The sequence below is a fragment of the Paramagnetospirillum caucaseum genome (genome assembly GCF_000342045.1).
GTDB classification, from domain to species: Bacteria; Pseudomonadota; Alphaproteobacteria; order Rhodospirillales; family Magnetospirillaceae; genus Phaeospirillum; species Phaeospirillum caucaseum.
Genome location: NZ_AONQ01000015.1, coordinates 1 through 56,614, shown reverse-complemented (window position 1 = coordinate 56,614; position 56,614 = coordinate 1). Strand labels below are relative to the sequence as shown.

Genomic DNA, 56,614 nt, shown 5'->3' with positions numbered 1-56,614 from the left:
AGGCGCAGCGCCCGGGGGCGGGCCGTTGCCGCAAAATTCTCCACATAGACCCAATCGTCGGCGGGCGGACGGGCGGCAGCTGCCTCGCGCAGATGGTCGAGGATCAGGCTGCGCCGCCCGGTGCCCTCGGCCCCCAGGGCGAACAGGTTGAAACCGCGGTGGCGCATGCCGATGGCGAAGCGGATGGCCTCCACCGCCCGCTCCTGGCCCAGGGCCGGAGCGGGGCCGTCGAAATCGCCGGGCAGGTCGGCGGTGGTGGCGAAATCGAACCGGGCCGAATCACACACCCGGTAGAGCGCGGAAGGCGGCAGCGGCGCCGGCCCTTTTTCCGCCTTGCGCCGTTTGCTCACTCTTCATCCTCGATACGCTGCATGTCGTCGTCCGACAGGCCGAAATGGTGGCCGATCTCGTGGATCAGCACATGCCGGATCAGGGTGGACAGATCCTCGCCGGTCTCGCACCAGTAATCCAGGATGGGGCGGCGGTAGAGGAAGATCATGTCCACGTCGCCGGGCGCCCCGCCGAAGGCGTGGATGTCCATGGCCGAACCGTGATAGAGCCCCAGCAGGTCGAACGGGGTCTCCAAATCCATCTCGCGCTCCACCTCCTCGTCGGGGAAATCCTCGACGCGGATCACCACGTCGGCGGCATAACGCCGCAACTCCTCGGGAATGTCGGCGAAGGCGGCCTGGGCGATGGTCTCCAGGTCGGCCAGGCCGGGGGGCGTGCTATGGTGGGGCATCACTCTGCTCATGGAAAGAGAATCTACCCTGTCCTTGCGCCCGGCACCAGGGGTCCCCACTCTCTCGGAAGCACCGTCGAGGAGAGACCGGGATGAACGCCAAGCTGAGCAACGAGCAACGGGCCGCCGCCCTGGCGGAACTGGACGGCTGGACGGACGTGGAAGGACGCGACGCTATCCGCCGCTCGTTGCGCTTCGGCGATTTCACCGAAGCCTTCGGCTTCATGACCAGGGTGGCCCTGGTCGCCGAACGGATGAATCATCATCCCGAGTGGTTCAATGTGTGGAATCGGGTCGACGTCACCTTGTCCACCCATGACGCGGGCGGAGTGACGCAAAAAGACATCGATCTGGCCCACGCCATCGACGGCGCGGCCAGCCATGCCAGGACGGGATAGCCGCAGTCTAGACCGAGATGTCCAGAACCTGCCCCACGGCACCGCTCTTGACGGCGGCATCGGCGGTGGCAACGGCTTGCTGTGCCGTCTGCCCACCCTGGGTCAGCACCTGGGCGATGGCCAAGGCGGCATTCTCTTGCTGTTTGACGGCCGTCAGCGGCGCCTGCAATCCGGCCTGAGCCCGCTGAAGATAGAGCGCCGAATTCCCGGCGCCGACGGATGATGCGTCCATGGTCCTGCCTTTCTGGCTGAACGTTTAGAGGCTCACGTTAACGTATTCTTCAGGAAATGTCACGTTCCGGATTCCACGGGCCGGATTCCACGGGCCGGATTCCACGGGCCGGATTCTACAGGATGAAATCCTCGCCCGACCCGTCCCCGGCCTGCGCCGCCTCCAGCCGCTCCAGGCGGCGGGCGAGGTTCCGGTTCTCGCGCCGCAGGGCCTCGAGGTCGCGGGCCTGGGCGGCGGTCACGTCGGACAGGTCCTGGATGGCCATCTCGGCATGGGCCAGGGCGGTTTCCAGGCCGTCGAGGCGGCTGCCGACGCTCATTGCGGTTCCCCCGCCAGTTCCCGCATGACCTGCCCCAGCAGGCGGGTGAAGCGGGCATCATCCGGCCCCTCGACCCTGGCCACCCAGCCGCGCACCCACGACAGCGTCCCGCCGCTGCTGCAGAAAGCGGCCAGCAATTCCACGCGCCCGCCCTCGCCCCGGGCGGCGGCGGTCACCACCCGGCCGGCGCACAGTTCGGCAGCGTCCAGGGAGGGCGGAGCCCCGAAGGCGACCACCACCCGGATCTTGGGGCTGGGCGCCGCCTGGGGGTCGGTGGTCATGGTGAAGGGACGGCCGGGAAGGGCGGCGGACATGGCCCTGGCCACTCCGGCCCGCAGGTCGGCGGCGGAACCGCCGAACGGGTCGCCATGCACTTCCAGCAGCAGCGGCCCGGACGAGGTGGCGGAGAAGAAGGTGCTCCAGGTGGCGGGGCTGCGATAGCCGCCCGGCACCGTGGAGGGGCCGTCGCCGCATCCGCCCAGCAGGGCGGCAAGGGCGGCAGCGCCCAGCGAGAGGAGCTTTTTCATCATGCCTTCCATCGTCACTCCGGACGGGTCGTTAGGCAAGCCCCGCGCCCCAACTTTTCGCCGCCGAACCGGAATCTACCTAATACTAGAGACTCGATTTTCCCCGACACTTCATCGGTGTTAAGGTATTCACCGGATAAGCTGTGAAGGCATCCATAATCCGGTCAACGAGCCGGATCAGGGAAGGCGAATGCGCGGCATGCGACCCCACGGGGTCCGGCCCGCCATGTCTCGGGGGAACGGGTATGGGGCGGCGCGTCTGCGTCTTGATCATCGAGCCGAACGCCCATATGCGGCGCCTGATCGGCATCCTGATGGGGGCCGTGCCCGCCCACGAGGTGATCGAGGCCCGCACGCCGCAGCAGGCGGCGGCGCTGGTGGCGGAGCGGGCGCCTCATCTGGTGATCATGGACTGGTCCGACGACCCCACCGAAGGCGTGCTGTTCGTCCACCGTCTGCGCCGGGGCGAGATCGGCCGCGCCGACGTGCCGATCCTGGCCATCAGCCCCACCCTGCACCACGCCGTGCTGGAATCGGCGGGGGAGAGCGGCATCGACGAAATCATCGCCAAGCCCATCTCGGCGGTTGAAATCATCGCGCGCGCCACCGACCTGATCGAACTGGATCGCCGGCGCACGGAATCGGCGGAACAAGCCGCGGAATAGCCCCCCATGGCCGGAGACGGCGAGCTTCCCGAACTTTCCCCCGAAATCCTGGCCCGGGCCGAGGCGGCCCTGGCCGGGCTCTCCGGCCGCTATCTGGAATGGGCCGGGGCCGATGCCGCGCGGCTGCGCGCCTGCCTGGACGAGATCCTGACCCCGGGGGCCGACCTCGCCCTGCTGCTGCCCCGCCTGTTCACCATCAGCCACGACATGAAGGGCCAAGCCGCCACCTTCGGCTATCCCCTGGTCAGCGAGTTGGGCAACCGGTTGTGCCGGCTGATCGAGACCGAGCCGGCGCCGGACCCCGGGGGACTGGCCCGCATGGCCCGGCTGGCGGAGGGCATGATGCAGGTCATCGCCCAGCGCCTGGACGGCGACGGCGGCGAGACGGGCCGCGCCCTGCTCGAGGAAGCCTGATCAGAGCCCGGCGAGGTCGCGCAGTTCCTGCACCAGTTGGCGGGCCCGCGCGGTCTGCTTCTGGTTCATGCCCTTGGCGATGGCGTCGCGGGCCGCCTTGGCCCCGGCTTCGCCCTGGGCGATGGCCAGTTCGTACATGACATAGGCCCGCACCGGGTCCTTGGCGTGGAACCCCTGGCCCTTGGCGGCCAGGTCGCCCAGGGCCAGCAGGGCCTCGGCATGCCCCTGGACGGCGGCGGCTTCCAGCCACGCCACACCCTCGACCATGTCCAGGGGAAGCTCCATGCCCGCCACCTTGGCGGCGCCCAGCAGGTACTGCGCCTCGGCGTGGCCACGCCGGGCGGCGGAGCGCAGCCAGCGCTCCCCCTCGTTGATGCCGGGACGCAATTGCACCGCCCGGGCCTCGTCGGCGTTGAGCGGCTTGGTGGAATACCACACCGCGCCGAACGGATGGCTCTTGCGCTCGGCCTCCTTGGCGTTCCACTCCTCCTCGGCGGGTTTGCGCCACATGGCCGGACGCTCGAGCAGCAGGCGGCCCAGCCGGAAGCGGGCTTCCACGTCGCCATGCAGCAGGGCGGCCTGCCGGTACAGGCCCTCGGCCTGGGCGATGTCGGGCGGCACGCCGTGGCCGCGCTCCAGCACGTCGGCCAGCCCCATCATGGCGCGCAAATCGCCGGCCTGGGCGGCTTCGGCCAGCCAGGCGATGCCGTCGCGGCCGCCGATGGCGTGAACCTCGCCCTCGATGAACAGGTCGACCCAGCGGGCCCGCGCCTGGGCGTCGCCCAGGGTCCCGGCCTTGTACCACCAGTTGCCGGCGGCATTGAGGTCGCGCTTGACGCCCCGCCCGGCCTCGAACGCCTTGGCCGCCTCGACGGCGGCGGCGGCATGTCCCTCGGCCCCGGCCAGGGTGAACCACACCAGCGCCACCGCGGCATCGGCCTTGAGCCCGTGGCCGCCGCCGCGATAGGCTAGGCCCATCTGGTACTGGGCTTCCATGTCGCCAGTGGCGGCGGCCGCCGCCAGGGCGGCATGGCGCGACTCGGCGGCGGCGGCCGGCTTGGCCGCCTTCCTGGCGGCGGCATGGCCGCCCCCGGCCAGAGGCAGGGAGAGGGCGAGCAACGCGGCGACGGCAGCGGCGATCCTCATGAAACGGCACTTTCCACAGGCTGAAAGATGGGCGGGCATGATTCCACTTCCCGAGCGGGATGGCAATCGGAGCTTCGGCCCTGATCCTTACGCCCCGCTCCGATCAGGCATTCTAGCACGAAATCAGGATGATCCTTGCACTCGTGCGCCCGCGCGCGTACCTTCGCCCCCCGCGAATTCTCACTCTCTTTCCGAGGACCCGACCCATGCCGTTCATCGCCGACAGGCTTTCCGCCATCAAGCCGTCCCCGACCATCGCGGTGACCCAGAAGGCCGCCGAACTGAAGGCCGCCGGCCGCGACGTCATCGGCCTGGGCGCGGGCGAGCCCGATTTCGACACCCCGGACAACATCAAGGCCGCCGCCAAGGCCGCCATCGACCGGGGCCAGACCAAGTACGTGGCCCCGGCCGGCACCCTGGAACTGCGCCAGGCCATCGCCGCCAAGCTCAAGCGCGAGAACGGCCTGGACTACACCCCGGACCAGGTCACCGTCGGGGTCGGCGGCAAGGGCGTGATCTTCAACGCCTTCATGGCCACCATCAATCCCGGCGACGAGGTGATCGTCCCCGCCCCCTATTGGGTGAGCTATCCCGACATCGCCCTGATGTTCGGCGGCCAGCCGGTGTTCGTGCGCTGCCCCGAGGACAAGGGCTTCAAGCTGCAGGCCGCCGACCTGGACGCCGCCATCACGCCGAAGACCAAGTGGCTGGTGCTGAACTCGCCGTCCAACCCGACCGGCGCCGCCTATTCCTGGGACGAGATGAAGGCGCTGACCGACGTGCTGCTGAAGCACCCGCATGTGTGGATCATGTCCGACGACATGTACGAGCACCTGATCTATGACGATTTCAAGTTCTGCACCCCGGCCCAGGTCGAGCCCAGGCTCTACGAGCGCACGCTGACCATGAACGGCGTGTCCAAGGCCTATGCCATGACCGGCTGGCGCGTCGGCTACGCCGCCGGCCCGCTGCCGATCATCAAGGCCATCAACATGATCCAGTCCCAGTCGGTGACCCACACCGCCTCCATCAGCCAGGCGGCGTCGGTCGAGGCCCTGAACGGCACCCAGGACTTCATCCCGAAGAACGCCGAGCTGTTCAAGCGCCGCCGCGACCTGATCGTCCGCCTGCTCAACGACTGCCCCGGCATCACCTGCCGCACCCCGGAGGGCGCCTTCTACGTCTATCCGTCCTGCGCCGGGCTGATCGGCAAGAAGACCCCCGACGGCAAGGTCATCGCCAGCGACACCGACTTCGTCGGCGCCCTGCTGGAGGCCGAGGGCGTGGCGGTGGTCCAGGGCGCCGCCTTCGGCCTGGAGCCCTATTTCCGCATCTCCTACGCCACCTCGGACGCCGCCCTGACCAAGGCGGGCGAGCGCATCAAGCGCTTCTGCGAAAGCCTGAAATAGGCTCAAGCCACCAGGGCATGGAAAAGGGGCGGTTCCGCGAGGAACCGCCCCTTCGTTCTTTCGCGTCGGCGCGGGTCAGGCCGCCTGGGTGCGGATTTCCCGCAGGAAGCCGTCGATCTCGCGGGTCAACGAGCCGTTCTGGGTCACCATCTCGCGCGCCGAGCCCGCCACCTCCTCGGCGGCGCTGCGCGAGGTGTTTGTGCCCTCCTCCACCTTGCCGATATGCTCGGACACCTCGCGGGTGCCGCGCGCCGCTTCCTGGACGCTGCGGGTGATCTCGTGGATGGCGGCGTTCTGCTCCTCCACCGCGCTGGCGATGGAGGACGTCGCCTCGTCCACCTTGTTGATGGTCTCGCCGATATGGCGGATGGCGGCCACCGCCTTGGTGGTCTCCGCCTGGACCGCGGCGATCTGGGCGGTGATCTCCTGGGTGGCCTTGGCGGTCTGGTTGGCCAGGGTCTTGACCTCGCCGGCCACCACCGCGAAGCCCTTGCCCGCTTCGCCGGCGCGGGCCGCCTCGATGGTGGCGTTCAAGGCCAGCAGGTTGGTCTGACCGGCGATGGCGTCGATCAACTGCACCACCTCGCCGATGCGGCCGGCGGCGGCGGCCAGGGCCGAGACCATGGAATTGGTCTGCTCCGCCTCGTCGGCGGCGGTCCGGGCGATGTCGGCGGTCAGCGCCACCTGGCGGCTGATCTCGTTGCCCGACGCGCTCAGCTCCTCGGCGGCGGCGGCCACGGTCTGCACGTTGGTCGAGGTCTGCTCGGTGGCGGCGACCACCGCGCTGGTCTGTTCCGAGGTCTGCTCCGCCGTGTGGGTCATGGCGCTGGAGGCGCCGTTGAGGCGCTGTCCCACCTGGTTGATGGCGTCCACCGCCGACTTGACCCGGCGTTCCAGCCCCTCGGCCATGTCCTGCAGCGCCCGGTTGCGCTCCCGGGCGGCGGCCTGCTTCAGCTGTTCCTGTTCGTCGAGCAGGCGGCGGTTCTCGATGGCGCTGCCCCGGAACACCTCCATGGCGCGGGCCAGGGCGCCCATCTCGTCCTGGCGCTCGGTCCCCTGGACCGCGTGGGTGATGTCGCCGTCGGCCAGGGCCCGCATGCGGGTCACCAGGCGGCCCAGCGGCCCGGTGATGGAGCGGGCGATCAGGATCGCCACCAGGCCGGCCAGCAGACCCAGCCCCAGGGCCTTCAGCCCCAGTTCGATGGCCTTGGCCCGGAACTGCTCGTCGATGTCGTCGATATAGACGCCCGAGAGCAGGGTCCAGCCCCAGGGCTTGAACATCTGGGCATAGGCCAGCTTCGGCAGCGGCGGCCCGTCCTTGACGCGGGGAAAGACATAGGCCACGTACGAGTGGCCGAACTGCTTGGATTCCTCCACCTGCTGCCGGGCGAAATACACGCCGTTGGCGTCCTTGACCTGGGACATGTCCTTGCCGTTCAGGTCGGGCCGCAGCGGATGCATGATGGTCACGACGTTGGGGTCGGTCACCACGAAATAGTCGTTGTTGCCGTAGCGGAAGGCCCGCAGCACGTCGAGGGCGGCCGCCTTCGCCGCCTCCTCGGTCATTTCGCCCTTGGCCGCCCGCTGCTGGAACATGCCCACCGCGCTGGCGGCGGTCTCCACCAGCTGCCGCAGAGCCTGGCGCCGGTCCTCCATCAGGGTGTCGCGGGCCGAGGACAGGCTCTGGGCGGTCAGCAACCCCAGGCCGACAACCAACAAAGCCACCAGCGCCCAGATCTTGGCCCCGATTCCCAGTTTCAATCCACCCATGGAAGACCTCCGTCACTCACCGCCACAACCCCCTCCACACATCCGAAAGGCCGTGGCCCACTCGCATAAGACACAGCTATTACATTAGGCCTAGATTCATCGTTTTTTAAAGACTTTCGTCCGGGACGACGTCGATTCCATCATTGGTTCATGCGGGAAATACCTATATTTTTCAGAACCTTGATCATTGTCAAATCATCCCCACTCCGCCATACCGCCCCATCCGAAGCGCATAAACGGCAAGCCTGGCACGCTCCCAGGCCCCTTAACATCATCGCCGCGTTATGTCTCAATGGTGGAAGCGCTTCGGACCTCGGCTCGGGCGGCGTCCGGTGGGACGGAGGACACCTCGATGCATCTGAAGCGGGATCTGGAAATGACCGACATGCGATCGAGGGAAGTGGACCTCCTGGTGGTGGAGGACAATCCCGCCGACGCCCGCCTGATCGAATTGCTGCTGAGCGAGGTCGGCGGCTTCAACTGCCGCCGGGCCGCCACCCTGGGCGAGGCCATCGCCGGGGCCGGGGCCGAGCCCCCCGATGCCGTCCTGCTCGACCTTTCCCTTCCCGACGCCCACGGCATTGAGACGGTGGAGCGGTTCCGCGCCGCCGCGCCGGCCCTGCCCATCGTCATCTGCACCGGGCTGGACGACGAATCCATGGGCCTGCTGGCCCTGCAGCACGGCTGCCAGGACTATCTGGTCAAGGGCCAGGGCGACGGCAACCTGATCCGCCGCACCATCCTCTACGCCATCGAGCGCAAGGCGGTGGAGGAAGAGCGCCGCGCCACCGCCGAACGCCTGAAGCGGGTGCTGCTCCAGACCGTCCGCTCGCTGTCGCTGACGCTGGAGATGCGCGACCCCTACACCACCGGCCACCAGCGCCGGGTGGCGCAATTGTCCACCGCCATCGGGCGGCAGATGGGCCTGTCCGACGCCACGGTGGAGGGGCTGCGCACTGGCGGGCTGCTGCACGACATCGGCAAGATCCACATCCCCGCCGAGTTCCTCTCGCGCCCCGGCAAGCTGTCGGCCGAGGTGCACAAGGTAATCCGCATGCATCCCCAGATGGGCTGGGAGATCATGAAGGACATCGAATTCCCCTGGCCGGTGGCCGACATGATCCGCCAGCACCACGAGCGGCTGGACGGCAGCGGCTATCCCCTGGGGCTGAAGGGTGACGAGATCATCCTGGAATCGCGGATCATCGCGGTAGCCGACGTGCTGGAGGCCATCAGTTCCCACCGCCCCTACCGGCCGGCCCTGGGCCTCGACGTGGCCATCCAGGAATTGCGCGACCATTCCGGCAGCCGCTACGACCCGGCGGTGGTCCGGGCCTGCATCGCAGTGGTGGAGGAAAAGGGGGTCGGCATCCTCGACGAGGATGCCCCGCCGCCGCTGTGACGGCGCCTATTCCGCGGCGATGACCGAAGCCCGTCCGTCGCGGCGGGCCATGCGGCGCAGTTGGGCCATCAGCAGTTCACGCGGATTGTGGCACGAGCCGCACCAGACGATGGCGGTGCCGTCTCCGTAGGAATGGACGCGGTGGTCGCTGCTCTGCTGGCAATGCGGGCAGTCCAGCACGGTCTTGGGCAGGCTCATTAGTACCCCCTGGATGACGCCCAAAGAGTTACCTGGAAACGCCCCGGAATGGAAGGCGGAAACACCGCCTCCCAGCCTTGCGTCCAGGTCACGCCTCGCGGATGCCGCTCAGGAAGCGGTCAACCTCGGCGCGCAGCGTCATGGCCTGGCGCTGCAGGGTCTCCACCGCCCCCAGCACGTCCTTGGCCGCCTGGTCGGTCTCGTGGATGGTCTGCGTCACCGCGTTGATGTTGTCGTAGACGAACCGGGTGCCCGAGGCGGCGTGGTCGATGTTGCGGGCGATCTCCTGGGTGGCGGCGCCCTGCTCCTCGATGGCCGAGGCGATGGCGGTGGTGATGCCGTCCATGGAGGAGATGGTGGTGTTGATGCCGCGGATGGCGCGCACCGTCTTGTCGGTTTCCTGCTGGATGGTGTTGACCTGCGATGCGATATCCTCGGTGGCGCCTACCGTCTGGCGGGCCAGATTCTTGACCTCGGAGGCCACCACGTTGAAGCCCTTGCCCGCCTCGCCGGCCCGCGCCGCCTCGACGGTGGCGTTGAGCGCCAGCAGGTTGGTCTGTTCGGCGATACCGGTGATCATCTCGACGATCTCGCCGATCTTGTCGGCGGCGCCGGCCAGACCCTGGACGCGGGTATTGACCGAATCGGCCTCCTTGGTGGCGGAAACCGCCACCTGGTTGGACATGCCGACCTGCTGGGCGATCTCGCTGATGGACGACGACAGCTCCTCGGCGGCGGCGGCCACGGTGCTGACGTTCTGGTTGGCCTCGTTGGCCTGATGGGCGGCGGTATTGGCCTTCTCCAGCGCCTGGTCGGCCGAGTTCACCATGCTGCGCGCCGTCTGGATCATCTGCTGCGCCGAGGCGGCCACCGAATCCAGCACCGCCGTCACCGCCTTGTCGAAGGCGGCGATCAGGCCTTCCAGCCGGTGCATGCGCTCCTCGCGCGCGGCGGCGGCGGCCTGGGCCTCCACCTCCATCTTCTGCTTGGCGATGGTGTTGTCCTTGAACACCTGGACGGCGCGGGCGATGTCGCCCACCTCGTCCCGGCGGCCGAGGGCCGGCACGTCCACCGAGACGTCGCCTCGCGCCAACTGGTCCATGCGCACGGTCATGTCCTCGATGGGATCGGCGATGATCCGCTTCAGGATGGTGCGCACGCCGAACACCGCCAGCACGGTGGCGATGACGCCGCCCACCACCAGCCAGGTCAGCACCTGGTTCAGCCGGGCCTCGGATTCGGCGGTGGACAGCGACGAGGACAGAACGGCGATGACGTCGCCGTCGTTCATCCCCATGCCGCCGTGACAGGCGTGGCAGACCTCGTCCTTGGCGCCTTCGGTGACGCCCAGCACGATGGGCAGGGAATAGCGGTAGAAGCCGTCCTCGAACCGTCCGACCGCCGCCTTGGTCTCGAAAGCCTCGCGGTCCACGCCATCCTTGGGCAGCTTGGCCGGCTTTTCGGGCTCGACCTCCTTCATGTGGGCGGCCACCTTGGGCCCCCAGGCGCTCCACACCTTGCCGGGATAGTGGATGTTGCGCGAATCGAACCAGTTGTTGAAGACGGCGATGCCGATGTTGTCGCCGTCGTCGGGCCGCTTGGCCATGACGTTCTGGATCAGGGCGTGCAGCGAGGTCATCTCGTTGGCCGAGAGCTGCTGCAGCTGGCGCTCCATTTCGGCGCGCTCGAACCGGGCGATGGTGAGGACGACACCGGCGATCAAGATCACGACGCCGGCCCCGACGATCAGCATGAAACGGCTGGACAGCCGCAAATTCTGCCACGCGTGCGACACGGAGACTCCCATCCGTTCTAACGCGGCCGGCCCGACCCGGTCGCAACGCCCATCCGATTTCCCAAGCGGAGCGTATTACGAAAGCCCGGAAATGAAAATACCGGGATTTGACGTTCCTCAGGAAAATGGCCGGCCCCAGGAAAATGGCGGGCGTTGCGACCGAATATTATTCAGGCCCGCACCAGGGCGTCATAATCCGTGATCAGTTGACGGGTAATATCGCCGGGAGTGAAGGTATAGGTGCCGATCTCGCGCACCGGGGTCACCTCGGCGGCGGTGCCGGTAAGGAAGCATTCCGACGCCTTGACCATGTCCTCGGGGAAAATGGCCCGTTCCACCACCGTGATGCCCCGCGCCTTGGCCAGGGCGATCACCGTCTGACGGGTGATGCCGTTCAGGAAGCAATCGGGCGTTGGGGTGTGCAGTTCATTGCCGAACACGAAGAAGATATTGGCGCCGGTGGCCTCGGCGACTTGGCCACGCCAGTCGAGCATAAGGGAATCCTCGTACCCGTCACCCTCGGCCTTGTGCTTGCTCATGGTGCAGATCATGTACAGGCCGGCCGCCTTGGACGCGGTCGGCGCCGTCTCGGGATGGGGGCGCTTCCAGGTGGAGACGTTGAGGCGGATGCCCTTCATGCGGGCCTCGGGGCTCCAGTAGCTGGGCCACGTCCAGGTGGCCACCGCGAAGCGGATGGTGGTGGCCTGGGCGGCGACGCCCATCATCTCGGAACCGCGCCACGCCACCGGGCGGACATAGCCGTCGACGATGTTGTTGGCCTTGACGGTGGCCATGGTGGCCTCGTCGATCTCCTCGGCGGTCCACGGCACCTCGAAACCCAGGATACGGCCCGATTCTATCAGGCGCTGGGAATGTTCGCGCAGCTTGAACACCTTGCCGCCATACACCCGCTCGCCCTCGAACACGCAGGACCCGTAATGCAGGCCGTGGGTCAGCACGTGAATCTTGGCGTCGCGCCAGGGAACCAGCTTGCCGTCGAGCCAGAGAAAGCCGTCGCGGTCATCGAAGGGGAGGACTGACATGGTCGTTCCGTTCCAAAATCAGGGGGTGGGCCAAAAGTAAGGTGGCAAGGGCGTGAGACGTTGGAAAATTACCAAACTCTCTTGCATGGCGTAACATTTATAGGCCATATATGTCAACATGACTGACTTAACCACGCCATGAGCGACATCAAGACCGGCATCAACCCGCTGTTCCTGCGCGAGGAGGAACTGCGCCAGGGGATCGAGCTGCTGTTCTTCGCCTATCGCGACTTCACGGCCGAGCCCGACGCCATCCTGGGGGAATACGGCTTCGGCCGCGCCCACCACCGCGTCATCTATTTCGTCGGCCGCCATCCCGGCATTACGGTCAGCGACCTGCTGGACATCCTGCGCATCACCAAGCAGAGCCTGTCGCGCGTCCTGGGCCAGTTGGTGACCGAGAAGTTCATCACCCAGCGGCCGGGACTCCGCGACCGTCGCCAGCGCCTGCTGGAACTGACCGAGAAGGGCGTCGAGCTCGAGCGGCTGCTGACCGAGCGCCAGCGGGCCCGCATCGCCCGTACCTACCGCGAGGCCGGGGCCGAGGCGGTGGAAGGCTTCCGCAAGGTGATGCTGGGTCTGGTGGACGAGGCCGACCGCGGCCGCTTCCCCACCCGCGCCGCCGGGCCGCGCCGGGGGGGCTGAGCCATGGACGACGCCCACATCCTGGTGGTGGACGACGACCGGCGCCTGCGCGAACTGTTGCGCAAGTATCTTTCCGACAACGGCTACCTGGTGGCCACCGCCGCCGATGCCGCCGAGGCGCGCCAGTGCATGGCCGGCCTGGCCTTCGATCTGATGGTGCTGGACGTGATGATGCCGGGCGAGGACGGCATGGCGCTGACCCGCGCGCTCCGGGCCGAGGGCAAGAGCCTGCCCATCCTGCTGCTGACGGCGCGCGGCGAGGTGGACGACCGCATCAAGGGGCTGGAATCCGGGGCCGACGACTACCTGTCCAAGCCGTTCGAGCCGCGCGAATTGCTGCTGCGGGTGGCCTCCATCCTGCGCCGCAGCCCCCGCGATGAGCCGGAACCGACCCGCGAGCTGCGGCTGGGCGCCTTCGTCTGGGACATGGACCGCGCCGAGCTGCGCCAGGACGGCCAGCCGGCCCACCTGACCCAGGCCGAGCGCGACCTGCTGTCCATCCTGGCCGAGGCGGCCGGCCAGGGGGTGTCGCGCGACGATCTGGCGGTGCGCACCGGCAATTCCGCCAATCCACGCACCGTCGACGTCCAGGTGACGCGGCTGCGCAAGAAGATCGAGGACGACCCCAAGATGCCGCGCTATCTTCAGACGGTGCGCGGCATGGGCTACATGCTGCGTCCCGATTGACCGGGGAGTCCGGGACGTGAGGACCCTGCAACGATGACCCAGATCGGCTCCTGGCTGAAACGTCTGGCCCCCCAGGGCCTGCTGGGGCGGTCGCTGCTGATCATCGTCATGCCGCTGGTGGTGCTGCAACTGGTATCGGCCTACGTCTTCTACGGCAGCCACTGGGAGACCGTCGCCAAGCGCCTGGCCAAGGGACTGGCCGGCGACATCGGCTCGATCATCGAATCCATGCGCGCCTTCCCCGGCGAGGACGAGCGCACCATCATCTTGTCCATCGCCGCCAACCGGATGGAACTGGACACCCGCTTCCTGCCCGGGGCCATCCTGCCCAACCAGCCGCGCGACGCTGCCTCGGGCCTGCTGGACCGCGCCCTGGCCGAGGCCATGGACGAACGGGTGCAGCGCCCCTACCGCATCGACACCGAAAGCCTGGAACGCGAGGTGGTGATCCGCGTCCAGTTGTCCGATGGCATGCTGGAGGTCTTCGCCCCCAAGAAGCGGCTGTTCAGCTCCACCACCTACGTCTTCATCCTGTGGATGATCGGCACCGCCATGCTGCTGTTCGGCATCGCCACCGTGTTCATGCGCAACCAGGTGCGCAGCGTGCGCAAGCTGGCGCTGGCCGCCGACCGCTTCGGCAAGGGCCAGGACGTGGCCGATTTCAAGCCCGAGGGAGCACGGGAGGTCCGCCAGGCCGCCCAGGCCTTCAACCTGATGCGAAGCCGCATCCAGCGCCAGATCCAGCAGCGCACCGAGATGCTGGCCGGCGTGTCCCACGACCTGCGTACGCCGCTGACCCGCATGAAGCTGCAGTTGGCCATCATGGGCGACGTGGAGGGGCGCGCCGAACTGGACGAGGATGTCGCCGAGATGGAGCGCATGGTCGAGGGCTATCTGGCCTTCGCCCGCGGCGAGGGCAGCGAACAGCCCGAAGCGGTCGACCTGCCCGCCCTGGTCGACGAGGTGGTCGCCCGCTTCCGCCGCCAGGGCGCCGTCATCGACCTGCACCACGAGGGCGAGATCGTCATGCCGCTGCGCCCCGATTCCCTGGCCCGCGCGCTCGGCAACCTGATCGGCAACGCCATCCGCTACGCCGGCCACGTCTGGGTCCGGGTGGGCTGCCGCCAGAACGCCGCCGAGGTGCTGATCGACGACGACGGCCCCGGCATCCCCCCCGACCGGCGCGAAGAGGTGTTCAAGGCCTTCACCCGTCTGGAAGTCTCGCGCAATCCCGGAACCGGCGGCGTCGGGCTGGGGCTGACCATCGCCCGCGACATCGTGCGCACCCATGGCGGCGACGTGCTGCTGGAGGACTCGCCGCTGGGCGGATTGCGGGCGCGCGTGCGGCTGCCTTTGTGATACCGTTCCCCGGCACGGCGGAGGAAAGGCGGATCATGCGGACGGTGCTGGTGGGAAACATCAAGGGCGGCTGCGGCAAGACCACGCTGGCCACCCATATCGCCGCCGCCTTCGCCGGCCAAGGGCTGGTCACCGCCATCGGCGACTGCGACCGCCAGCGCTCCAGCCTCAACTGGCTGCGCCGCCGCCCTGCCGCCCTGCCGCCCATCACCGGCCTGGACTGGGCCAAGGACGTCGGCTCGCCGCCCAAGGGCCTGGACCGCCTGGTGATCGACGCCCCCGCCGCCATGCACCACAAGGATGTCGAAGACCTGATCGCCATCTCGGACGTGGTGGTGGTGCCGGTGCTGCCCGGCGCCTTCGACGAGGACGCCACCGCCCATTTCCTCGAGCGCCTCGCCAAGGTCAAGGCGGTGCGCAAGAACAAGCGGGTGGTGGCGGTGGTGGGCAACCGCCTGCGGCCGGGGACCAAGGCCAGCGAGCACCTGGACGGCTTCTTCGGCGGGCTGGGTTTTCCCGTGGTGGCGCGCCTGCGCGACAGCCAGATCTACACCGCCGCCGCCGCCGCCGGCTCGTCGGTGCTGGAGGCCGGCGACCGCCGCGCCCGCGCCTACGCCGCCGAATGGGTTCCGTTGCTGGCCCTGATCGACAGCCCTTGATCGAAGGCTGAAGATTTAATCCCGGCGTCCCACCCTTTCGCCATTTCCCTCGCAGCACCCTGATGCGCTAAACTCGCCGAAATACGTAGAGTGACGGAGCTCGGCACAGTGCACCCCGCGGCCACCCAGCCGACCCCCTTTCCCGATCCCAGCCGCCCGGCCCCGCACGGAATTCGCTTATTGATAGTAACACTGGCCGGGGCCGTCATGGCCATGCTGGTGGGCGGAACCGTTTTCTGGATCATGGTGACGCGCAACGAGGCGTTGTTCGACGCCGACACCAACCTGCGCCACACCTCACACCTGCTGGCCGAAGCGGCGGCCTCGAACTTCATCGCCATCGACAAGGTGCTGCTCGGCACCGCCGAGGTGGCGGCGCTGCAGGGACAGGGGGCCGGCCTGCTGTCCTTCCTGCGGCGGCAGCTGGCCGAAGCCCCCGCCGCCCGCGCCCTGCTGGTCATCGGCCCGGACGGCATGTCCCGGGTGGCCACCAACCTGCCCGATCCCTACAAGCCGGTGGACCTGTCCGACCGCCCCTATTTCCGCCATCACCGCGACGGTTCGCCCAAAGCCCTCCATGTCAGCGGCCTGATCCAGAGCCGCAACGACAACCGCTGGATCATGGTGCTGAGCCGGCGGATCGAGACGCCGGACGGCAGCTTCGCCGGCGTGGCCGCCGCCACCATCAACCTGGAGCAACTGGCGTCGATCCTCACGGCTGCCGCCCGCAACGCCTCGGATTCCGCCCTGCTGGTCACGCCGGACGGCACCATCCTGGCGCGGACGCCCGACCATGACCGCTATGTCGGTAAATCCCTGGCCGGCCTGCCCGCCTTCGAGCGGACCAGGACCGAGGCCAACGGCAACGGGGAGATCGTCTCGCCCCTGGACGGGCGCAAGCGGCTCTATGCCTTTCACAAGGCGACCAGCCACCCGGTGATCGCCGTGGCCACCAATCAACAGGACATCCTGCTGGCCGACTGGCGCCGGCACAGCGTGCTGCTGGCGGTGGTGGCCGTCCTGGTCGGCCTGGTCACCGGCACCCTGGCCCTGCTGCTGGTCCGGCAACTGGACCGGATGCACCGCACCCTGGGCGAACTGGCGCAATCCCGCCTGGCCGCCGATGCGGCCAACCGTGCCAAATCGGCCTTCCTGGCCAATATGAGCCACGAGCTGCGCACCCCGCTCAACGCCATCATCGGCTTCTCGGACGCGCTGATGACCGGGATTCCCGGTCATTCCTGCCAGACGCGCTGCCACGACTATCTCGGCCATGTCCAGTCGTCCGGGCGTCACCTGCTGGCACTGATCAACGACATTCTCGACCTGTCCAAGATCGAGGCCGGCAGCGTCGAGGTCGAGCCCGCCCCCACCCGCATCGCCCCCCTGGTCGAGGAATGCGTCGAGCTGATCAGGGGACCGGCCGGGATCAAGACCATCGCGCTGGCCACCACCGGACTGAACCAGGACCTGGAAGCCGTCGTCGATTCGCGCCGCCTGCGCCAGATTCTGCTCAACCTGCTGTCCAACGCCGTCAAGTTCACCCCCGAGGGCGGCCGGGTCATCGTCGAGGTGGAAAGCGATGCCCATCAGTTGTCCCTCACGGTCAACGATACCGGCATCGGCATGACGCCCGAGGAAATCGCCGTGGCGCTGACCCCGTTCGGGCAGAACCCGTCCCGCCTGACCTCGACGGAAACCGGAACCGGCCTGGGATTGCCCCTGTCCAAGCGCCTGGCGGAAATGCACGGCGGCTCCATCGCCATCGCCAGCATTCCCGGGCGCGGCACCACCGTCACCGTCAGCCTGCCGCTGTCGCCCCCGGCGACGGCCACGGCGTAACCGGTTCTAAGCCACCTTCGGCGCCGCCTCGGCCAGGATCGCCCGAATTTCCGGCACGCACGAGCCGCAATTGGTCCCGGCCTTCAGCATCGGCCCCCACCTCGGCGGCGCTGGACAGGCGATGGTCGCGGATGGCGGCGCGGATGGTCGCGAGGCCGACGTTGAAGCAGGCGCAGACCGTCTTGTCGCGGCCCCGGTCGCCGCCGGGCGGAGCGCCGGCCACCAGGGTGGCGCGCTCGCCGCCCTCGATGGCGGCGCGGCCGAAGGCGGCAGCCACCCAGTCGGGCGAGAAATCGGTGGCCCAGGGAAAGACGAACAGCACCGAATCCAGGCGGCCGTCCACCAGCCGGGCGCCGCGGTAATGGCCGCGATTGGGGTCGAGGAACTCGATCCACTCGCCATCCGTTCCCAGCCATTGCTTGGCGGTGGCGGGCCAGTCCTCGCCGGCCTCGCCCGCCAGCCGCCAGATGGAATGGGCGTGGCCCGCCGCCTTGGCCCAATAGAGCGAGCGCGGCAGTTCCACCGGGTTGCGGCTGAGCAGCACGCCGTGCCAGGCGGCGGCCAGGGGCGCGACCATCACCGGCGCCTGCTTCAGCTCCGGCTGGCCCGAGACCGGATCGGTGGCGGCGTCGATCAGGCTGCCGACCACCGCGCCGGAGGCGGTGCGGTCGTTCCAGTGGATGGGGGCGAAGACCTCGCCCGGGCGCTGACCGCTGTCCAGGGCGACGCGCAGCACTACCGCGGCCCGGCGGCCCGATACCCGGGCCAGGCCGCCATCGGCGAGGCCGAAACGCAGCGCGTCCCTGGGGTGGACGGACAGCAGCGGTTCGGGGGCATGGGCGGCCAGACGAGCCGAGCGGCCGGTGCGCGTCATGGTGTGCCACTGGTCGCGCATGCGCCCGGTGTTGAGGATCAGGGGAAAGGCCTCGTCGGGCAACCGGGCCGGCGGACGCGGCTCGATGTCGAGCATCCGGGACCGGCCGTCGGGGTGGTAGAAACGGCCGTCGGCGAACAGCCGCGCCGTGCCCTGCCCCGGGGCCTTCACCGGCCACTGGATGGGCTCGAGGCTCTCGTAATCGCCGCCGACCAGACCGGCAAGGTCCAGATCGCGGGCGCCATCGTTCTCGAAGGCGGTCAGGCGGCAGAACTCGTCGAAGATTTCCCCGGCGCCGGTCCAAGCGAAGGCCTCGCCGAACCCCATGCGCCCGGCCACCTGGGCGATGATCCACCAATCGCCCCTGGCCTCGCCCGGGGCGGGCAGGAAGGGGCGCTGGCGCGAGATGCGGCGCTCGGAATTGGTGACGGTGCCCACCTTCTCGCCCCAGGCCAGGGCCGGCAGGCGCACATGGGCGAACTGGGCCGAATCGGTGTCGGCCTCGCATTCGGAGATCACCACGAAGGGGCAGGCCGCCATGGCGGCGCGGACCTCGTCGGCCTCGGGCAGGCTGACCGCCGGATTGGTGGCCATCACCCACAGCGCCTTGATCCTGCCGTCCTTGACCGCCTTGAACAGGTCTACCGCCTTGAGGCCGGGCTTGGCGGCCATGCGCGGCGCGTTCCAGAAACGGCCCACCCGTTCCACATTGGCCTCGTCGAAGCCCATATGGGCGGCCAGCATGTTGGCCAGCCCCCCCACCTCGCGCCCGCCCATGGCGTTGGGCTGGCCGGTCAGCGAGAACGGCCCCATGCCGGGCCGCCCGATGCGCCCCGTCAGGAGGTGGCAGTTGATGATGGCATCCACCTTGTCGGTGCCGGACGACGACTGGTTGATGCCCTGGGACCATACGGTGACGGTCTTCTCGGTGTCGGCGAACCACGAGAAGAAGCTGACGATCTGCTCCAGGGGCACGCCCACGTCCAGGTCGGTCTCCTCGCCCTTGAGATGGGCGAGCAGGCCGTTGAACAGGATGGCGTCGGAGCCGGGACGGATGGCCAGATGCAGGTCGGCGCATTCGGCGGTGGCGGTGCGGCGCGGATCGATGACCACGATGCGCATGTCGGGCCGCCTTGTCTTGGCGGCCAGGATGCGCTGAAAGGCCACCGGATGGCACCAGGCGGTGTTGGAGCCGACCAGGACCACCAGGTCGGCCAGGTCCAGGTCCTCGTAGCAGCCGGGGACGGTGTCGGAGCCGAAGGCCCGCACATGGCCGGCCACGGTGGACGACATGCACAGCCGGGAATTGGTGTCGATGTTGGCCGAGCCGATGAACCCCTTCATCAGCTTGTTGGCGGCGTAGTAATCCTCGGTCAGCAACTGGCCGGAGACGTAGAAGGCCACCGAATCCGGGCCGTGCTCGGCGATGACGGCGGAGAACTTTTCCGCCACCAGATCCAGCGCCGTCTCCCAGCCCGCCGCCGCGCCGCCGATCATCGGGTGGAGCAGACGGCCGTCGAGGCCGATGGTCTCGGCCAGGGCGGCGCCCTTGACGCACAGCCGGCCGAAATTGGCGGGATGGCCGGGATCGCCACGCACCGCCCATGCCCCGGACGCGTCATCACGTTCGGCGATGACGCCGCAGCCGACGCCGCAATAGGGACAGGTGGTGCGGATCGCGGTGTCGATCATGATGCTCTCCTCGCTTTTGCCCCCTGCCCGGCCTCAGCCATGGGCCACCTTTTTCGCGCATTCCAGCTTCAGCCAGACCTGCCCGTCGGCCACCCTGGACTCCACCGGGCGGGTGCAGCCCTCGTCGGGGGCGGTGGCCTCGCCGGTCTCCAGGTCGATGGTCCATGAATGCAGCGGGCAGACCACCACCTTGCCGGTGACGATGCCCTCGGACAGCGGCCCGCCCTTGTGGGGACAGCGGTTGAACAGGGCGAAGATATCGTCGCCCGAGGTACGGAACACCGCGATATCGCCCTTGGTCGTGTGGACGGTGCGGGCGCCCAGCCTGGGGATGTCCTCGACCCGTCCGATCTTGATCCAGTCCTGCATGGTTCAGCCCACCTCGGCCAGGGTTTTGAATTCGTGCGCATCGACCCGCCCCGAGGCCCGCTCGGCCCAGGGGTCGATCTGCGCGTATTCCTGCGAGAAGACGAAGCGGGCGAAGGCGGCGCGACGGCCTTCGGCATCCTCGACCACCCGCTTCTTGACATAGTCCATGCCGACCCGTTCGACCCATGGCGCGGTGCGCTCCAGGTAGCGGGCCTCCTCGCGGTAGATCTGCATGAAGGCGCCGGCATATTCGAGCACCTCTCCTTCCGTGGCGACGCGCACCAGATGGTCGGTGCCGCGCAGTTCGATGCCGCCGTTGCCGCCCACCGAGATGTCGTAGCCGGCCTCGACGCAGACCACGCCGATATCCTTGATGGTGGCCTCGGCGCAGTTGCGCGGGCAGCCCGACACCGCCAGCTTGACCTTGTGCGGCGTCCACGAGCCCCACATCAGCTTCTCCAGCTTGACGCCGAGGCCGGTGGAGTCCTGGGTGCCGAAGCGGCACCATTCCGAGCCGACGCAGGTCTTGACGGTGCGCAGGCCCTTGGAATAGGCGTGGCCCGAGATCAGCCCGGCCTTGCCCAGGTCGGCCCACACGCCGGGCAGGTCCTCTTTCTTGACGCCCAGCAGGTCGATGCGCTGGCCGCCGGTGACCTTGACGGTGGGGATCTCGTACTTGTCGGCCACGTCGGCGATGGCGCGCAGCTCATCGGGGGTGGTCAGGCCGCCCCACATGCGCGGCACCACCGAATAGGTGCCGTCCTTCTGGATGTTGGCGTGGACGCGCTCGTTGATGAAGCGGCTCTGGTAATCGTCGACGTATTCCGCCGGCCAGGCGCACAGCAGGTAGTAGTTCAGGGCCGGGCGGCATTTGGCGCAGCCATCGGCATGGCGCCAGCCCAGGGCCGAACGCACCGCGTCCTGGGTCTTGAGACCCTGATGGAGGATTTCCTTGCGCACCTCGTCGTGGGAGAGGTCGGTGCAGCCGCACATGCCGGCGGCCTTGGCCTCCACCACCTCGCCGGTGACATGGGTCAGGATGGCCTGGACCACCGAGGCGCACTGGCCGCAGGAGGCCGAGGCCTTGGTGTGGGCCTTGACCTCGTCCAGCGAGGTGAGGCCCTTCCCGGTGATGGCCCTGACGATGGCGCCCTTGCTGACGCCGTTGCAGCCGCAGACCTGGGCATCGTCGCTCATGGCGGCGACGTCGACGCCGCCCGCATGGCCCTTGCAGGTGGCGTCGGCATAGGCCTGACCGAAGATCATGCGGTCGCGGATGGCGGCCACGTCGGCCTTTTCCCGAATCAGCTGGAAGTACCAGGAGCCGTCGGCCACGTCGCCGTACATCACGGCGCCCACCACCTTGTCGGCGCGCAGCACCAGCTTCTTGTAGATGCCCCTGGCGCTGTCGCGGTAGACCAGTTCCTCGTCGGCCTCGTCCTGGGCCGCCAGCTGTCCCGCCGAGAACACGTCGATGCCGGTGATCTTGAGGCGGGTGGACAGCGGCGGGGTCTCGTAATGGGCGTCGTCGCGGCCGGCGAGGCGCGAGGCGCAGACCTTGGCCTGCTCCCAGATGGGCGCCACTAGGCCGAAGATCTGGCCGCGATGCTCGACGCATTCGCCCACCGAATAGATGGCCGGGTCCGAGGTGGCCATGTCGTCGCCCACCGCGATGCCGCGGTTGATGTCGAGGCCCGAGGCCTTGGCTAGGTCGACGTTGGGACGGATGCCGATGGCGACGACCACCAGATCGGCGGGAATCTCGCGGCCGTCGGTCAGCTTGACGCCCTGGGCGCGGCCGTCCTCGACGCCCATGATCTCCTCGGTCTGGCCCGAGGTGAAGAAGTGCAGGCCGCGCTCGGTCAGGTCCTTCTGCAGCAGGCCGCCGGCCTCCACGTCCAACTGGCGCTCCATCAGGGTGGGCATCAGGTGGACCAGGGCGACGGGCATGCCGCGCCGCTTCAGGCCCCAGGCGGCCTCCAGGCCCAGCAGGCCGCCGCCGATCACCACGGCGCGCTGCTTGGCCTCGGCGGCGTCCAGCATCTTCTCCACGTCGGCGATGTCGCGGAAGGCGACCACGCCGGGCAGCTCCAGGCCTGGCAGCGGCGGCATCAGCGGCTTGGAGCCGGTGGCCAGCAGCAGCTTGTCATAGGGGACCACCACGCCGTTGGCCGAGGTGACGGTCTTGGCCGCGCGGTCGATGCCGACCACCGGGTCGCCGGTGTGAAGGGTGATGCCGTTGTCGGCGTACCAGGCGCGCGGGTTGATGACGATGTCGTCCACCTGCTTCTCGCCGGCCAGCACCGAGGACAGCATGATGCGGTTGTAATTGGGGTGGGGCTCGGCGCCGAACACCGTGATGTCGTAGCGGGCCGGGGCGATGGCCAGCAGCTCCTCGACGGTGCGCATGCCGGCCATGCCGTTGCCGATGACCACCAGCTTCTGACGGGGAACAGCGTTCATGTGAGGTCTCCTGATTCGGTTCTGGCCGTCGGGGGCAAGGCGGTAACGCGGGAGGTGAAGGGGTCGAAGGTCAGGCCGCCCAGCAGCAGGTCCGGCCCCATCTCCATGGGCCCCGTGGCCTTCAGCAGGGTCCAGGGGGCGGCATGGGTGCCCTCGGTCTTGTAGTCGGTCAGCGGGACGCCGAGGCCCAGCGCCAGGGCGGCCACCCGGTAGAGGTCGGGGCGGAACACGGCCTCGGCGGCGGCCCGCGTATCCAGGGCGGCCGGCGCCATGTCCCAGCGCTTCATCATCTCCAGGTACCACATGGCCTGGGAGCGCCAGGGGAAGTTGGCGGCATGGGCGTGGAAGACCAGCAAATCCCCGGGCAGTCCGTTCTCGCCCAGCAGCGGCGCCAGCAGCGCCTCGACCGGGGCGTTGACGTATTGCGGCTGGGCCAGCAGCCCGGCCAGTTCCGAACGGTTGCCGTCGCACCAGATGGCGGCGGAGATCAACGCCCGCAGTACCGCCAGATGGGTCTCGGGATAGGTTTCGGCCCACGCCTGCGTCACGGCGAAGACCTTTTCCAGCCGGCCGGCGAAGATGTCGGCGCTGGCGGCGGCGGTGCGGCCCAGGCTCATGCGCACCGCCAGGCTGCCCCAGGGCTCGCCCACCGCATAGCCGACGATGTTGCCCGCCGACAGGAACGAGATCATCTGGGACGGCGGCACCACGGTGAGGAGGACGTCCGTCCGGGTATCGATGCCGGCGGCCTCCATCCACAGGCGCAACTCGGCGGCGTGGGGGGAATAGGGATAGACGGTGGCGAAGGTCATGGGCGGGCGGCCGCAGGCCTTGTCGGCCTCGATGACCCGCTTCAGGGCGCGGGCCGAGACCGGCCGGACGGCCATGGATTCGGGATCGGCCTGTTCCATGCGCTCCCACAGCGCGTTGCCGATGGTGATGGTGTTGCCGCCCAGGCTGAGCGCCATGCCGGCGGCCATGGGCAGCTTCAGCGGCGACAGCCCCAGGCTCATGGCCAGGGGCATGGGGGCCAGCATCTGGGCGCCGTCCAGGGCGCCCACCGCCACCTTGTCGCGGATGGAGGCCCACGAGGCCTCGCGCGACAGCTCGACGTCCAGGCCCATCTCGGCGAAGAAGCCGCGCTCCTTGGCCACCACCAGGGGGGCCGCGTCGATCAGCGGCACGATACCGAGCTTCAGGCGGGTCTTTTCCACTCTCATCTCTTGGGTCCCTCGGCCAAACAAAAAAGGCGTTCCGCGGAATGCCCGGCGCCGGGCCCCGTCCGGGGCCGCGCCGAATTCCGTGGAACGCCTTTGTTCCGTCACCCGGCCGGCCGCTTCGTCGCGGCCCGCGGGCTTTGTTCCGGGCGGCGGTCACCTCGCCATTGAGGCCGTTTGCCGCCCGGTACCAAACTCGCCCTTTCACTTGCATGTCCCGTGCCAGGGCCGGAATGGCGGTCTGTCAGGGATTTCGGCGAATGTCCGGGTCGATGTGCCTAAATTTAGAACAGAGACAATAGTGCTGGTTATTTTCTATGCAGATCAGGAGGCCTTAGAATGGGCGCCGGTTTCGTACTCGTCCAGGAAATCCAGCACCTCGGCGCGATACTCGTAGTAGCGGGGGTGCTCGAGCAGGGCGCGGCGCGAGCGCGGACGCGGGATGTCCACATGCAGCACCTTGCCGATGCGGGCATTGGGGCCGTTGGTCATCATCACCACCCGGTCGGCCATCAGGATGGCCTCGTCCACGTCATGGGTGACGCAGATGGCGGTGACCTGGGTGCGCGCCCAGACCTCCATCAGCACCTCCTGCAGTTCCCAGCGGGTGAGCGAGTCCAGCATGCCGAAGGGCTCGTCGAGCAGCAGCAGCTTGGGGCTCAGCGCGAAGGCCCGCGCGATGCCGACCCGCTGCCTCATGCCGTTGGACAGGTCCGCGGCCTTCTTGTCCATGGAATCGCCGAGGCCGACCCGTTCCAGGTAATAGGACACGATGTCCAGGCGCTCGGCCGGGCTGGCGTGGGGATAGACCCGGTCGACGCCCAGCGCCACATTCTGCAGCGCCGTCAGCCAGGGAAACAGCGAGGGGGCCTGGAACACCACGGCGCGGTCGGGGCCGGCGTCGGTGACCTCGCGGCCGTCCAGGATGACACCGCCTTCCGACACCTCGGTCAGGCCCGCCGTCATGGTCAGCACCGTGGACTTGCCGCAGCCGGAATGGCCGATCAGCGAGATGAACTCGCCCCGGTGCATCTTGAGGTCGAAGCCGTCCACCACGGTCAGCGGCCCCTTGGGGGTCGGGAAGATCTTCTTGACCTGCGAGAATTCGACGTAGCGGTCGGGATTGTTGACCCGCCCGGCCTCGCGATAGGCCTTGGGCGGGCCGCCGACGCTGATGGGCGCCACGTCGGGCAGGGCGCGGCCGTCGCCGGCCTCGGCGCCGCGCTCGACGCCGACCGCCATCAGGTATTCGGTGATCTCGGCCCGCAGGCGCTTGAAATCCTCGTCGTGATTGACGGCGGCGCGGTCGCGCGGACGGGGCAGGTTGACCTTGAAGGCCGGCCCCAGGGTAGCGCCCCCCATCAGCGTTTTGGGTCCGGGATTGAGCGGAATGATCCGGTCGGCCAGCAGCAGCGCCTCGTCCACGTCGTTGGTGATCAGGACGACGGTCTTCTTCTCCTGCTCCCAGATGGACTCGATCTCGTCCTGGAGCTTGGCCCGCGTCAGGGCGTCGAGCGCCGACAGCGGCTCGTCGAGCAGCAGGATGTCGGGGCTCATGGCCAGGGCGCGGGCCACGGCGACCCGCTGGCGCATGCCGCCCGACAGTTCGGCCGGGCGGCGGTCCACCGCGTGGGACAGGCCGACCATGCCGATATACTTGGCGACCTTGGCGGCGCGCTCGGCCTTGGGGGCGCCGGCCATGACGGCATCCACCGCCAGGGCGACGTTGCCCTCCACCGTCAGCCAGGGCATCAGGGAATAGCTCTGGAACACCACGCCGCGATCGGCGCCGGGGCCAACCACCGGCTTACCGCGCAGCAGCACCTGGCCGGCATCGGGGGCGGCGAGGCCGGCCATCAGGGAGACCAGGGTGGTCTTGCCCGAGCCGGAGAAGCCGAGGATGGCGATGAACTCGCCCTCCTCGATGGCCAGGTCGATGTCGCGCAGGACCGTGGTCTGGCCGTAGGCCTTGGCGACGCCCTTGAGTTCGAGGAATGCCATGATGAACCCTCCTCAGCGGGTGGCGGAGTGGGAGAACATGGCCTGCAGCGCCATCATCACCCGGTCGAGCAGGAAGCCGATCAGGCCGATGGTCAGCACCGCCACCATGATCTTGGCCAGCGATTGCGACGAGCCGTTCTGGAACTCGTCCCACACGAACTTGCCGAGGCCGGGGTTCTGGGCCAGCATCTCCGCGGCGATCAGCACCATCCAGCCCACGCCCAGCGACAGCCGCATGCCGGTGAAGATGTAGGGCAGCGCCGAGGGCAGGACCAGCTTGCGGATGGTGGTGGTCATGGGCAGGTTGAGCACCCGGCCCACATTGACCAGATCCTTGTCGATGGAGGCGACGCCGATGGCGGTGTTGATCAGGGTGGTCCACAGCGAGCACAGCGTCACGGTGATCGCCGAGTTGAGGAAGGCCTTCTCGAACATGGGATCATTGCTGACATAGGTGGCCGACACCACCATGGTGACGATGGGCAGCCAGGCCAGCGGCGAGACCGGCTTGAAGATCTGGATCAGCGGGTTCAGCGCGGCGTTGACCGTCTTGGACAGGCCGCACATGACGCCCAGCGGCACCGCCACCAGGGTGGCCAGCACGAAGCCCATGAACACCGTCTTCAGGCTGGTGGCGATCTGGTCGAGATAGGTGGGCTTGCCGGTGAACCTGCGGGTCTTGACCTCGCCGCCCTCGGCCTTGGCCTCGGCGTTGCGTTTGGCCTGGCGCTCGTTGAAGGCGGCCTCCTTGGCACGCTCGGCCCGGTGGTCGGCGATCAGGTTGTCCACCTGCGCCCAGACCTCGACCGGACCGGGAACCGCACCCAGCGAGGTCTGCACCTTGGGGGCCAGCGCCCCCCAGGCCAGCAGGAACAGGACGATGGCCGCCAGGGGAATGCCCAGTTGGCGCCACAGCTCGGCCACCTGCCGGCGGGGTTCGGTGCCGGTGGCCAGCCGGCCCAGCGGGACGACCCAGCCGAACCCGGCGACGGTCAGGATGGCACCGGCCCGGTTGAAGGCGTAGCCGAGCGAGATGGCGGACTTCTTGGGAGCGGCGGCCTGGGCGCCGGCGACCTGGGTGATGCTGGTCATGGTCTTATCCTCGTTCACGTTCGTTGTCCCTCGATCGCCCGATCCCTCCCCCGGCCGCACCGGGGGAGGGATTGGTCCTTCAGTTCCCGACGACCTTGTTGTTTTCCACCTTCTGGCCGCCCTTGAGGCCGACCGCGAACTTCTTCAGGTAGTCGTTGGGCTTCCTGTCGTCATAGGCGACGCCGTCGATGAAGTCGGAGGTGGGAGCGCGGAAGCCGTCGGTGTCCCAGGGAAAGTCCTCCTTGGCCACCTTGCCCTCCTCCAGCAGGGCCTTGGCCGCCTTCAGGTAGGTGTCCGGCTTGTAGACCGACCGGGCGGTCTCCAGGTACCACGAGTCCGGCTTGCCCTCGGCGATCTGCCCCCAGCGGCGCATCTGGCTCAGGTACCAGATGGCGTCCGAGTAGTAGGGATAGGTGGCGAAATAGCGGTAGAACACGTTGAAATCGGGAACGGCGCGCTTGTCGCCCTTCTCGTATTCGAAGGTGCCGGTCATGGAATTGGCGATGACCTTGGCGTCGGCGCCCACGTATTCCGGCTTGGCCAGGATCTTCACCGCCTCGTCGCGGTTGGCGTTGTTGTTCTCGTCCAGCCACTTGCCGGCGCGGATCAGCGCCTTGACCACCGCCACGTGGGTGTTGGGATATTTCTCGGCCCAGGCGTTGTTGACGCCGAACACCTTCTCGGGATTGTTTTTCCAGATTTCGTAATCGGTGATCACCGGCACGCCGATGCCCTTGAACACGGCGGCCTGGTTCCAGGGTTCGCCCACCGAATAGCCGGAGATGGTGCCGGCCTCCAGGGTGGCGGGCATCTGGGGCGGCGGGGTGACCGACAGCAAGGCGTCGGCGCCGATCTGGCCGCCGACGTTCTCGGGCGAGTAGAAGCCGGGATTGATGCCGCCCGAGGCCAGCCAGTAGCGCAGTTCGTAGTTATGGGTGGAGACCGGGAAGACCATGCCCATGTTGAAGGACTTGCCCTGGGCCTTGTAGGCGTCGATCACCTTCTTCAGGGCGTCGGCCTTGATGGGATGGACGATCTTGCCGTCGGGACCCTTGGGCAGGTGCGGCCTCATCATCTCCCATACCTCGTTGGAGACGGTGATGCCGTTGCCGTTGAGGTCCATGGAGAAGGCGGTGACCACGTGGGCCTTGGTACCGTAGCCGATGGTGGCGCCCAGCGGCTGACCGGCCAGCATGTGGGCGCCGTCCAACTCGCCCGAGATCACCCGGTCCAGCAGCACCTTCCAGTTGGCCTGGGGCTCCAGGGTGACGAACAGCCCCTCGTCCTCGAAGAAGCCCTTCTCCTTGGCGATGGCCAGCGGCGCCATGTCGGTCAGCTTGATGAAGCCGAGCTTGATCTCGTCCTTCTCCAGCTTCAGCTTGGCGGCACCGGCCGGAAGCGGCATGGCCACGGCGAGCAGGGCCGCCGCCGCAAGTCCCATGGCCCCACGGCGGCCGAAGGCGGCCAGAATATCCTTGGACCCGTCACTCATCGTCTTCGTCATGTCAGTCCTCGCCAAGTCTTGAAGCCAAACGCAAAAAAGGCGTTCCGCGGCGTCGCGCCACCCGCAGCGGGGGCGCAATTCCGTGGAACGCCTTTGTTCCCTTTCGGCCGGGCCCGGCATCGTCGCCGGGTCGGCCGTCCGTCAATTCCTGCGGCGGGACCTCGCCATTGAGGGGCTCCGCCGTGCATGACGGATCAAAGCAACCATCGTGCCAGATAGGAATTTGACCGATTCCGGGAGTTTGCGGCGGTGCAGCATATGGACGCTGCATATATTTTAATCACGCGCACTCTAATGATTAAAATATAGGCTTAATGTGCCCCTGCGGTAAACCTGCCCGCCCTCCGCCGCCGATGCATATATTTTGATCGATATATGGCATTTGGGCTAAAATTTATGCAGATCAGCCGAGCAGTTCGGCTGCCTCGATGATCCTGTTGGCGACGTCGATCAGGCGCTGCTTCTGGTCCATGGCCATGCGCCGCATCAGGCGGTAGGCCTCGTCCTCCTCGACCTTGCGCCGCTTCATCAGGATGCCCTTGGCCTTCTCGATCTGCTTGCGTTCGGCCAGCGTGGTGCGGGCCTTGTCCAGCTCGCCCCGCAGGGACTGGAACTGTGCGAAGCGGGCAATGGCCACGTCGATCACCGGACGCACCCGGTCGGGCTTCAGCCCGTCCACCACATAGGCGGAAACCCCGGCGTCCACCGCCGCCTTGATGGTCTCGGGCTTGCCGTCCTGGGCGAACATCACCACCGGGCGACCCTGCTCGATGCCGACCCGGCGCATGTCCTCCAGGGTGTCGCGGTCAGGGGAATCGATATCGACGATGATCACGTCGGCGGCCAGCTCCGCCACCCGGGCGGGCAAGCCGGCGCCGCTGCCGAACACCGCCACCACGGTGAAGCCGTCCGCTTCCAGCGCGTCGCGGACCATCTCGGCCCGGTCCCGCTCATCGTCCACCACGATGACCCGCAATTGCCTGGTCCTTCCTCGTTACCACCCCGACAAACAAGCATGTATCATGCCAGTTGCAGCGAACACCCCTCCCCCGGGACCTTAAGCCATCGGCCGGCCATTGCAATGGCCGGCGACGGTGCTACCCTCGCGGCAGAGGCGGAGGAGGAGCGGAGCGGTAATGACCCGATCGATCACGGCGGTGGCGCTGCTCATGGCCCTGGCGGCCCTTCCCGCCGCGGCGGCGAGCCAAGGCGGCAGCAAGGAAGGCGCCGGCGAATCCGCCGCCGCCGCGTGGGCCGCCCTGCCGGGCCCGCGGGAACTGGTGATGCAGCCGCAGCAGGCCAGCGAGAGCCTGGGCATGGTGACCATCAGCGCCACCATGTGGGCGGGGTCGGGTTCCGCCAAGTGCCGGGTCAACTTCACCATCGAGAACTATTCCTCGGCCACGGTGGCGCTGGGCTTCATCGGCCGCACCTTCGGGGCCAAGGACGAGTTGGTGGACAACTGGGTGGTCACCATCGCCGCCCTGCCGCCCAACGGCCGCACCGGCCGGCTGTTCTCCTGCACTCTGGGAGCGACCCAGCTGATCCTGGTCCCCACCGCCAGCTACGACTGGCCGCCGGCCAAATGCGTCAAGGGCGCCGAGGAGACCGAGGCCTGCCCCCTGACCGTCAAGCTGACGTCGACACTGCCCGTCGCCGAGAAGAAGGAGATCAAGAAGGAAGATCCCAAGGACGACAAGAAGGGCAAGAAGTAGCCCTACGCATAGGGCTGGGCGTTGACCGTCTCGACACGCCAGCCCGAACCCGTGGAATCCAGCCGGGTCAGCGACAGCGGCTTGACCGCGAAGCGCAGCGCCTGCTCCGGGGTGAGGCCCAGCGCCACCGCCAGGGCGGCGCGCACCGTTCCCGCGTGAACCACCGCCAGGATGTCGCGGCCGGCCTGGGCGGCGGTGATCTGCTCGAGGGCGGCGCGCACCCGCTCGACCATGGCGGCGAAGCTCTCGCCGCCCGGCGGCGTGGATGCGGCCGGGTCGGCCCAGAAGGCGGCGAGATCCGGGTCCTTGGCCGCTTCCAGATCCATCCACGACCGGCCCTGCCAGCGGCCGAAATCCTGCTCCGCCAGATCGGGCTCGACCATGGGGGGCGGCAGCAGCAGACCGGCGGCCTCCAGGGCGCCGGCGGTCTGGCGGCAACGGATCAGGCCGCTTTCCACCAGCACCGGGTTGACCGGCAGGATACGGGCCAGGGCCAGGAACACCTCCTCCTCCGAGGTGTCGCAGGCCACGTCCAGGCGGCCGGTGATGCGGCCGTGGGGGCAGGGAACCGGGGCGTGGCGCAGCAGCCACCAGCGCGTCGAATTCTGGCTCATGTCAAAGCTCCGGCAGCGGCCAGCAGGATGGCGATCTCGGCGGCCTGCTGCACGGCCCCCAGCACGTCGCCGGTATAGCCGCCCAGCGCCCGGCGGGCGAGCCACACCACGGCGCCGCCCGCCGCCAGGGCGGCCAGCAGGACGGCCAGGGTGCCGCTCAATCCCAGCCCGATCAGGCAGGCCAGCAGGCCGAGCCCGGCGGCGGCGGCGGCGACGGTGGCGTCGGGGCAGCCCGCCCCGGCGCCCAGCCCGTCGGTCCGCGCCGGCCCCATCACCTGCATGGCGGCGGGGATCAGGGCGCGCGACAGGGCCAGGGCCGCCACCAGGGCGGCGCACTGGCCCCAGCCCAGGGGAATGGCCGCCAGGGCCGAGGCCCTGAGGCCGATGGAAAAGATCAGGGCCAGCACGCCGAAGGCGCCGGTACGCGAATCGCGCATCACCTCCAGGCGGCGTTCGCGCCCGCCGCGCGCCCCCAGACCGTCGGCCAGGTCGGCCAGCCCGTCCTCGTGCAGGGCGCCGGTGGCCAGCACCAGGGCGAGGACGGCCAGCAGGGCGGCGGGCAAGGGCGGCAGCACGCTTGCCGCCGCCCAGGCGATCGCGGCGGTTCCCAGGCCGAGGGCGATCCCCACCAGGGGAAAGGCGCGCATGGACCGCGCCAGATCGCCCATGCCGGCATCGGGCAGCGGCAGGCGGGTGAGGAACACCGCCGCCAGATGGGCGTCGCCCAGCCAGGATCGCGGCGGCGGATTCTCGTCGATGACAGGTGACTCGCTCATGACGATGGGTTATAGGACGACCAAGGCCAAGCCGCAATATGTTGGGGAGAGAATCCTTGAATTCGTCTATTTCTAGCGTTGCCCAGATCCGCTCCCTGCTGGCCGCCCTGCCCGGCCCCGATGCCGCCGCTTCGGCCGCCTGGGCGGCGCGCGAGCCCCAGCTGACCAAGCCGGCCGGCTCGCTGGGCCGCCTGGAAGAGGTGTCGGCCTGGCTGGCCGCCTGGCAGGGCCGCCATCCGCCGCGCATGGAGACGCCGGCGGCCCGCATCTTCGCCGGCAACCACGGCGTGGCGGCGTTGGGCGTCTCGGCCTTTCCGCCCGAGGTGACGGTGCAGATGGTGGCCAATTTCCGCCACGGCGGCGCCGCCATCAACCAGTTGTGCAAGACCTTCGGCATCGAACTGGACGTGCTGGCGCTGGACCTCGACCGCCCCACCGCCGACTTCACCAAAGGAGCGGCCCTGGACGAGGCGGAATTCGTCGCCGCCTTCCGGGCCGGCATGGATGCGGTGCCGGACGGTGCCGACGTGCTGGTGATCGGCGAAATGGGCATCGGCAACACTACCCCGGCGGCGGCGGTGTCGGCGGCGCTGTTCGGCGGCGAGGCCGCCGACTGGACCGGGCGTGGCACCGGCGTCGAGGGCGGCGCCCTGGCCCGCAAGATCGAGGTGGTCGGCCAGGGCGTGGCGCGGCACAAGGGCAATACCCCGCTGGACATCCTGCGCTGCCTGGGCGGGCGCGAGCTGGCCGCCATGGCCGGCGCGGTGCTGGCGGCGCGGCAAAAGCGCGTGCCGGTGCTGCTCGACGGCTACGTCACCACGGCGGCGGTGGCCGCCCTGGAGGCCGAGGCCAAGGGGGCGCTGGACCATTGCATGGTCGGCCACGTCTCGGTGGAGCCGGGCCACAGGCGCCTGCTGGCCGCCCTGGGCAAGACCGCCCTGTTCGACCTGGGCATGCGCCTGGGCGAGGGATCGGGCGCCGCCCTGGCGGTGGGCGTGCTGAAGGCCGCCTGCGCCTGCCACGCCGGCATGGCCACCTTCGCCGAGGCGGGAGTCAGTGACAAGGACGAGGCATAGAGTCATAATCGTCCCTTGCTTTTCCAAGAGGCCGCCATGCAAAGCCAGAAGCCCTTCTTCGACGATCTCGCCCGTGTCGCGTCCGGCGCGCTGGGGGCGCTGTCCGGCCTGCGCGCCGAGATGGAAGCGATGATGCGCCAGCAATTCGAGCGCTTCACCTCCAGTCTCGACCTGGTCCCGCGCGAGGAGTTCGAGGTGGTGCGCGCCATGGCCATCAAGGCCCGCGAGGACAACGAGGCCCAGGCCGCCCGCATCAATGAGCTGGAGGCCCGGCTGGCCGCCCTCTCCGCCGCCCCGGCTCCGGCTCCCACCAGGCCCAAGGCGGCGCCCAAGCCCAAGGCGCCCCCCAAGGCGGTCAAGTAATGCCCCGCCCCGGCGGGCGGGACCCATCGGGGTGCGGGTTATCCACATAAATTCATAAATACTCCGTAAATAAAGCCTTGCGCCCCCGGCTGGCGTTTGGGTAGGCTACCCCTTGTGCAAATTCCGCAGGCGCGAACACAATCTTTTGATTCGGGTCGGCGGAATCGACGGTAGCCATGCCAAGGGAGGGCGCAGGCATGACCTTGACCGCCACGTATCAGGAAGAGCCCCAGATCAATCCTGTCGACCTTGTCGAGCAAGTCGTCGCCGCCAATGACTGGGTGTTCGACCGCCGCAACGACGAGGAACTGGCCGCCGAGGCCCCCGGCCAGTGGTGCAATTACAGCCTTTATTTCGCCTGGCGCGAAGACATGGGGGCCATGCACTTCACCTGTGCCTTCGACATGAAGATTCCGCCGTCCCGCCGGGCGGTGGTTCACGAGCTGCTCGCCACCCTGAACGAGAAGCTGTGGATCGGCCATTTCGGCCTGTGGGAGGACGAGGGCGTGCCCATGTTCCGCCACACCTCGCTGCTGCGCGGCGGGGCCGGATTCGCCCCCGAGCAGGTGGAAGACCTGGTGGACATCGCCGTCACCGAGTGCGAGCGCTTCTACCCCGCCTTCCAGTTCGTCATCTGGGGCGGCAAGACCGCCGCCGAGGCTATTGCCGCCTCGCTGCTGGAGACCGTGGGCGAGGCTTGACTTCGCCCGCGTCCCCGTGCCATGCCGGACGCCTCGGATGACCCAGGCGCGGAGGCTTTTCCCATGACCAAGATTCTGCTGGTCGGTTGCGGCAAGATGGGGTCGGCCATGCTGGCCGGCTGGCTCGAGCGCGGCGTTGCCCCGGCCGACGTGGTGGTGGTCGAGCCCTCGTCGCCCGCCCTCGGGGCGGTGCGGGTGGTGGCCTCCGACGCCGCCATTCCCATGGACTTCGTCCCCGACGTGGTGATCTTCGCCGTCAAGCCGCAGGTGATGGCCGAGGTGGTGCCGCCCTATGCCCGCTTCGGCCGCGCCGTCTTCCTGTCCATCGCCGCCGGCCGGACCATCGCCTTCTTCCGCGGCCAGTTGGGCGCCTCGGCGACCATCGTCCGGGCCATGCCCAACACCCCGGCGGCGGTGCGGCGCGGCATCACCGTGTGCTGCGCCGAAGCCGGCGTGCCGGCGACGGCGCGCGACCTCTGCCAGTCGCTGCTGGAAGCGGTGGGCGAAGTCGGCTGGGTCGAGGACGAAAGCCTGATGGACGTGGTCACCGCCGTGTCGGGATCGGGTCCCGCCTATATCTTCCTGCTGGCCGAGGCCATGGAGGCCGCCGGCCTGGCCCAGGGGCTCCCCCCCGCCCTGGCCGAACGGCTGGCGCGGGCCACGGTGGCCGGAGCCGGCGAATTGCTGCGCCTGTCGCCCGAGCCGGCGGCGCAGTTGCGCAAGAACGTCACCTCGCCCGGCGGCACCACGGCGGCGGCGCTGTCTGTACTGATGGCCGACAGCCACGGCATCCCCAGCCTGATGACCGAGGCGGTGGCCGCCGCGACTCGCCGGGGACGGGAACTGGCCGGCTAGCCATACCATTTGCGCAATGTAGGTATTTCCACCATCTGAAATCAGTCGGGTACGACTCCGTTTGACTCGAAGCCGCCCCCGCGATTATGTTCGCTGCACCGCAACATAAAAACCCGGGTGGAGATTTAATCATGGCCGGCAAGCAGACTGAGCAGTTCTTTGATTTCGACGTCGCCAAGTATCTGGGCGACTTCAAGGTTCCCGGCGTGGATGTCGAGACCATCGTCGCCAACCAGCGCAAGAACATCGAGGCGCTGACCCAGGCCAACAAGCTGGCCTTCGAGGGTCTGCAGAACGTGGTGAAGCGTCAGGTCGAAATCCTGCGCCAGACCATGGACGAGGTCGCCCTGGTCTCCAAGGACTTCGCCGAGCCCGGCTCCCCCCAGGACAAGGCCGCCAAGCAGGCCGAGTTCGCCAAGGATGCCTTCGAGCGCGCCCTGTCCAACGCCCGTGAGCTGGCCGAGATGATCGCCAAGGCCAATTCCGAGGCCTTCGACCTGCTGAACAAGCGCTTCACCCAGAGCCTGGACGAAGCCCGCGACCTGTTCGCCAAGGCCGGCAAGAAGTAATCCTCCGCCCGTTCGGACGGATACGCCGACGGCCGCTCCCGCAAGGGGGCGGCCGTTTCGTTTGGCGTCACTTCTCGAAAACGGCCCAGCCCTTGTCGCCCTTGACGAAGCGGCCCGAGGCCTTCTCGGTCTTCTCGCCCAGCGGGCCGTTCAGCGTCATCTCGAAGTCGCAGGCGAAGCCGGGATTGCCCTTGGCCTCGGCGCAGGCCAGCTTCCTGAAGCCCTTGACCTTGGTGGACAGGTCCTTGCCGATCAGCTTGCCGACCCCTCCCAGCTGCTCGTTCATGCCGCCGAAGGTCTGTTCGACGGCGGCCTTCATGTCGGCCTCGGACGGCTCGCCGCTGCAGGCGGCCAGGGCCAGGCAGACGGTGGAAACGGCGGCAAGCGACCGGGCAAGGGCGAAACGGGACATGTGATCTCCTCCATCCATCATCCTTCGGGTATAGCCGCCGGCCGGCCGCGCGGCAAGGTGGCGACTGGTAGAGGGTGGGCATTTCGTGGTATTGGCCCGTCGCCCCTTTTCCCAGCAGCCGGAGTCCAGCGTGGCGCCCGACGCCAAGACCATTCGCCCCCCAACCGTCGGGACCAGGGATTTCGCCCTGCTGGCCGGACTGACGGCGGCGGCCGCGCTGCTGCATCTGTGGCTGGCGGGAGCAACGCTGCTGTCGGGCGACGAGGCCTATTACTGGCTGTGGTCGCGGCGCCTGCAATTGTCCTATTACGACCATCCGGCCATGATGGCCTGGTGGATGGCCGCCAGCACCGCCCTGTTCGGCGAATCCGAGGCGGCCATCCGCCTGCCCGCCGTCCTGGCCGTCGCCGCCGTCACATTCCTGGGCTTCGACATCGCCCGGCTGGCCTTCCGCGACATCCGCGCCGGCTGGTGGACGGTGGTGGTGCTCAACGCCACCATCCTGTTCGCCGCCGCCGGGGTGATCGTCACCCCGGATTCGCCGCTGCTGGTGTTCTGGTCGGCCTCCCTGTGGGCCATGGTCCGCCTGCTGGACGAAGGCCGCCTGCGCTGGCTCTACGTCCTGGGCCTGTCGCTGGGGCTGGGCTTCACCTCCAAATACACCATGGTGCTGATCGCCCCGGGCATCCTGGCGGTGTTCGCCCTGTTCCCCGAAGGGCGGCGCTGGTGGAAAAGCCCGCATTTCTGGGCGGCCATCGTGCTGGCGCTGGCCTGCACCTCGCCGGTGCTGATCTGGAACGCCCTGTACGACTGGGTTTCCATCCGCAAGCAGTTGTCCCACTCCTTCGACGCGCCGGTGGGCAATCCCTGGAAAAGCCTCGTCACCTTCCTCGGCACCCAATTGGGTACCGTCACCCCGCTGATCTTCGCCTTCATGCTGTGGGGCATGGGCTGGGCGCTGTGGACCGGCTGGCGGCGGGGCAATCCCGCCTGGTTCCTGCTGGGCGCCACCTCGGCGCCGCTGCTGGCTTTTTTCCTCAATCACAGCCTGGGCGGGCTGGTGCAGCCCCATTGGCCGGGGCCGGCCTATCTGGGGGCGGCCATCGCCACCGCGGGCGCCTGGGTGAGTCTGGGGCCGGCCTGGAGCCGGAGCCTGCGGGGGGCCTGGATCGCGGCGATCTGCCTGGGCGGCCTGATGGTGGCCGCCACCTACGCGCAGATGGCGTCCGCCCTGCTGCCCATTCCCATCAAGTCCGACCCCATGAGCCGCCTGGGGGAATGGGACAGGCTGGCCCGCGCCGTCGAGGCCGAACGGGCCAAGCGCCCCGACGCCTTCGTCTTCGCCGCCAAGCACGAGGTGGCCGGGCTGCTGACCTATTACCTGCCCGGCCATCCCATCGTCTTCCTGACCGGTTCGGCTGGCTTTCCCCGGATTCCTTCGTATGATGCGCGGGACGCGGCCGCCCTGCCGGGACGGGACGGGCTGTTCGTGATCAAGGACGGGCGCTACGCGCTGCAGGATATCCGCCCGTCGTTTCGCGGCCTGTCCCTGCTGACCACGGTGGAGAGGACCTGGGGCGGCAAGGTGGTCGACCGGTACGAAATCTGGCTGGCCGAGTCCTATGGCTCGGGCACCTTCGAGAACAAGTGAGGCGGGCGTGAACGTCGACAGGATGCGGCAGATCGATTTCTGGGCGGGAGTGCCGCTCGCCTTCCTGATGACCCTTTACTGGCGCATCCGCTGCTTCTTCAGCCCGCCGGCGCCGTCCTCGGCCAGGAACATCCTGTTCATCGAATTGTCCGAGATGGGCAGCGCGGTGATCGCCGACGCGGCGCTGAAGCGCGCGGCGGCGCTGTTCCCCGACGCCAGGGTCTATTTCCTGATCTTCGCCAAGAACCGCCCCAGCCTGGACATCATGGGCACCATCGCGCCGGAAAACATGCTGACCATCCGCGCCGACAGCCTGGTCACCCTGGTGGCCGACACCCTGCGCATGATCCGCACCATGCGTTCGCTCGACCTGATGGCGGCCATCGACATGGAGATGTTCTCGCGCTTCTCGGCGCTGCTGACCTTCCTGTCGGGGGCGCCCAAGCGGGTGGGCTTCCACCGCTTCCACACCGAGGGCCTCTATCGCGGCGAACTGCTGACCCACCGGGTGGGCTACAATCCGCACCAGCACATCGCCAAGAGCTTCATGGCCCTGGTCCACGCCCTGGCCGAGCCCGAGGGCACCACGCCGCACGGCAAGGCCCACTTCACCGACGCGGAGGTCCGCCTTGCCCCCGTCGTCCCGGCCCTGGAAACCCTGGAGGCCTTCAAGACCCGGCTGTTCGGGGCCTATCCGGTGCTGCGGGACGTCAAGCGCTGGGTGATCCTCAATCCCAACAGCAGCGAGCTGATGCCGTTGCGCCGCTGGCCCTACGACCGCTACACCGAGGTGGCGCGCCGCCTGCTCGACGACGACAGCCTGGCGGTGATCATCACCGGCGTGGCCTCGGAAAAGGCCGAGGCCCAGCGGCTGGTGGACGCCACCGGCTCGAAGCGCGCCTGCAACCTGGCCGGCTTCACCCGCATGGAGGACCTGATCCCCCTCTACGCCCTGTCGGCGGTGATGGTCACCAACGATTCCGGCCCGGCCCATTTCGCCGCGCCGGTCGGCCTGCCGACCATCGTGCTGTTCGGCCCGGAGACCCCCGCCTTGTACGGCGCCCTCAACGACAACGCCGAATTCATCACCGCCCGGCTGGCCTGCTCGCCCTGCGTCTCGGCCATGAACCACCGCAGCACCGCCTGCACCGATGCCGCCTGCATGCGGGCCATCCCGGTGGAGCAGGTGCTCGACGCCATCCGGCGCCGGCTGGGATGATGCTGATCGGCCATCGCGGACTGGCCGGCCTCGCCCCCGAGAACACCCTGGAATCGTTCCGTGCCGCCGCCGCCCATGGCCTTGCCATGGTGGAATTCGACGTCCGCCTGTCCAGGGACGGCGTGCCCGTGGTCTTCCACGACGACGCCCTGGAGCGCACCACCGATGGGACCGGCCCGGTGGCGGAGCGGGACTGGGCGGAGATCGCCGGGCTGGACGCCGGTTCGTGGTTCGCCCCCACCTTCGCCGGGGAGAGGGTTCCCAGCCTGGAGCAGGTGCTGCGCCTGTGCCGCGAGCTGGGGCTCATGGTCAACATGGAGATCAAGCCCGATGCCGGCCGCGAGGCGGACACCGCCGGGGCCGCCCTGGCCCTGGCGCTCCGCCTGTGGCCGGATGCCGCGCCGCCGCCGGTGATATCGAGTTTCGAAACCGCCTGCCTGGAGGTTTCCCGCCGCGCCGCGCCCGCCTGGCCGCGCGCCCTGCTGGCCGAGAGGCGGCCGGCCGACTGGCGGGAGCGGGCGCGGCGGCTGGACGCCGCCGCCCTGCACCTGGACCACCGTTTCCTGGAAGCCGGGCCGGTGGCGGAGATCATGGCCGAGGGGATGGCGGTGCGGGCCTACACCGTCAACGATCCGCTTCGCGCCCGCCTGCTGCGCAACTGGGGCGTCGCCGCCCTATTCAGCGATTATCCTCATTCGTCATGAGTCCGTAACGTCACTGTGGCGCATGACGGCAAAGGGCTATATATGTGCCGTCATCGGCAGGCTCGGGAGAAGCATGCCGGGCTATCCGAGGAGTTACCCCAGACGTGAAACCGCTCGATCCTATCCTGATTTCCGGTCGCGAGGTCCTGCCCCTGGTCGAGGGCGGCAAGGGGATCAACGTCTCCAACGGCGAAAGCTCGGGCGCCTGGGCGGCCGCCGGCGGCGTCGCCACCTTCTCCGGGGTCAACGCCGATCTCTACGACGAGAACGGCAACCACATCGACATGGTCTATCACGGCAAGACCAGGACCGAGAAACACCACGAACTGATCGCCTACGGCATCAAGGGCGGCATCGCCCAGGCCCGCATCGCCCACGACATCGCCGGCGGCAATGGCCGCATCCACATGAACGTGCTGTGGGAGATGGGCGGCGCCGAGCCGATTCTCGAAGGCGTGCTGGAAGGGGCCAAGGGCCTGATCCACGGCGTGACCTGCGGCGCCGGCATGCCCTACCGCGTCGCCGAGATCGCGGCGCGCTACAACGTCTACTACTACCCCATCGTGTCGTCGGCCCGCGCCTTCCGCGCGCTGTGGAAGCGCGCCTACCACAAATACGGCCAACTGCTGGGCGGCGTGGTCTACGAGGACCCCTGGCTGGCCGGCGGCCATAACGGCCTGTCCAATTCCGAGGACCCCAGGAAGCCCGAGCCGCCCTATGGCCGCGTCGCCGAACTGCGCAAGACCATGGCCGAATGCGGCCTGGGCAACGTGCCGATCTTCATGGCCGGCGGCGTCTGGTGGCTGAAGGAGTGGGAGGACTGGATCGGCAATCCCGAGCTGGGCCCCATCGCCTTCCAGTATGGCACCCGTCCGCTGCTGACCCGGGAAAGCCCCATTTCCGACGCCTGGAAGCAGCGCCTGCTGACGCTCAAGCCCGGCGACGTGCTGCTCCACCATTTCAGCCCGACCGGCTTCTACTCCTCGGCGGTGAAGAACGGCTTCATCAACGAGCTGTGCCAGCGCCTGGACCACCAGATCCCCTATTCCAGCGAATGCGTCGGCGACCACGAGGCCGAGTTGCCCATCGGCGCCAGGAAGCGCATCGTCTGGGTCACCCCCCACGACCGCGACCGGGCGCTGGGCTGGATGAACGAGGGCTTCACCGAGGCGCTGCGCACCCCCGATTCGACCCTGATCTTCGTCACCCCCGACAAGGCCGAGGAAATCCGCGTCGATCAGGTCAAGTGCATGGGCTGCCTGTCCCAGTGCATGTTCTCCAACTGGGCCCAGAACGAGGCGGGCACCACCGGCAAGAAGGCCGATCCCCGCAGCTTCTGCATCCAGAAGACCCTGCAGAACATCGGCCATGGCGGCGACGTGGAGAACGAACTGATGTTCGCCGGCCACAACGCCTACCGCTTCGGCGCCGACCCGTTCTACAAGAACGGCTTCATCCCGACGGTCAAGCAGCTGGTGGAGCGCATCGCCATCGGCGAGTAAGCCGAGCCCCCGCGAGGGATCCCGTCCCGGCACGGCGCCTCAGAATCGGCGGCGACGGAGCAGGCGGAGATGCCTCGCGACACTCGGAATGGCGGGCGTTTCCATACTTCCGCCGTAATTACGGTCCACAAACGAAAACGCCGCCCGGTCCGGGCGGCGTTTTGCGTTGGGATAATGCCGATGGCGCTAGTCGTTGACCGCGGTCTTCAGCACGGCGCGGGCCTCGTGCTCGTCGATCTGGTGCACGTCCGAGAGGTGGGTTTCCCAGTTCTCGACGTATTCCTTGACCGCGACAGCCAGGCATTCCCCCACCGTCTGCCCGGTCTCGGCGGCCAGCGCCTCGAGGCGCTGCTTCAGTTCGGGCGGGACGGCAATCGACAGGGTTTCCATGGTTCGGTCCTCGTTAAACATTCCGCTGGGACTCTACATCCAATGAACGGATGTTGCCAGTTCCGAGCGGCCCCCGCCCCGTGGTAGAAGGCGCCATGGCAGTTCCACCTTCCCGCCCCAAGGGCGCCGGCAACCCGTTCAAGCTTTCCATCGACCCCGCCGACCGGCTGTTGCCCAGCGGCGGCGGCGGATCGGGAGGCCGCGAGCCGCCGCCGCCCACTCCGAGGAAGGCGCGCGAGCCCCGGGAACCGCGCAAGCCCAGGGCGGCGAAAAAGGGTGGCGGCGGCGGACGCACCTGGACCCGGCGCCTGCTGCTGTGGGCGCTGACCTTGGCCATCTGGGCCGGCATCGGCATCGGCGGCGTGGTGGCCTATTACGCCCTGGACCTGCCCGACATCGACCGCATGACCGCCCAGACCCGGCGGCCCAGCGTGGTGTTCCACTCGGTGGAGGGCGAGACCTTCGCCGCCTATGGCGATCTTTACGGCGAGGCGCTGGACCTGGGCGAGATGTCGCCCTTCATCTCCCAGGCGGTGCTGGCCACCGAGGATCGCCGCTTCTACAGCCATTTCGGCGTCGATCCCATCGGCCTGGCCCGCGCCCTGTTCGTCAACCTGAAGGCCGGCCACACGGTGCAGGGCGGTTCGACCATCACCCAGCAGCTGGCCAAGAACCTGTTCCTCACCCCCGACCGCACCATGAAGCGCAAGGTGCAGGAAGTGCTGATGGCGCTGTGGCTGGAAAAGCGCTTTTCCAAGGAACAGATCCTGGGGCTCTACCTCAACCGGGTCTATCTCGGCTCGGGCACCTTCGGGGTGGACGCCGCCGCCAAACGCTATTTCGACGCCTCGGCCCGCAAGGTGAACCTGTATCAGGCGGCGCTGCTGGCCGGGCTGCTGAAGGCGCCGTCCCGCTACTCGCCGCTCAACGACCCCGAGGCGTCGCGCAAGCGGACCGCCGACGTGCTGGGCCTGATGGTCAAGGCCGGCTATATCGACCAGCGCACCGCCGACACCGCCGAGGTGACCGGCGCGTCGCAGCTGGTCCGCCGCCCGGTCCCCGCCGGGCGCTATTTCGCCGACTGGGTGATGGGCAACCTGGACCAATTCGGCGAGGTGGCGGGCAAGGACATCGTTGTGCACACCACCCTGGACATCGCGCTGCAGCGCAAGGTGGAGGCCGACCTCAAGGCCATGATGGCCGGCCCCGGCGCCAAGGCCAAGGCCGGCCAGGGCGCCGTGGTGGTGATGAGCCCCGACGGCGCCGTCCGGGCGCTGACCGGCGGCAAGGATTACGACGACAGCCAGTTCAACCGCGCCACCCAGGGACTGCGCCAGCCGGGTTCGTCGTTCAAGCCCTTCGTCTATCTCACCGCCATGGAGAAGGGCCGCACCCCCGACGACGTCTACGACGACGCCCCCATCAAGCTCGGCAACTGGAGCCCCGGCAACTACACCGGCAAGTATCTCGGCCCCATCCCGCTGCGCCAGGCCCTGGCCGAATCGGTCAACACGATCGCCGTGCGGCTGGTGGAGGAAATGGGACCCGCCCGGGTAATCGCCACCGCAAGGCGGCTGGGCGTCACCTCGGAGCTGCGGGGCGACGCAACCCTGGCTCTCGGCACCAGCGAGGTCTCCCTGCTGGAGCTGACCACCGCCTATGCCGCCCTGGCCAATGGCGGGTTCGGGGTCACCGCCTTCGGCGTCTCCCACATCACCGATCCCGCCGGCAAGATGCTCTATCAGCGCCAGGGCGGCGGTTTCGGCCAGGTGGTGTCGCCGTCGGCGCTGGCCCGCATGCACGACATGATGGGCGCCGTCATCACCCAAGGATCGGGCAAGGCCGCCCGCCTCGACCGTCCGGCGGCGGGCAAGACCGGCACCACCCAGGATTACCGCGACGCCTGGTTCATGGGCTTCACCGGCGATTTCGTCGCCGGAGTGTGGATGGGCAACGACGATTACCGCGTCGAGATGAAGAAGGTCACCGGCGGCGGCCTGCCGGCCCAATTGTGGAAACAGGTGATGACGGCCGCCCATCGCGGCCTGCCCGCCCACCCGCTGCGCACCCCCGAGCTTCCCGCCGAGCCCGCCCCGGCCGAAAGCGTCGGCGACTTCGTGGCCGGCGCCGCCCAGGCGGCCGGCGACGCGGCGCGCGGCATCGGCGGCGCCATCGACGACCTGCTCAAGGGGATTTTCGGGCGCTAGCTATCCGAAGAGCGCCAGCCCCAGCACCGCCACGCCGAAGCCGATGCGGATCACCGCGAAGGGGGCGAAAGTGTGGCGCGCCACCCAGGCCATCATGACGGCCAGCCCCAGGAACGAGGCCAGCCCGGCGGTGATCATGGCCATGGCCAGATCGCCGGAGAACACCAGCTCCGCCCGGTGGGCCAGGCCCCAGAAGGTCTTGATGCCGTGCCCCAGGACCAGCGGCATGGCCAGCAGCATGGAAAAGCGGATCGCCGCCTGGCGCTCCCAGCCCAGCAGGCGGGCGGCGGTGATGGTGATGCCGGTACGCGACACCCCGGGCACCAGGGCGAGAATCTGCAGGGCGCCCAGGCCGGCGGCACTGAGCCAGCCCATGTGCTCGACCCGGCGGACGGTGACCCCCAGCTTGTCGCAGATCCACAGCAGCACGCCGCCAGCGATGAGGATGACCGCCGCGCCGGTCTGCCCCACCAGGGTAGACGAACGCTCCAGCAGCAGCCAGCCGGCGATGGCGGCGGGGATGGTGCCGGCCAGCACGTGCAGGAGGAGGAGCGAGCCGTTGTCGGGCTTGCCCTTGGCCAGCCGCCACAGCCCGATGCTCATGGCCAGGACATCGCGCCAGAAATAGACCAGCAGAGCCAGCAGAATCCCGGCATGGGCGGCCACCGACAGCGCCGCCCGCCCCTCGGGCGTGCCGGCCAGCGTCGGCAACGCCGCCAGATAACCGGCAGCGCCAAGAGGCAACACCTCTCCCAGCCCCTGAATCAGGGCTATGACCAGAACTTCCAGGAACGTCACTCGGGTGTCCCCCGTATACCGCCGCCCTGTTATAGCACCGCCCCCGGAGAGTCGGAAGGGAATCGGAAAGGACCGGATCGGAACCATAGTGGCGGTGGCGCAACTCGGATACTCCATCATAAATCACGCAGACGGATGCCTATTTTACATATGAGACAGTATTACTGCCTCATATGCGCGATTCCCATTGATCGGTCATGTTCTCTGACGTATTTTTCCTCCCCGGCCCCAGGGTTCGAGGATTCGCCATGTCCCGCAAGATGCTGCAGTTCACCCATCTCCATCAGCGCCAGCCGGACAAGCGCGGCGCCGCCGAACGCCGCAAGGATTTCGGCGAGATCAGCACCGCCTTCGGCGTCCCCCAGGCCGGCGAGCAGGCGTCGCGCTGCGAGCAGTGCGGCATCCCCTTCTGCTCCATCCACTGCCCGCTGGGCAACAATGTCCCCGACTGGTTGATGCTGGTGGCGCAGGACCGGCTGGAGGAGGCCTACGCCGTCTCGTCTTCCACCAACACCTTCCCCGAGATCTGCGGCCGCATCTGTCCCCAGGACCGCCTGTGCGAGGGCAATTGCGTGCTGGAGCAGTCGCTGCACGGCAACGTCACCATCGGCGCGGTGGAAAAGCACATCACCGAGACCGCCTTCACCGAGGGCTGGGTCAGGCCGGTGCTGCCCGGCGCCGAATCGGGCCGCTCGGTGGGCATCGTCGGCGGCGGCCCCGCCGGCCTGGCGGCGGCCGAGGCCCTGCGCCGCAAGGGCCACGCCGTCACCGTCTACGACCGCCACGACCGCATGGGCGGCCTGCTGATCTACGGCATCCCCGGCTTCAAGCTGGAAAAGGACGTGGTGGAGCGCCGCATCCGCCTGCTGGCCGAATCCGGCGTCAGGTTCGAGACCGGGGTGGAGATCGGCGGGACCGTCACCTTCGCCGAGCTGCGGCGCCGCCACGACGCGGTGCTGATCGCCACCGGCGTCTACAAGGCCAAGCCCCTGGGCATCGCCGGTTCGGAGCTGCCCGGCGTGCATGCCGCGCTGGACTATCTGATCGCCCAGAACCGCCGCGACCTGGGCGAGACGGTGGCCGAGCTGAACGCCGCCGGCAAGAACGTCGTGGTGATCGGCGGCGGCGATACCGCCATGGATTGCGTGCGCACCGCCATCCGCCAGGGCGCCAGGTCGGTGAAGTGCCTTTATCGCCGCGACCGGGCCAACATGCCCGGCTCCAAGCGCGAGGTGGCCCACGCCGAGGAGGAAGGCGTCGAGTTCGTCTGGATGGCCGCCCCCGAGGCCATCGCCGGCAAGGACAAGGCCGAGGGCGTCAAGGCCGTCCGCATGCATCTGGGCATGGCCGATGCCTCGGGCCGCCAGAGCCCGGTGGCCATCGAGGGCTCGGGCTTCACCTTGGCCTCCGACATGGTCATCGCCGCGCTCGGCTTCGACCCCGAGGACGTGCCCGCCCTGTTCGCCGAACCCGGCCTCAAGGTCTCCAAGTGGAGCACCGTCGAGACCGACGTCGCCCTGATGACCAGCCTGGATGGCGTGTTCGCCGCCGGCGACATCGTGCGCGGCGCCTCGCTGGTGGTCTGGGCCATCAAGGACGGCCGCGACGCCGCCGAGTCCATTCACCGTTACGTCAGTGCCAAGTCCGCCCAGGCGGCGGAGTAGGAGTACGAGCCATGTCCGATTTCGTCTCCCAGTACCTCGCCAACCAGGAGATCCTGGAATCCGCCGGCATCGACACCCGTCCGCACGACGCCTGCGGCGTCGGCATGGTGGCGGCGCTGGACGGCAAGCCCCGGCGCGACGTGGTGGAGGCCGGCATCCAGGCCCTTTCGGTGCTGTTCCATCGCGGCGCGGTGGACGCCGACGGCAAGACCGGCGACGGCGCCGGCATCCATGTGGAAATCCCCCAGGACTTCTTCAAAGAGCATGTGGCCAATTCCGGGCACGCGGTGGCCGAGGGCCATCTGGCGGTGGGCATGGTGTTCCTGCCCAAGACCGACCTGGGCGCCCAGGAAAACTGCCGTTGCATCGTCGAGACCGAAATCCTCAACTTCGGCTATTCCATCTACGGCTGGCGGCAGGTGCCGGTGGACGTGTCGATCATCGGCGAGAAGGCCAACGCCACCCGCCCCGAGATCGAGCAGATCATGATCGCCAACACGCTGGGCACGTCGGAGGAGCGGTTCGAGGCCGATCTGTTCGTCATCCGCCGCCGCATCGAGAAGCGGGTGCTGGGCAGCCACATCAACGACTTCTACATCTGCTCGCTGTCCTGCCGCTCCATCATCTACAAGGGCATGTTCCTGGCCGAGCAGCTGACCAGCTTCTATCCCGACCTGCTGGACAAGCGCTTCGTGTCGCGCTTCGCCATCTATCACCAGCGCTATTCCACCAACACCTTCCCCACCTGGCGTCTGGCCCAGCCGTTCCGCATGCTGGCCCATAACGGCGAGATCAACACGCTGACCGGCAACATCAACTGGATGAAGGCCCACGAGCCGCGCATGGAGCACGAGGTGTTCGGCCAAGCCATGGACGACCTGAAACCCGTCGTCCAGCCGGGCGGTTCCGATTCCGCCGCGCTCGACAACGTCTTCGAGGTGATGTGTCGCGCCGGGCGCCCGGCGCCGCTGGTCAAGCAGATGCTGATCCCGGAATCCTTGGGCTCCAACGCCCTGATGCCCGAGGCGCACCGCACCTTCTTCGGCTATTGCAACTCGGTGATCGAGCCGTGGGACGGCCCGGCGGCCATCTGCGCCACCGACGGTTCGTGGGCGGTGGCCGGCGTCGACCGCAACGGCCTGCGTCCCATGCGCTTCACCATCACCAAGGGCGGCCTGCTGATCCTCGGCTCCGAGACCGGCATGGTGAAGGTCAAGGATTGCGACGTGGTGGAGAAGGGCCGGGTCGGGCCGGGGCAAAGCATCGCCGTCGACCTGGACGCCGGCAAGTTCTACCGCGACGCCGAGATCAAGGATCTGCTGGCGTCGCGCCGCAATTACTCCGCCTGGGTCAAGCGCATCACCGAGCTGGATTCCCTGGTCAAGACCGGGGCGCCCGAGCCGGCGGAGCTGTCCTCGGACGAGTTGAAGCGCCGCCAGGCCGCCTACGGCATGACCATGGAGGACATGGAGCTGATCCTCCACCCCATGGTCGAGGACGCCAAGGAAGCCATCGGCTCCATGGGCGACGACACGCCGCTGGCGGTGCTGTCGGCGGGCTATCGCGGCCTGCACCACTTCTTCAAGCAGAACTTCAGCCAGGTGACCAATCCGCCCATCGATTCCTTGCGCGAATCGCGGGTGATGTCGCTCCGCACCCGTCTTGGCAACCTGGGCAACATCCTCGACGAGGACGAGAGCCAGTGCGACCTGCTGCAGTTGGAAAGCCCGGTGCTGTCCAACGCCGAATTCGCCGCCATGCGCAAGTATATGGGCGAGGCGGCGGCCTCCATCGACTGTACCTTCGATCCCAACGGCGGCGTCGAGGCGCTGCGCGACGCGCTGGCCCGCGTGCGCCGCGAATCGGAAGAGGCGGTCAGGGGCGGCTGCACCCACCTGATCCTCACCGACGAGGGCATCGGCGAATCCAAGGCCGCCATCCCCATGATCCTGGCGGCGGGCGGCGTGCACTCCCATCTGGTGCGCCTCAGCTTGCGCACCTGGACCTCGCTCAACGTGCGCTCGGGCGAGTGCCTGGACGTCCATTACTTCGCCGTGCTGATCGGCGTCGGCGCCACCACGGTCAACGCCTATCTCGCCCAGGAAGCCATCGCCGACCGCCAGCGCCGGGGCCTGTTCGGCTCCATGCCGCTGGAGGAATGCGTGCGGCGCTACAAGTACGCCCTGGACCAGGGCCTCTTGAAGATCATGGCCAAGATGGGCATCTCCATCGTCAGTTCCTATCGCGGCGGCTACAATTTCGAGGCGGTGGGCCTGTCGCGCACCCTGGTGGCCGAGTTCTTCCCCGGCATGACCAGCCGCATCTCCGGCATCGGCCTGGGCGGCATCCAGAAGAAGACCGTCGAGCAGCACGCCACCGGCTTTGCCGGCCCGGCCCCCGCCTTGCCCATCGGCGGCTTCTACCGGGTGCGGCGCGGCTCCGAGGCCCATTCCTTCGACGGCAGCCTGATCCACCTGCTGCAGATGGCGGTGGCCGGCGATTCCTACGCCACCTACAAGAAGTATTCGGACGGCATGCGCAAGCTGCCGCCCATCACCATCCGCGACCTTCTCGACCTGAAGCCGGCCGGTGCGGCCGTCAGCCTGGACGAGGTGGAAAGCATCACCGAGATCAGGAAGCGCTTCCTGACGCCGGGCATGAGCCTGGGCGCCCTGTCGCCCGAGGCCCACGGCACGCTCAACATCGCCATGAACCGCATCGGCGCGAAGTCGGTGTCGGGCGAGGGCGGCGAGGACCGCGAGCGCTATCGCCCGCGTCCCAACGGCGACAACGCCAATTCGGCGGTGAAGCAGATCGCCTCGGGCCGCTTCGGCGTCACCGCCGAATACCTCAACATGTGCCGCGAGATCGAGATCAAGGTGGCCCAGGGTGCCAAGCCCGGCGAGGGCGGCCAGTTGCCCGGCTTCAAGGTGACGGTGGAGATCGCCAAGCTGCGCCACGCCACCCCGGGCGTCATGCTGATCAGCCCGCCGCCCCACCACGACATCTACTCCATCGAGGACCTGGCCCAGCTGATCTACGACCTGAAGCAGATCAACCCCCAGGCCCGCGTCACGGTGAAGCTGGTCTCGCGCTCCGGCATCGGCACGGTGGCCGCCGGCGTGGCCAAGGCCAAGGCCGACACCATCTTGGTCTCCGGCCATGTGGGCGGCACCGGTGCCTCGCCCCAGACCTCCATCAAGTTCGCCGGCCTGCCCTGGGAACTGGGCCTGTCCGAGGCCCATCAGGTGCTGACGCTGAACCGCCTGCGCCACCGGGTCCGCCTGCGCGCCGACGGCGGATTGAAGACCGGTCGCGACATCGTCATCGCCGCCATGCTGGGGGCCGAGGAATTCGGCATCGGCACCTCGTCCCTGGTGGCCATGGGCTGCATCATGGTGCGCCAGTGCCATTCCAACACCTGTCCGGTGGGGGTGTGCACCCAGGACCTCTCCTTGCGCGAGAAGTTCACCGGTTCGCCGGAAAAGGTGGTCAACCTGTTCAGCTTCATCGCCGAGGAGGTCCGCGAAATCCTCGCCGCGCTGGGCGTGCGCTCCCTGGCCGAAATCATCGGCCGCGCCGATCTGCTGCATCAGGTCAGCCGGGGGGCCAGCCACCTGGACGACCTCGACCTCAATCCGCTGCTGGCCCAGGCCGACACCGGCGGCTTCCCGCGTTATTGCGTCGAGGAGAAGGGCAACGAGGTTCCCGAGACCCTGGACGCCCAGATGATCATCGACGCCAAGCCGGCGCTGGAGGACGGCGAGAAGATGCAGCTGGACTACAACGTGCGCAACGTCCAGCGCGCCATCGGCACCAAGCTGTCCCACAAGATCTTCAAGCGCCACGGCATGACCGGGCTGGCCCCCGGTCACGTCACCGTGCGGCTGCGCGGTTCGGCGGGGCAGTCGCTGGGCGCCTTCGCGGTGCAGGGACTGACCCTGGAAGTGTTCGGCGATTCCAACGATTACGTGGGCAAGGGCCTGTCGGGCGGCACCATCATCGTTCGCCCGCCGGTGGCCTCGGCGCTGAAGAGCAACCACAACACCATCATCGGCAACACGGTGCTGTACGGCGCCACCGCCGGCAAGCTGTTCGCCGCCGGCCAGGCGGGCGAGCGCTTCGCCGTCCGCAACTCGGGCGCCGAGACGGTGATCGAGGGCTGCGGCTCCAACGGCTGCGAGTACATGACCGGCGGCACCGCCGTGATCCTCGGGCCGGTGGGGGCCAATTTCGCCGCCGGCATGACCGGGGGCATGGCCTTCGTCTACGATTCCGACGGCACTTTCGCCAAGCGCGTCAACCCGGAAAGCGTCATCTGGCAGCGGCCGGAAACGTCCCATTGGGAGGGCGCGCTGAAGGCCCTGGTGCAGGAACACGCCGCCGTCACCGGCTCGGCCTGGGCGGAATCCCTGCTGGCCGACTGGGAGCGCGAACTGCCCCGCTTCTGGCAGGTGGTGCCGAAGGAAATGCTGTCCCGCCTCGCCCATCCGGTGGGCCGCGCCGCCGCCGCCGAATAGCCGGAAGTATAAGGGTTCTAAGCCGGAGGAGGGTTTCCCCTCCTCCGGCCGCTCCGTCTTTCTACCCGTTTACCCCCATCAACATTGCGGGTATGCCCAGGCACTCTTGAGAAAGGGTGAATTCGGGGATGGATGGGGATGATCGCCATTTGGGACACGCGCTTCTCGGTGGGCAATGCCCTGGCCGATGCAGAGCACCGGCAGGTGATCAGCGTCCTCAACGAGATCGACGTCGCCCGCACGGTCGGCGCGCCGCCCGAGGTGGTGGAGAAGGCGCTGGAAACCCTGGCCCGGACCATCGACGCCCACTTCGCCCGCGACGACACCCCGCGCAGCGAGCATCTGGCCCTGTCCGCCTCGGCCCGCCGCCTGTTGGATTCGTGGCGGAACGGCGCCCCCGGCGCCCTGGAACGCCGGGTGCTGGTCAATCTGGCACGGCGCTGGATCGATCATATGGGCCGCCATGAAGGCGCCCAGCCGTCCCAGCGCCTGGCCGGCTAAAACACCGTTCTCGATACGATCAAGGCCGGTGGGGACGCGGGTGCCCCTGCGCTTGCTCAGCTTTCTTCCATCACCTGCTTCACCGCCCCGGCCAGTTGCTTGAGCGAGAAGGGCTTGGGCAGGAAGTGGATGCCGGCGTCGGGATCGATGCCGTCGCGGGCGACGTCCTCGGAATAGCCGGAAATGAGGATGACCTTGATCGCCGGGCGCTCCATGCGCACGAAGCGGGCCAGGGTCACGCCGTCCATGCCGGGCATCACCACGTCGGAGATCAGCACCTGGATGGGCTCGCCGCCGTTCAGCACCTCCATGGCCTGCTCGCCCGAGCGGGCCTCGATCACCGTGTAACCCTTGTTGCGCAGCGCCCGGGCGCCGAACAGACGGACGGCGTCCTCGTCCTCGACCAGCAAGATGGTGCCCGAGCCGGTGAGGTCGGCGCCGGAGGCTTCCGATTGCTGGGCGGGGCGTTTGGTCTCGGCGGCGGGCTCGGCATCGATGCGCGGCAGATAGATGGAGAAGGTGGCGCCCTGGCCGGGCTCGGATTCCACGAAGATGAAGCCGTCGGTCTGGCGCACGATGCCGTAGACGGTGGACAGGCCGAGGCCGGTGCCGGCCCCCACCTCCTTGGTGGAGAAGAACGGCTCGAAGATGCGCGCCAGGTTCTCCTTGCCGATGCCGGTGCCGGTGTCCACCACCTCGATCTGGACGTAATCGCCGGCCGGCATCAGCTCCGGGCCGCGCTGCACCGGCTGGTCCACGTGCACGGCGTTGGTGCGGATGGTCAGCGCCCCGCCGCCCGGCATGGCGTCGCGGGCGTTGACGGCGAGGTTGATGATCACTTGGTCGAACTGGCCGGGATCGACCCGCACCAGCCCCAGGGCGCGGCCATGGATCATGCGCAGCTCGATGGTCTCGCCCAGCAGGCGGCGCAGCAGGTTGGACAGTTCGGCCAGGGCGTCGGTGACGTTGAGCAGGCGGGGCTGCAAGGCCTGCCGGCGCGAGAAGGCCAGCAGCTGGCGCACCAGCGAGGCGGCACGGTTGGCGTTCTGCTTGACCTGCATGATGTCGGCGAAGCTGGGGTCGCCGGCCCCGTGACGCTGCAGCAGCAGGTCGCAGAAGCCGATCATGGCGGTGAGCAGGTTGTTGAAGTCGTGGGCGACGCCGCCGGCCAGCTGGCCCATGGCCTGCATCTTCTGGCTCTGGGCGAACTGCATCTCCAGGTTGCGCTGTTCGGTGGCGTCGATGAAATGGATCACCAGGCCCGAGATGTCGCCGTCCTCGTGGCTGGGGCTGACGAACAGCTGGGCGATCAGGTTGCGCCGCCCCTTCAGCCGCACTTCCAGATGGGTTCCGGGGGTGGAACCGGCGATCACCTTGCCCAGTTGCTCCGAGGCTTGCGCCCGGTTCTCCTCGGCAATGACGTCGATCACCGCGCGGCCGATCATGTCGTCGCGGTCGATGCCCAGCATGGCCTGCAGCGCCAGATTGCAGGCGCCGATGGCCCCGTCCAGGTCCACCAGGGCGATGCCGACGGGAGCGTCGTCGAACAGCCAGCGGAAGCGGCGTTCGGCGGCGCGCAACGCCTTTTCCCATTGCTGTTCCGGCACCAGGTCGCGCACCACCACCGAGCGGGTGAACATCTCACCGCCCTCGTCGAACACCGAATGGGCGACCAGGGCCTGGAACACCTCGCCCGAGCGGCCGCGCAGGCGCAGCTCGGCGCGCTCCTCCTCGGGATTGGGCACGGTGCCGAACACCTCGGCCAGATTGTGGCCGACGATTTCGTCGCCGCTCTTGCCCAGCCATTCGGCCAGACGCTGGTTGACGTAGCGCACCGTGCCGTCGGCGTCGGCGGAATAGCAGCCCACCGGCAGCAGGTCGACGAAGTCGGAGAGCAGTTCGTTCTCGCGCCGCAGCGTCTCCTCGATGGCGCGGCGCGCGCTGACGTCCTCGGCGATCCAGGCCACCGCCTGGGGGCTGCCAGCCGGCCGGACCTCGAGCGCGAACCACTCGCGCCCGCCGCCCGCCGAGATCAGGGTGATCTCGGTGCGCCGGGGGGCGCCCACCGCGGCCGCCGCGTCCAGGCGCTCCAGCTCGGCCAGGGCGCGGTCGTCATCGGCGGCCAGCGCCTTGAGCGGGGCCAGGGGGTCGGCGGCGGCGCCCAGCAGGCGGCGCGCCGCCTGGTTGCGGTAGAACTCGCCGCCGTCGGAGGCCACCACCAGGACGGCGCGGCTTTCCGAGTCCAGCGCCCCGGCCAGGATGGAGGCACCTCCCGCCGGGCGGCGGGCACGGCGCAGCAGCATGGCCCCCGACGCCGCCGCCACCAGGGCGGCGGCGGAGATGGCCGGCCAGCCGGCCCCGGCCACGCCCAGCAGGGCGGTTCCGGCCACCGAGGCGGCCAGGCAGAGGGCCAGCGGAGAGGGGATGGCGTCAGTTCGCAAGTTCGCCCTTCAGCTTCATGACGTAACCGATGATTTCCGCCACCGTCTTGTAATGCTCGGGCGGAATTTCCTCGTCCAGCTCGACGGTAGCGTACAGCGCGCGGGCCAGCGGCGGATTCTCGACGATGGGCACCTCGTTCTCAGTGGCGAGATCGCGGATGCGCTTGGCGATCAGATCGACGCCCTTGGCCACCAGGATGGGAGCGCTCATGGAATCCACGTCGTATTGCAGTGCCACCGCGTAGTGGGTCGGGTTGGTCACCACGACGCTGGCCTTGGGCACCGCCTGCATCATGCGCTGGCGGGCGCGCTGCATGCGGAGCGCCCTGAGGCGGCCCTTGATCATGGGATCGCCCTCGGTCTGCTTGTGCTCGTCCTTGATCTCCTGCTTGGTCATCTTCATCTGCTGGGTGAACGCCCAACGCTGGTAGAACCAGTCGGCGGCGGCCAGGACGAAGACCAGCAGCACCACCACCAGGATCATGGCGATCACCTGATCGCGCAGGTAATCCATCATGGCCATCAGGTCCAGCGCCGCCAGTCCGGCATACTCGCTCAGGCGGGATTTCAGCATCAGGTAGATGACGATGCCGATGGCCCCGACCTTGAACAGCGACTTGAAGAACTCCACCAGATTGCGGCCCGAGAAGATGCGCGTGATGCCCTTCATGGGACTCAGCTTGCTGAAATCCATGGTCAGCTTGTCGGGCAGGAACATCAGGCCGCTCTGGGCCATGGCCGAGACCAGCGCCAGGAGCATCAGCAGCAGCATGGGCAGGACCAGGAGCTTGATCATGCTGATGGTGATCTCGGCCAGCACCTGCCCCACATCGGATTGCCCCATGGGGAAGGCGTGGGGATGCTCGATGAAGGGGACCAGCAGACGCTTCACGTCCCGGGCCATGTAAGGGGCGAACAGGGCGACGATGACCAGGGCGCCCACCAGGCCGGCCCAGATCTTCACCTCCTGGGAGGTGGGAATGTTGCCCTGCTCGCGGGCCTGGCTCAGTTTTCGGTCTGTTGGTTCTTCTGTTTTGTCTTCGGCGTCTTCGGCCATGGTCTCACCTGGGCTGGACGTAAGGCATCAGGCCGGATTCGAAGAAGCGCAGGAACAGGGAAACAATCAGCGGCAAGGTCACCGCGAACAGCCACATCCCCACCATCACCTGCACCGGCATGCCGACGAAGAACACCTGCAGCTGGGGCACCAGCCGCGACAGCAGGCCGAGGCCAGTGTAGAACACCAGGCCGAACACCACCAGCGGCGCCGCGAACTGGGTGCCGACCTTGAAGGTGTCGGTGACCAGATGCCCCAGCGTCTCGGCATAATCGCCGAACTGCAGCGGCTGGCCCGGCGGAAACAGGGTGTAGGATTCGAACACCGCCTGGAACATCAGGTGGTGCAGGTCGGTGGCGAACACCGCCACCAGCCCGATATTGGACAGGAAACCGGTCAGCAGCTGGCTCTGCTGCTGGGCGATGGGGTCGAAGGAGAAGGCGTTGGTCAGGCCGGTCTGGTAGCCGATCATCGAGCCGGCCATGTTCAGGGTCGACATGATGATCATGATCACCGTACCGAGGAAGATGCCGATCACCGCCTCGCCGAAGATGGCCAGCACGATGCCGCCCACCGTGCCGGGCACCCGCGGGAACGTCCCGCCCACCACCGGCAGCATCACGAAGGCGATGGACAGCGCCAGCAGCAGGCGGATGCGGGTCGAGACCAGCGAGCCGCCCAGGCCGGGAAACAGCATCAGCGCCGCGCCGATGCGGGTGAAGACCAGGAAGAAACGGAAGATGTCGAGCTGCAGCAGTTCGGTCAGCACGTCAACCGCCGCCGGCGATGACGCGGTCCATGACCAGCCTCCAGAACTCGCTCAGGGAATGCAGCATGAAGGGCAGGAAGATGATCATCGAGGCGAAGACCAGCAGCATCTTCGGCACGAAGGTGAGCGTCTGCTCCTGAATCTGGGTCAAGGTCTGGAAGATGGAGATGACCAGACCCACCACCAGACCGGTCAGCAGGGTGGGCGCCGCCACCTTGAGCATGACGATGATGGTTTCGCGCGCGACATCGATCAGTTCGGGCTCGGTCATCTGCGGCGAACCCGCTCAGATGGGCATGCGCAGGATTTCATTGTAGGCGTTGATCACCTTGTCGCGGACGTTGACCACGGTTTCCAGGGTCATTTCCGCATTGGCGACGGCGGCCACCACCTCGCGGATGTCGGCCTTGCCGGCGATGGCCGACATGGAGGCCTTTTCCGCCGCCTTGGCGTCGCCCGCCGCCACCTTGGCGGCATCCTTCAGCACGCTGGCGAAATCGGTGCCGGTCCCCTCGGACTCGGAGGACTTGCCCACCGATTCGAACGGATTGGCGGCACTCTTGTAGGCGGAGATGGCGTCGGTGAGGCGGGAAGTCATGGCGGCTAATCCTTAACGCGGCATCCGGCCTAGCGCAACATCTCGATGGTGCGCGACAGCAGCGAGCGGGAGGTGTTGATGACGTTCATGTTGGCCTCGTAGCTGCGCTGGGCCTCGCGCATGTCCATCATCTCGATCAGCGGATTGACGTTGGGGGCCAGCACATAGCCGTCGCGGTCGGCGGCCGGGTGCTTGGGATCGTAGCGGCGCTGGAACTCGGCCGAATCGCCCCGCACCTTGTCCACCTTGACCTGGGCGATTCCGGTGGCGCGATCCAACTCGTTCTTGAAGGTCATCACCTTGCGGCGATAGGGCAAGCCTTCGGGGGTCTGGGCCAGCGAATCGGCGTTGGCGAGATTCTCCGAGATCAGACGCAAACGCTGCGACTGCACCTTCATGCCCGATATGGCGGTCTGCGTGCTTTTGCTCAGTTCGTCCATGGCTGTCTCTTCGGCTTATCGGCTAAGGCTCATCGGCCGCCCGAGGCGAGCTTGATCATCTTCTGGTACTTCTGGAACAGCGAGGCGGCGGCGTTGTACTTGGAATTGGCCTCGCCGAGCTTGGCCATCTGCTCTTCCAGGATGACGGCGTTGCCGTCGGGCGTGGATTCGAAGGTGCGGCGCTGGGTGACCGACTTGAACGGGCTGGGCGCCATCTCGGGCACGATGTGCTTGGCGTTGGTGGCCGCCACCCCCACGTCGGGCTCGGCGCTGCCGGCCAGCACCGCCTTGAAGTCGAGCGGCTTGATGTCCTTGGGCAGGTAGCGGGGCGTGTTGGCGTTGGCGATGTTGCCGGCCAGCACCTCCTGGCGCTGGGCGATCCAGTCCATCTGAGCCTTGGCCATCTTGAAGATGCCGAGATCGTCGTACATTCCGCGCAACCTTCGCTATCCAGGTCCATGGGCCAGATCCATGGGCGGGCGGACCCGATTCGCCATGATCACTATCCGCCCGACCCGTTTAAGATTCGGTAAAGCCCGAGTCGCGGCGCGGGTTTGGGGCGGGTCCGGCCGCCTCCGGCTTAAACGAATTTTAAGCGCGCGCCCCCC

At 68.1% G+C, this 56,614-nt stretch carries 54 protein-coding genes (1 of these 54 cut by a window edge); 24 read left to right on the top strand and 30 right to left on the bottom strand.

Annotation, left to right across the window (positions count from 1 at the left end):
- Together H261_RS07490 and H261_RS07485 are read right to left on the bottom strand one after the other, a co-directional pair.
- Positions 1-350, bottom strand: partial view of a Lon protease family protein gene (locus H261_RS07490; RefSeq protein WP_008616030.1) — the beginning only. The gene continues 2,116 nt to the left of window position 1, outside the view; only the first 350 of its 2,466 coding nucleotides appear in the window; it begins with the start codon at positions 348-350; its stop codon lies beyond the left edge, outside the window.
- Complete coding sequence (locus H261_RS07485) at positions 347-742, bottom strand: metallopeptidase family protein (RefSeq protein WP_008616028.1); 396 nt, start codon at positions 740-742, stop codon at positions 347-349. The genes H261_RS07490 and H261_RS07485 overlap by 4 nt, the downstream gene beginning before the upstream one ends.
- A gap of 92 nt (positions 743-834) precedes the next feature.
- On the opposite strand from H261_RS07485, the gene H261_RS07480 reads away from it, so the two are divergent.
- Positions 835-1,140, top strand: a complete 306-nt coding sequence (locus H261_RS07480) for a 4a-hydroxytetrahydrobiopterin dehydratase (protein WP_008616017.1) — start codon at positions 835-837, stop codon at positions 1,138-1,140.
- Between the two features lie 7 nt (positions 1,141-1,147).
- Here the strand turns inward: H261_RS07480 and H261_RS07475 are convergent, their stop codons facing one another.
- The 3 genes from H261_RS07475 to H261_RS07465 form a co-directional block, all read right to left on the bottom strand.
- A complete protein-coding gene (locus tag H261_RS07475) occupies positions 1,148-1,372 on the bottom strand; it encodes a hypothetical protein (protein WP_008616016.1) in 225 nt (74 codons plus the stop codon).
- Positions 1,373-1,487: 115 nt separating this feature from the next.
- Entirely contained in the window at positions 1,488-1,691 is a 204-nt protein-coding gene (locus H261_RS07470; protein ID WP_008616015.1) for a SlyX family protein, read from the bottom strand.
- On the bottom strand, positions 1,688-2,221 hold the full coding sequence (locus H261_RS07465; RefSeq protein ID WP_008616014.1) for a hypothetical protein: 534 nt from the start codon (positions 2,219-2,221) through the stop codon (positions 1,688-1,690). Before H261_RS07465 ends, H261_RS07470 begins: the two co-directional genes overlap by 4 nt.
- 242 nt (positions 2,222-2,463) lie before the next feature.
- Here H261_RS07465 and H261_RS07460 point away from each other — a divergent pair, with 242 nt between their 5' ends.
- Both H261_RS07460 and H261_RS07455 read left to right on the top strand, forming a co-directional pair.
- Positions 2,464-2,883 (top strand): response regulator, encoded by a 420-nt coding sequence (locus H261_RS07460; protein WP_008616013.1) that lies wholly within the window; start codon positions 2,464-2,466, stop codon positions 2,881-2,883.
- Between the two features lie 6 nt (positions 2,884-2,889).
- Positions 2,890-3,297, top strand: a complete 408-nt coding sequence (locus tag H261_RS07455) for a hypothetical protein (protein WP_008616012.1) — start codon at positions 2,890-2,892, stop codon at positions 3,295-3,297.
- Here H261_RS07455 and H261_RS07450 read toward each other — a convergent pair whose 3' ends face one another.
- The gene (locus H261_RS07450) at positions 3,298-4,443 is read right to left on the bottom strand and encodes a tetratricopeptide repeat protein (RefSeq protein WP_008616011.1); all 1,146 of its coding nucleotides are present in this window, start codon (positions 4,441-4,443) and stop codon (positions 3,298-3,300) included.
- Between the two features lie 206 nt (positions 4,444-4,649).
- Between H261_RS07450 and H261_RS07445 the strand changes: the two genes are divergently transcribed.
- Complete coding sequence (locus H261_RS07445; protein WP_008616010.1) at positions 4,650-5,852, top strand: pyridoxal phosphate-dependent aminotransferase; 1,203 nt, start codon at positions 4,650-4,652, stop codon at positions 5,850-5,852.
- A gap of 75 nt (positions 5,853-5,927) precedes the next feature.
- Here the strand turns inward: H261_RS07445 and H261_RS07440 are convergent, their stop codons facing one another.
- Positions 5,928-7,622 (bottom strand): methyl-accepting chemotaxis protein, encoded by a 1,695-nt coding sequence (locus tag H261_RS07440; RefSeq protein WP_081608872.1) that lies wholly within the window; start codon positions 7,620-7,622, stop codon positions 5,928-5,930.
- A gap of 352 nt (positions 7,623-7,974) precedes the next feature.
- On the opposite strand from H261_RS07440, the gene H261_RS07435 reads away from it, so the two are divergent.
- Positions 7,975-9,024 (top strand): HD domain-containing phosphohydrolase, encoded by a 1,050-nt coding sequence (locus H261_RS07435; RefSeq protein ID WP_008615984.1) that lies wholly within the window; start codon positions 7,975-7,977, stop codon positions 9,022-9,024.
- Between the two features lie 6 nt (positions 9,025-9,030).
- Here the strand turns inward: H261_RS07435 and H261_RS07430 are convergent, their stop codons facing one another.
- The 3 genes from H261_RS07430 to H261_RS07420 form a co-directional block, all read right to left on the bottom strand.
- Positions 9,031-9,222: a hypothetical protein gene (locus H261_RS07430; protein WP_008615982.1), complete on the bottom strand. Its 192-nt coding sequence runs from the start codon at positions 9,220-9,222 to the stop codon at positions 9,031-9,033.
- Positions 9,223-9,310: 88 nt separating this feature from the next.
- On the bottom strand, positions 9,311-11,017 hold the full coding sequence (locus tag H261_RS07425; protein ID WP_235062891.1) for a methyl-accepting chemotaxis protein: 1,707 nt from the start codon (positions 11,015-11,017) through the stop codon (positions 9,311-9,313).
- A 170-nt stretch (positions 11,018-11,187) separates the two neighbouring features.
- Entirely contained in the window at positions 11,188-12,060 is an 873-nt protein-coding gene (locus H261_RS07420) for a branched-chain amino acid aminotransferase (RefSeq protein WP_008615971.1), read from the bottom strand.
- Between the two features lie 138 nt (positions 12,061-12,198).
- Between H261_RS07420 and H261_RS07415 the strand changes: the two genes are divergently transcribed.
- The 5 genes from H261_RS07415 to H261_RS07395 all read left to right on the top strand — a co-directional run bounded on the left by H261_RS07415 (position 12,199) and on the right by H261_RS07395 (position 17,252).
- On the top strand, positions 12,199-12,705 hold the full coding sequence (locus H261_RS07415) for a MarR family winged helix-turn-helix transcriptional regulator (RefSeq protein WP_008615969.1): 507 nt from the start codon (positions 12,199-12,201) through the stop codon (positions 12,703-12,705).
- 3 nt (positions 12,706-12,708) lie between these two features.
- Positions 12,709-13,392, top strand: a complete 684-nt coding sequence (locus H261_RS07410; RefSeq protein ID WP_008615967.1) for a response regulator — start codon at positions 12,709-12,711, stop codon at positions 13,390-13,392.
- 33 nt (positions 13,393-13,425) lie between these two features.
- Positions 13,426-14,751, top strand: a complete 1,326-nt coding sequence (locus tag H261_RS07405; RefSeq protein ID WP_008615964.1) for an ATP-binding protein — start codon at positions 13,426-13,428, stop codon at positions 14,749-14,751.
- A 35-nt stretch (positions 14,752-14,786) separates the two neighbouring features.
- Positions 14,787-15,410, top strand: coding sequence for a ParA family protein (locus tag H261_RS07400; RefSeq protein ID WP_008615963.1), 624 nt, complete (start codon positions 14,787-14,789; stop codon positions 15,408-15,410).
- 207 nt (positions 15,411-15,617) lie between these two features.
- Positions 15,618-17,252, top strand: a complete 1,635-nt coding sequence (locus H261_RS07395; protein WP_008615961.1) for a sensor histidine kinase — start codon at positions 15,618-15,620, stop codon at positions 17,250-17,252.
- Here H261_RS07395 and H261_RS07390 read toward each other — a convergent pair.
- The 8 genes from H261_RS07390 to H261_RS07355 all read right to left on the bottom strand — a co-directional run bounded on the left by H261_RS07390 (position 17,212) and on the right by H261_RS07355 (position 29,440).
- Positions 17,212-19,818 carry a nitrate reductase gene (locus tag H261_RS07390; RefSeq protein ID WP_008615959.1) on the bottom strand — a complete coding sequence of 869 codons (2,607 nt, stop codon included), beginning with the start codon at positions 19,816-19,818 and terminating at the stop codon, positions 17,212-17,214. The genes H261_RS07395 and H261_RS07390 overlap by 41 nt on opposite strands.
- Before the next feature lie 33 nt (positions 19,819-19,851).
- Positions 19,852-20,187, bottom strand: coding sequence for a nitrite reductase small subunit NirD (gene nirD, locus H261_RS07385; RefSeq protein WP_008615957.1), 336 nt, complete (start codon positions 20,185-20,187; stop codon positions 19,852-19,854).
- A 3-nt stretch (positions 20,188-20,190) separates the two neighbouring features.
- A complete protein-coding gene (gene nirB, locus H261_RS07380) occupies positions 20,191-22,650 on the bottom strand; it encodes a nitrite reductase large subunit NirB (protein WP_008615956.1) in 2,460 nt (819 codons plus the stop codon).
- Positions 22,647-23,870, bottom strand: coding sequence for a CmpA/NrtA family ABC transporter substrate-binding protein (locus tag H261_RS07375; RefSeq protein WP_040475932.1), 1,224 nt, complete (start codon positions 23,868-23,870; stop codon positions 22,647-22,649). The genes nirB and H261_RS07375 overlap by 4 nt, the downstream gene beginning before the upstream one ends.
- Before the next feature lie 321 nt (positions 23,871-24,191).
- Entirely contained in the window at positions 24,192-25,868 is a 1,677-nt protein-coding gene (locus H261_RS07370; RefSeq protein WP_008615954.1) for an ABC transporter ATP-binding protein, read from the bottom strand.
- Positions 25,869-25,880: 12 nt separating this feature from the next.
- Positions 25,881-26,978 carry an ABC transporter permease gene (locus tag H261_RS07365; RefSeq protein ID WP_235062890.1) on the bottom strand — a complete coding sequence of 366 codons (1,098 nt, stop codon included), beginning with the start codon at positions 26,976-26,978 and terminating at the stop codon, positions 25,881-25,883.
- A gap of 61 nt (positions 26,979-27,039) precedes the next feature.
- Positions 27,040-28,464 (bottom strand): CmpA/NrtA family ABC transporter substrate-binding protein, encoded by a 1,425-nt coding sequence (locus tag H261_RS07360; protein ID WP_152426760.1) that lies wholly within the window; start codon positions 28,462-28,464, stop codon positions 27,040-27,042.
- A gap of 403 nt (positions 28,465-28,867) precedes the next feature.
- On the bottom strand, positions 28,868-29,440 hold the full coding sequence (locus H261_RS07355) for an ANTAR domain-containing response regulator (protein WP_008615951.1): 573 nt from the start codon (positions 29,438-29,440) through the stop codon (positions 28,868-28,870).
- A gap of 160 nt (positions 29,441-29,600) precedes the next feature.
- Between H261_RS07355 and H261_RS07350 the strand changes: the two genes are divergently transcribed.
- The gene (locus H261_RS07350; RefSeq protein WP_008615950.1) at positions 29,601-30,179 is read left to right on the top strand and encodes a hypothetical protein; all 579 of its coding nucleotides are present in this window, start codon (positions 29,601-29,603) and stop codon (positions 30,177-30,179) included.
- 2 nt (positions 30,180-30,181) lie between these two features.
- Here H261_RS07350 and H261_RS07345 read toward each other — a convergent pair whose 3' ends face one another.
- Positions 30,182-30,793, bottom strand: coding sequence for a histidine phosphatase family protein (locus H261_RS07345; RefSeq protein ID WP_008615949.1), 612 nt, complete (start codon positions 30,791-30,793; stop codon positions 30,182-30,184).
- Positions 30,790-31,569 carry an adenosylcobinamide-GDP ribazoletransferase gene (gene cobS / locus H261_RS07340; RefSeq protein ID WP_008615948.1) on the bottom strand — a complete coding sequence of 260 codons (780 nt, stop codon included), beginning with the start codon at positions 31,567-31,569 and terminating at the stop codon, positions 30,790-30,792. The genes H261_RS07345 and cobS overlap by 4 nt, the downstream gene beginning before the upstream one ends.
- Positions 31,570-31,607: 38 nt before the next feature.
- Here cobS and cobT point away from each other — a divergent pair, with 38 nt between their 5' ends.
- The 5 genes from cobT to H261_RS07315 all read left to right on the top strand — a co-directional run bounded on the left by cobT (position 31,608) and on the right by H261_RS07315 (position 35,133).
- The gene (gene cobT / locus H261_RS07335) at positions 31,608-32,645 is read left to right on the top strand and encodes a nicotinate-nucleotide--dimethylbenzimidazole phosphoribosyltransferase (protein WP_040475929.1); all 1,038 of its coding nucleotides are present in this window, start codon (positions 31,608-31,610) and stop codon (positions 32,643-32,645) included.
- Positions 32,646-32,681: 36 nt separating this feature from the next.
- The gene (locus tag H261_RS07330; protein WP_040475928.1) at positions 32,682-33,008 is read left to right on the top strand and encodes an accessory factor UbiK family protein; all 327 of its coding nucleotides are present in this window, start codon (positions 32,682-32,684) and stop codon (positions 33,006-33,008) included.
- Positions 33,009-33,205: 197 nt separating this feature from the next.
- Positions 33,206-33,709, top strand: coding sequence for a type III secretion system chaperone family protein (locus H261_RS07325; protein ID WP_008615945.1), 504 nt, complete (start codon positions 33,206-33,208; stop codon positions 33,707-33,709).
- A gap of 63 nt (positions 33,710-33,772) precedes the next feature.
- Positions 33,773-34,564, top strand: a complete 792-nt coding sequence (gene proC / locus H261_RS07320) for a pyrroline-5-carboxylate reductase (protein ID WP_008615944.1) — start codon at positions 33,773-33,775, stop codon at positions 34,562-34,564.
- A 131-nt stretch (positions 34,565-34,695) separates the two neighbouring features.
- Positions 34,696-35,133 (top strand): phasin family protein, encoded by a 438-nt coding sequence (locus H261_RS07315; RefSeq protein WP_008615943.1) that lies wholly within the window; start codon positions 34,696-34,698, stop codon positions 35,131-35,133.
- A 67-nt stretch (positions 35,134-35,200) separates the two neighbouring features.
- Here the strand turns inward: H261_RS07315 and H261_RS07310 are convergent, their stop codons facing one another.
- A complete protein-coding gene (locus H261_RS07310; RefSeq protein ID WP_008615942.1) occupies positions 35,201-35,545 on the bottom strand; it encodes a hypothetical protein in 345 nt (114 codons plus the stop codon).
- An 85-nt stretch (positions 35,546-35,630) separates the two neighbouring features.
- Here H261_RS07310 and H261_RS07305 point away from each other — a divergent pair, with 85 nt between their 5' ends.
- The 4 genes from H261_RS07305 (at position 35,631) to H261_RS07290 (ending at position 40,621) form a co-directional block, all read left to right on the top strand.
- Positions 35,631-37,196, top strand: coding sequence for a glycosyltransferase family 39 protein (locus H261_RS07305; protein ID WP_152426759.1), 1,566 nt, complete (start codon positions 35,631-35,633; stop codon positions 37,194-37,196).
- 7 nt (positions 37,197-37,203) lie between these two features.
- Complete coding sequence (locus H261_RS07300; RefSeq protein ID WP_040475927.1) at positions 37,204-38,415, top strand: glycosyltransferase family 9 protein; 1,212 nt, start codon at positions 37,204-37,206, stop codon at positions 38,413-38,415.
- The gene (gene ugpQ / locus H261_RS07295; RefSeq protein ID WP_040475926.1) at positions 38,412-39,119 is read left to right on the top strand and encodes a glycerophosphodiester phosphodiesterase; all 708 of its coding nucleotides are present in this window, start codon (positions 38,412-38,414) and stop codon (positions 39,117-39,119) included. Before H261_RS07300 ends, ugpQ begins: the two co-directional genes overlap by 4 nt.
- A 104-nt stretch (positions 39,120-39,223) precedes the next feature.
- Positions 39,224-40,621, top strand: a complete 1,398-nt coding sequence (locus H261_RS07290; RefSeq protein WP_008615936.1) for an NAD(P)H-dependent flavin oxidoreductase — start codon at positions 39,224-39,226, stop codon at positions 40,619-40,621.
- A gap of 186 nt (positions 40,622-40,807) precedes the next feature.
- Here H261_RS07290 and H261_RS07285 read toward each other — a convergent pair whose 3' ends face one another.
- Entirely contained in the window at positions 40,808-41,011 is a 204-nt protein-coding gene (locus H261_RS07285; RefSeq protein ID WP_008615935.1) for a ribbon-helix-helix protein, CopG family, read from the bottom strand.
- A 95-nt stretch (positions 41,012-41,106) separates the two neighbouring features.
- Between H261_RS07285 and H261_RS07280 the strand changes: the two genes are divergently transcribed.
- Positions 41,107-43,218: a transglycosylase domain-containing protein gene (locus H261_RS07280; protein WP_008615934.1), complete on the top strand. Its 2,112-nt coding sequence runs from the start codon at positions 41,107-41,109 to the stop codon at positions 43,216-43,218.
- Here H261_RS07280 and H261_RS07275 read toward each other — a convergent pair whose 3' ends face one another.
- Positions 43,219-44,016 (bottom strand): undecaprenyl-diphosphate phosphatase, encoded by a 798-nt coding sequence (locus H261_RS07275; RefSeq protein WP_008615933.1) that lies wholly within the window; start codon positions 44,014-44,016, stop codon positions 43,219-43,221.
- 248 nt (positions 44,017-44,264) lie between these two features.
- Between H261_RS07275 and H261_RS07270 the strand changes: the two genes are divergently transcribed.
- From H261_RS07270 to H261_RS07260, 3 genes are all read left to right on the top strand, one after another.
- Positions 44,265-45,680: an NAD(P)-dependent oxidoreductase gene (locus H261_RS07270; protein WP_008615932.1), complete on the top strand. Its 1,416-nt coding sequence runs from the start codon at positions 44,265-44,267 to the stop codon at positions 45,678-45,680.
- An 11-nt stretch (positions 45,681-45,691) separates the two neighbouring features.
- On the top strand, positions 45,692-50,200 hold the full coding sequence (gltB, locus tag H261_RS07265; RefSeq protein WP_008615931.1) for a glutamate synthase large subunit: 4,509 nt from the start codon (positions 45,692-45,694) through the stop codon (positions 50,198-50,200).
- A 138-nt stretch (positions 50,201-50,338) separates the two neighbouring features.
- Complete coding sequence (locus tag H261_RS07260; RefSeq protein WP_008615928.1) at positions 50,339-50,701, top strand: hemerythrin domain-containing protein; 363 nt, start codon at positions 50,339-50,341, stop codon at positions 50,699-50,701.
- 56 nt (positions 50,702-50,757) lie between these two features.
- Here the strand turns inward: H261_RS07260 and H261_RS07255 are convergent, their stop codons facing one another.
- The 7 genes from H261_RS07255 to flgB are packed head-to-tail and all read right to left on the bottom strand — an operon-like array spanning position 50,758 to position 56,437.
- Positions 50,758-53,142: a hybrid sensor histidine kinase/response regulator gene (locus H261_RS07255; RefSeq protein WP_008615926.1), complete on the bottom strand. Its 2,385-nt coding sequence runs from the start codon at positions 53,140-53,142 to the stop codon at positions 50,758-50,760.
- Positions 53,132-54,199, bottom strand: coding sequence for a flagellar biosynthesis protein FlhB (gene flhB / locus H261_RS07250; protein WP_008615925.1), 1,068 nt, complete (start codon positions 54,197-54,199; stop codon positions 53,132-53,134). Before flhB ends, H261_RS07255 begins: the two co-directional genes overlap by 11 nt.
- Before the next feature lie 4 nt (positions 54,200-54,203).
- Positions 54,204-54,968: a flagellar biosynthetic protein FliR gene (gene fliR, locus H261_RS07245; RefSeq protein ID WP_008615924.1), complete on the bottom strand. Its 765-nt coding sequence runs from the start codon at positions 54,966-54,968 to the stop codon at positions 54,204-54,206.
- Between the two features lies 1 nt (position 54,969).
- On the bottom strand, positions 54,970-55,239 hold the full coding sequence (fliQ, locus tag H261_RS07240; protein ID WP_008615923.1) for a flagellar biosynthesis protein FliQ: 270 nt from the start codon (positions 55,237-55,239) through the stop codon (positions 54,970-54,972).
- Positions 55,240-55,254: 15 nt separating this feature from the next.
- Entirely contained in the window at positions 55,255-55,566 is a 312-nt protein-coding gene (locus tag H261_RS07235; protein WP_008615922.1) for a flagellar hook-basal body complex protein FliE, read from the bottom strand.
- Between the two features lie 29 nt (positions 55,567-55,595).
- Complete coding sequence (gene flgC / locus H261_RS07230) at positions 55,596-56,006, bottom strand: flagellar basal body rod protein FlgC (RefSeq protein ID WP_008615921.1); 411 nt, start codon at positions 56,004-56,006, stop codon at positions 55,596-55,598.
- A 29-nt stretch (positions 56,007-56,035) separates the two neighbouring features.
- The gene (gene flgB, locus H261_RS07225) at positions 56,036-56,437 is read right to left on the bottom strand and encodes a flagellar basal body rod protein FlgB (protein WP_008615920.1); all 402 of its coding nucleotides are present in this window, start codon (positions 56,435-56,437) and stop codon (positions 56,036-56,038) included.
- Positions 56,438-56,614 lie beyond the last annotated feature (177 nt).

Coding starts and splice junctions, on each gene's coding strand:
- H261_RS07485 (WP_008616028.1), bottom strand. CDS start 742: ATGCCCCACCATAGCACGCCCCCCGGCCTGGCCGACCTGGAGACCATC.
- H261_RS07480 (WP_008616017.1), top strand. CDS start 835: ATGAACGCCAAGCTGAGCAACGAGCAACGGGCCGCCGCCCTGGCGGAA.
- H261_RS07475 (WP_008616016.1), bottom strand. CDS start 1,372: ATGGACGCATCATCCGTCGGCGCCGGGAATTCGGCGCTCTATCTTCAG.
- H261_RS07470 (WP_008616015.1), bottom strand. CDS start 1,691: ATGAGCGTCGGCAGCCGCCTCGACGGCCTGGAAACCGCCCTGGCCCAT.
- H261_RS07465 (WP_008616014.1), bottom strand. CDS start 2,221: ATGATGAAAAAGCTCCTCTCGCTGGGCGCTGCCGCCCTTGCCGCCCTG.
- H261_RS07460 (WP_008616013.1), top strand. CDS start 2,464: ATGGGGCGGCGCGTCTGCGTCTTGATCATCGAGCCGAACGCCCATATG.
- H261_RS07455 (WP_008616012.1), top strand. CDS start 2,890: ATGGCCGGAGACGGCGAGCTTCCCGAACTTTCCCCCGAAATCCTGGCC.
- H261_RS07450 (WP_008616011.1), bottom strand. CDS start 4,443: ATGAGGATCGCCGCTGCCGTCGCCGCGTTGCTCGCCCTCTCCCTGCCT.
- H261_RS07445 (WP_008616010.1), top strand. CDS start 4,650: ATGCCGTTCATCGCCGACAGGCTTTCCGCCATCAAGCCGTCCCCGACC.
- H261_RS07440 (WP_081608872.1), bottom strand. CDS start 7,622: ATGGGTGGATTGAAACTGGGAATCGGGGCCAAGATCTGGGCGCTGGTG.
- H261_RS07435 (WP_008615984.1), top strand. CDS start 7,975: ATGCATCTGAAGCGGGATCTGGAAATGACCGACATGCGATCGAGGGAA.
- H261_RS07430 (WP_008615982.1), bottom strand. CDS start 9,222: ATGAGCCTGCCCAAGACCGTGCTGGACTGCCCGCATTGCCAGCAGAGC.
- H261_RS07420 (WP_008615971.1), bottom strand. CDS start 12,060: ATGTCAGTCCTCCCCTTCGATGACCGCGACGGCTTTCTCTGGCTCGAC.
- H261_RS07415 (WP_008615969.1), top strand. CDS start 12,199: ATGAGCGACATCAAGACCGGCATCAACCCGCTGTTCCTGCGCGAGGAG.
- H261_RS07410 (WP_008615967.1), top strand. CDS start 12,709: ATGGACGACGCCCACATCCTGGTGGTGGACGACGACCGGCGCCTGCGC.
- H261_RS07405 (WP_008615964.1), top strand. CDS start 13,426: ATGACCCAGATCGGCTCCTGGCTGAAACGTCTGGCCCCCCAGGGCCTG.
- H261_RS07400 (WP_008615963.1), top strand. CDS start 14,787: ATGCGGACGGTGCTGGTGGGAAACATCAAGGGCGGCTGCGGCAAGACC.
- H261_RS07395 (WP_008615961.1), top strand. CDS start 15,618: ATGGCCATGCTGGTGGGCGGAACCGTTTTCTGGATCATGGTGACGCGC.
- H261_RS07390 (WP_008615959.1), bottom strand. CDS start 19,818: ATGATCGACACCGCGATCCGCACCACCTGTCCCTATTGCGGCGTCGGC.
- nirD (WP_008615957.1), bottom strand. CDS start 20,187: ATGCAGGACTGGATCAAGATCGGACGGGTCGAGGACATCCCCAGGCTG.
- nirB (WP_008615956.1), bottom strand. CDS start 22,650: ATGAACGCTGTTCCCCGTCAGAAGCTGGTGGTCATCGGCAACGGCATG.
- H261_RS07375 (WP_040475932.1), bottom strand. CDS start 23,870: ATGAGAGTGGAAAAGACCCGCCTGAAGCTCGGTATCGTGCCGCTGATC.
- H261_RS07370 (WP_008615954.1), bottom strand. CDS start 25,868: ATGGCATTCCTCGAACTCAAGGGCGTCGCCAAGGCCTACGGCCAGACC.
- H261_RS07360 (WP_152426760.1), bottom strand. CDS start 28,464: ATGACGAAGACGATGAGTGACGGGTCCAAGGATATTCTGGCCGCCTTC.
- H261_RS07350 (WP_008615950.1), top strand. CDS start 29,601: ATGACCCGATCGATCACGGCGGTGGCGCTGCTCATGGCCCTGGCGGCC.
- H261_RS07345 (WP_008615949.1), bottom strand. CDS start 30,793: ATGAGCCAGAATTCGACGCGCTGGTGGCTGCTGCGCCACGCCCCGGTT.
- cobS (WP_008615948.1), bottom strand. CDS start 31,569: ATGAGCGAGTCACCTGTCATCGACGAGAATCCGCCGCCGCGATCCTGG.
- cobT (WP_040475929.1), top strand. CDS start 31,608: ATGTTGGGGAGAGAATCCTTGAATTCGTCTATTTCTAGCGTTGCCCAG.
- H261_RS07330 (WP_040475928.1), top strand. CDS start 32,682: ATGCAAAGCCAGAAGCCCTTCTTCGACGATCTCGCCCGTGTCGCGTCC.
- H261_RS07325 (WP_008615945.1), top strand. CDS start 33,206: ATGACCTTGACCGCCACGTATCAGGAAGAGCCCCAGATCAATCCTGTC.
- proC (WP_008615944.1), top strand. CDS start 33,773: ATGACCAAGATTCTGCTGGTCGGTTGCGGCAAGATGGGGTCGGCCATG.
- H261_RS07315 (WP_008615943.1), top strand. CDS start 34,696: ATGGCCGGCAAGCAGACTGAGCAGTTCTTTGATTTCGACGTCGCCAAG.
- H261_RS07310 (WP_008615942.1), bottom strand. CDS start 35,545: ATGTCCCGTTTCGCCCTTGCCCGGTCGCTTGCCGCCGTTTCCACCGTC.
- ugpQ (WP_040475926.1), top strand. CDS start 38,412: ATGATGCTGATCGGCCATCGCGGACTGGCCGGCCTCGCCCCCGAGAAC.
- H261_RS07285 (WP_008615935.1), bottom strand. CDS start 41,011: ATGGAAACCCTGTCGATTGCCGTCCCGCCCGAACTGAAGCAGCGCCTC.
- H261_RS07280 (WP_008615934.1), top strand. CDS start 41,107: ATGGCAGTTCCACCTTCCCGCCCCAAGGGCGCCGGCAACCCGTTCAAG.
- H261_RS07270 (WP_008615932.1), top strand. CDS start 44,265: ATGTCCCGCAAGATGCTGCAGTTCACCCATCTCCATCAGCGCCAGCCG.
- gltB (WP_008615931.1), top strand. CDS start 45,692: ATGTCCGATTTCGTCTCCCAGTACCTCGCCAACCAGGAGATCCTGGAA.
- H261_RS07260 (WP_008615928.1), top strand. CDS start 50,339: ATGATCGCCATTTGGGACACGCGCTTCTCGGTGGGCAATGCCCTGGCC.
- flhB (WP_008615925.1), bottom strand. CDS start 54,199: ATGGCCGAAGACGCCGAAGACAAAACAGAAGAACCAACAGACCGAAAA.
- fliQ (WP_008615923.1), bottom strand. CDS start 55,239: ATGACCGAGCCCGAACTGATCGATGTCGCGCGCGAAACCATCATCGTC.
- H261_RS07235 (WP_008615922.1), bottom strand. CDS start 55,566: ATGACTTCCCGCCTCACCGACGCCATCTCCGCCTACAAGAGTGCCGCC.
- flgC (WP_008615921.1), bottom strand. CDS start 56,006: ATGGACGAACTGAGCAAAAGCACGCAGACCGCCATATCGGGCATGAAG.
- flgB (WP_008615920.1), bottom strand. CDS start 56,437: ATGTACGACGATCTCGGCATCTTCAAGATGGCCAAGGCTCAGATGGAC.